The 57139-nt window shown below is 69.4% G+C and carries 54 protein-coding genes, 2 tRNA genes, 1 pseudogene and 1 riboswitch (2 of these 58 only partly in view); of the genes and pseudogenes, 36 read left to right on the top strand and 21 right to left on the bottom strand.

What is annotated here, in order from left to right; genetic code table 11:
* Positions 1 to 107, top strand: the end of a protein-coding gene (locus SK803_RS26575) for a DUF5753 domain-containing protein (protein WP_319968821.1). 745 nt of this gene lie to the left of the window's left edge; the window shows 107 of its 852 coding nt (coding positions 746-852); its start codon lies beyond the left edge, outside the window; the stop codon is at positions 105 to 107.
* A gap of 14 nt (positions 108 to 121) precedes the next feature.
* Here the strand turns inward: SK803_RS26575 and SK803_RS26570 are convergent, their stop codons facing one another.
* Genes SK803_RS26570 through SK803_RS26560 form a run of 3 tightly spaced genes read right to left on the bottom strand, consistent with a single transcriptional unit; the run spans position 122 to position 3559 of the window.
* The gene (locus tag SK803_RS26570; RefSeq protein WP_319968820.1) at positions 122 to 757 is read right to left on the bottom strand and encodes a CatB-related O-acetyltransferase; all 636 of its coding nucleotides are present in this window, start codon (positions 755 to 757) and stop codon (positions 122 to 124) included.
* On the bottom strand, positions 754 to 2628 hold the full coding sequence (locus SK803_RS26565) for an ABC transporter ATP-binding protein (protein ID WP_319968819.1): 1875 nt from the start codon (positions 2626 to 2628) through the stop codon (positions 754 to 756). The genes SK803_RS26570 and SK803_RS26565 overlap by 4 nt, the downstream gene beginning before the upstream one ends.
* 34 nt (positions 2629 to 2662) lie before the next feature.
* Complete coding sequence (locus SK803_RS26560) at positions 2663 to 3559, bottom strand: alpha/beta hydrolase (RefSeq protein ID WP_319968818.1); 897 nt, start codon at positions 3557 to 3559, stop codon at positions 2663 to 2665.
* A 108-nt stretch (positions 3560 to 3667) separates the two neighbouring features.
* On the opposite strand from SK803_RS26560, the gene SK803_RS26555 reads away from it, so the two are divergent.
* Positions 3668 to 4651: a M48 family metallopeptidase gene (locus tag SK803_RS26555; protein WP_406601585.1), complete on the top strand. Its 984-nt coding sequence runs from the start codon at positions 3668 to 3670 to the stop codon at positions 4649 to 4651.
* Positions 4652 to 4666: 15 nt separating this feature from the next.
* Positions 4667 to 5443 carry a S1 family peptidase gene (locus tag SK803_RS26550; protein ID WP_319968816.1) on the top strand — a complete coding sequence of 259 codons (777 nt, stop codon included), beginning with the start codon at positions 4667 to 4669 and terminating at the stop codon, positions 5441 to 5443.
* Here the strand turns inward: SK803_RS26550 and SK803_RS26545 are convergent.
* Both SK803_RS26545 and SK803_RS26540 read right to left on the bottom strand, forming a co-directional pair.
* Positions 5440 to 7626 (bottom strand): tetratricopeptide repeat protein, encoded by a 2187-nt coding sequence (locus SK803_RS26545; RefSeq protein ID WP_319968815.1) that lies wholly within the window; start codon positions 7624 to 7626, stop codon positions 5440 to 5442. The genes SK803_RS26550 and SK803_RS26545 overlap by 4 nt on opposite strands.
* A gap of 15 nt (positions 7627 to 7641) precedes the next feature.
* Positions 7642 to 8250 (bottom strand): LysE family translocator, encoded by a 609-nt coding sequence (locus SK803_RS26540; protein ID WP_319968814.1) that lies wholly within the window; start codon positions 8248 to 8250, stop codon positions 7642 to 7644.
* A 148-nt stretch (positions 8251 to 8398) separates the two neighbouring features.
* Here SK803_RS26540 and SK803_RS26535 point away from each other — a divergent pair, with 148 nt between their 5' ends.
* Together SK803_RS26535 and SK803_RS26530 are read left to right on the top strand one after the other, a co-directional pair.
* Complete coding sequence (locus tag SK803_RS26535) at positions 8399 to 9133, top strand: serine protease (protein ID WP_319968813.1); 735 nt, start codon at positions 8399 to 8401, stop codon at positions 9131 to 9133.
* A 13-nt stretch (positions 9134 to 9146) separates the two neighbouring features.
* A complete protein-coding gene (locus tag SK803_RS26530; RefSeq protein WP_319968812.1) occupies positions 9147 to 9605 on the top strand; it encodes a GNAT family N-acetyltransferase in 459 nt (152 codons plus the stop codon).
* Here SK803_RS26530 and SK803_RS26525 read toward each other — a convergent pair.
* On the bottom strand, positions 9559 to 10752 hold the full coding sequence (locus SK803_RS26525) for an 8-amino-7-oxononanoate synthase (RefSeq protein WP_319968811.1): 1194 nt from the start codon (positions 10750 to 10752) through the stop codon (positions 9559 to 9561). The two genes, SK803_RS26530 and SK803_RS26525, sit on opposite strands and share 47 nt — an antisense overlap.
* A gap of 43 nt (positions 10753 to 10795) precedes the next feature.
* Here SK803_RS26525 and SK803_RS26520 point away from each other — a divergent pair, with 43 nt between their 5' ends.
* Positions 10796 to 11857 (top strand): cytochrome P450 family protein, encoded by a 1062-nt coding sequence (locus tag SK803_RS26520; RefSeq protein WP_319968810.1) that lies wholly within the window; start codon positions 10796 to 10798, stop codon positions 11855 to 11857.
* On the opposite strand, the gene SK803_RS26515 is transcribed toward SK803_RS26520, so the two are convergent.
* Positions 11841 to 12269: a zinc-binding dehydrogenase gene (locus SK803_RS26515; protein ID WP_319968809.1), complete on the bottom strand. Its 429-nt coding sequence runs from the start codon at positions 12267 to 12269 to the stop codon at positions 11841 to 11843. The genes SK803_RS26520 and SK803_RS26515 overlap by 17 nt on opposite strands.
* A 168-nt stretch (positions 12270 to 12437) precedes the next feature.
* Between SK803_RS26515 and SK803_RS26510 the strand changes: the two genes are divergently transcribed.
* The 12 genes from SK803_RS26510 to SK803_RS26455 all read left to right on the top strand — a co-directional run bounded on the left by SK803_RS26510 (position 12438) and on the right by SK803_RS26455 (position 26119).
* Entirely contained in the window at positions 12438 to 13397 is a 960-nt protein-coding gene (locus tag SK803_RS26510) for a threonine aldolase family protein (RefSeq protein WP_319968808.1), read from the top strand.
* Positions 13398 to 13435: 38 nt separating this feature from the next.
* Positions 13436 to 13565, top strand: a riboswitch (cobalamin riboswitch).
* A gap of 38 nt (positions 13566 to 13603) precedes the next feature.
* Positions 13604 to 15508, top strand: coding sequence for a putative cobaltochelatase (locus tag SK803_RS26505; RefSeq protein WP_319968807.1), 1905 nt, complete (start codon positions 13604 to 13606; stop codon positions 15506 to 15508).
* Between the two features lie 10 nt (positions 15509 to 15518).
* On the top strand, positions 15519 to 16133 hold the full coding sequence (gene cobO / locus SK803_RS26500) for a cob(I)yrinic acid a,c-diamide adenosyltransferase (RefSeq protein ID WP_319968806.1): 615 nt from the start codon (positions 15519 to 15521) through the stop codon (positions 16131 to 16133).
* 4 nt (positions 16134 to 16137) lie between these two features.
* Positions 16138 to 17517 carry a cobyrinate a,c-diamide synthase gene (locus SK803_RS26495; RefSeq protein WP_319968805.1) on the top strand — a complete coding sequence of 460 codons (1380 nt, stop codon included), beginning with the start codon at positions 16138 to 16140 and terminating at the stop codon, positions 17515 to 17517.
* 31 nt (positions 17518 to 17548) lie between these two features.
* Positions 17549 to 18592, top strand: coding sequence for a cobalt-precorrin-4/precorrin-4 C(11)-methyltransferase (locus SK803_RS26490; protein WP_319968804.1), 1044 nt, complete (start codon positions 17549 to 17551; stop codon positions 18590 to 18592).
* 11 nt (positions 18593 to 18603) lie between these two features.
* Positions 18604 to 19425, top strand: coding sequence for a hypothetical protein (locus SK803_RS26485; protein WP_319968803.1), 822 nt, complete (start codon positions 18604 to 18606; stop codon positions 19423 to 19425).
* 43 nt (positions 19426 to 19468) lie between these two features.
* On the top strand, positions 19469 to 20725 hold the full coding sequence (locus SK803_RS26480; RefSeq protein WP_319968802.1) for a cobalamin biosynthesis protein: 1257 nt from the start codon (positions 19469 to 19471) through the stop codon (positions 20723 to 20725).
* A 100-nt stretch (positions 20726 to 20825) separates the two neighbouring features.
* Positions 20826 to 22196: a M4 family metallopeptidase gene (locus SK803_RS26475; RefSeq protein ID WP_319968801.1), complete on the top strand. Its 1371-nt coding sequence runs from the start codon at positions 20826 to 20828 to the stop codon at positions 22194 to 22196.
* A gap of 124 nt (positions 22197 to 22320) precedes the next feature.
* Positions 22321 to 23097 carry a S1 family peptidase gene (locus SK803_RS26470; protein ID WP_319968800.1) on the top strand — a complete coding sequence of 259 codons (777 nt, stop codon included), beginning with the start codon at positions 22321 to 22323 and terminating at the stop codon, positions 23095 to 23097.
* Positions 23098 to 23148: 51 nt separating this feature from the next.
* The gene (locus SK803_RS26465; protein ID WP_319968799.1) at positions 23149 to 23862 is read left to right on the top strand and encodes a PIG-L deacetylase family protein; all 714 of its coding nucleotides are present in this window, start codon (positions 23149 to 23151) and stop codon (positions 23860 to 23862) included.
* A 51-nt stretch (positions 23863 to 23913) separates the two neighbouring features.
* Complete coding sequence (cobA, locus tag SK803_RS26460; RefSeq protein ID WP_319968798.1) at positions 23914 to 25122, top strand: uroporphyrinogen-III C-methyltransferase; 1209 nt, start codon at positions 23914 to 23916, stop codon at positions 25120 to 25122.
* Positions 25123 to 25204: 82 nt separating this feature from the next.
* Positions 25205 to 26119 carry an RICIN domain-containing protein gene (locus tag SK803_RS26455; protein WP_319968797.1) on the top strand — a complete coding sequence of 305 codons (915 nt, stop codon included), beginning with the start codon at positions 25205 to 25207 and terminating at the stop codon, positions 26117 to 26119.
* Between the two features lie 293 nt (positions 26120 to 26412).
* Here SK803_RS26455 and SK803_RS26450 read toward each other — a convergent pair whose 3' ends face one another.
* The 4 genes from SK803_RS26450 to yaaA form a co-directional block, all read right to left on the bottom strand.
* Positions 26413 to 27240: an MFS transporter gene (locus SK803_RS26450; protein WP_319968796.1), complete on the bottom strand. Its 828-nt coding sequence runs from the start codon at positions 27238 to 27240 to the stop codon at positions 26413 to 26415.
* A gap of 74 nt (positions 27241 to 27314) precedes the next feature.
* Entirely contained in the window at positions 27315 to 28859 is a 1545-nt protein-coding gene (locus SK803_RS26445; protein WP_319968795.1) for a DEAD/DEAH box helicase, read from the bottom strand.
* A 234-nt stretch (positions 28860 to 29093) separates the two neighbouring features.
* A complete protein-coding gene (locus SK803_RS26440) occupies positions 29094 to 30062 on the bottom strand; it encodes a serine protein kinase RIO (RefSeq protein WP_406601584.1) in 969 nt (322 codons plus the stop codon).
* A gap of 207 nt (positions 30063 to 30269) precedes the next feature.
* Positions 30270 to 30998: a peroxide stress protein YaaA gene (gene yaaA / locus SK803_RS26435; RefSeq protein ID WP_319968794.1), complete on the bottom strand. Its 729-nt coding sequence runs from the start codon at positions 30996 to 30998 to the stop codon at positions 30270 to 30272.
* A 60-nt stretch (positions 30999 to 31058) separates the two neighbouring features.
* On the opposite strand from yaaA, the gene SK803_RS26430 reads away from it, so the two are divergent.
* The 3 genes from SK803_RS26430 (at position 31059) to SK803_RS26420 (ending at position 32559) form a co-directional block, all read left to right on the top strand.
* Positions 31059 to 32390: a hypothetical protein gene (locus tag SK803_RS26430; RefSeq protein ID WP_319968793.1), complete on the top strand. Its 1332-nt coding sequence runs from the start codon at positions 31059 to 31061 to the stop codon at positions 32388 to 32390.
* Between the two features lie 17 nt (positions 32391 to 32407).
* Positions 32408 to 32480, top strand: a tRNA-Gln gene (locus SK803_RS26425).
* A gap of 6 nt (positions 32481 to 32486) precedes the next feature.
* A tRNA-Lys gene (locus SK803_RS26420) sits at positions 32487 to 32559 on the top strand.
* 624 nt (positions 32560 to 33183) lie between these two features.
* Here SK803_RS26420 and SK803_RS26415 read toward each other — a convergent pair.
* Positions 33184 to 33939, bottom strand: coding sequence for an SAM-dependent methyltransferase (locus tag SK803_RS26415; protein WP_319968792.1), 756 nt, complete (start codon positions 33937 to 33939; stop codon positions 33184 to 33186).
* Between the two features lie 86 nt (positions 33940 to 34025).
* Here SK803_RS26415 and SK803_RS26410 point away from each other — a divergent pair, with 86 nt between their 5' ends.
* Positions 34026 to 34997 carry a GNAT family N-acetyltransferase gene (locus SK803_RS26410; protein ID WP_319968791.1) on the top strand — a complete coding sequence of 324 codons (972 nt, stop codon included), beginning with the start codon at positions 34026 to 34028 and terminating at the stop codon, positions 34995 to 34997.
* A gap of 156 nt (positions 34998 to 35153) precedes the next feature.
* On the opposite strand, the gene SK803_RS26405 is transcribed toward SK803_RS26410, so the two are convergent.
* Positions 35154 to 35513: a VOC family protein gene (locus SK803_RS26405; protein WP_319968790.1), complete on the bottom strand. Its 360-nt coding sequence runs from the start codon at positions 35511 to 35513 to the stop codon at positions 35154 to 35156.
* Positions 35514 to 35648: 135 nt separating this feature from the next.
* On the opposite strand from SK803_RS26405, the gene SK803_RS26400 reads away from it, so the two are divergent.
* Entirely contained in the window at positions 35649 to 37391 is a 1743-nt protein-coding gene (locus tag SK803_RS26400; protein WP_319968789.1) for a proline--tRNA ligase, read from the top strand.
* Between the two features lie 76 nt (positions 37392 to 37467).
* On the opposite strand, the gene SK803_RS26395 is transcribed toward SK803_RS26400, so the two are convergent.
* Positions 37468 to 40020 carry a BTAD domain-containing putative transcriptional regulator gene (locus tag SK803_RS26395; RefSeq protein ID WP_319968788.1) on the bottom strand — a complete coding sequence of 851 codons (2553 nt, stop codon included), beginning with the start codon at positions 40018 to 40020 and terminating at the stop codon, positions 37468 to 37470.
* Positions 40021 to 40063: 43 nt separating this feature from the next.
* Entirely contained in the window at positions 40064 to 40330 is a 267-nt protein-coding gene (locus SK803_RS26390) for a hypothetical protein (protein ID WP_319968787.1), read from the bottom strand.
* A 697-nt stretch (positions 40331 to 41027) separates the two neighbouring features.
* On the opposite strand from SK803_RS26390, the gene SK803_RS26385 reads away from it, so the two are divergent.
* Positions 41028 to 44015, top strand: coding sequence for an AfsR/SARP family transcriptional regulator (locus SK803_RS26385; RefSeq protein WP_319968786.1), 2988 nt, complete (start codon positions 41028 to 41030; stop codon positions 44013 to 44015).
* A gap of 1 nt (position 44016) precedes the next feature.
* On the opposite strand, the gene SK803_RS26380 is transcribed toward SK803_RS26385, so the two are convergent.
* On the bottom strand, positions 44017 to 44976 hold the full coding sequence (locus SK803_RS26380; protein ID WP_319968785.1) for a hypothetical protein: 960 nt from the start codon (positions 44974 to 44976) through the stop codon (positions 44017 to 44019).
* Positions 44977 to 45097: 121 nt separating this feature from the next.
* Here SK803_RS26380 and SK803_RS26375 point away from each other — a divergent pair, with 121 nt between their 5' ends.
* Positions 45098 to 46075: a YhgE/Pip domain-containing protein gene (locus tag SK803_RS26375; RefSeq protein WP_319968784.1), complete on the top strand. Its 978-nt coding sequence runs from the start codon at positions 45098 to 45100 to the stop codon at positions 46073 to 46075.
* On the opposite strand, the gene SK803_RS26370 is transcribed toward SK803_RS26375, so the two are convergent.
* Genes SK803_RS26370 through SK803_RS26360 form a run of 3 tightly spaced genes read right to left on the bottom strand, consistent with a single transcriptional unit; the run spans position 45971 to position 47917 of the window.
* Positions 45971 to 46378, bottom strand: coding sequence for a YjbQ family protein (locus tag SK803_RS26370; protein ID WP_319968783.1), 408 nt, complete (start codon positions 46376 to 46378; stop codon positions 45971 to 45973). The genes SK803_RS26375 and SK803_RS26370 overlap by 105 nt on opposite strands.
* Before the next feature lie 4 nt (positions 46379 to 46382).
* Positions 46383 to 46940, bottom strand: a complete 558-nt coding sequence (locus SK803_RS26365; protein WP_319968782.1) for a sugar O-acetyltransferase — start codon at positions 46938 to 46940, stop codon at positions 46383 to 46385.
* A gap of 8 nt (positions 46941 to 46948) precedes the next feature.
* Positions 46949 to 47917, bottom strand: coding sequence for a GlxA family transcriptional regulator (locus SK803_RS26360; protein ID WP_319968781.1), 969 nt, complete (start codon positions 47915 to 47917; stop codon positions 46949 to 46951).
* 117 nt (positions 47918 to 48034) lie between these two features.
* On the opposite strand from SK803_RS26360, the pseudogene SK803_RS46580 reads away from it, so the two are divergent.
* The 7 genes and pseudogenes from SK803_RS46580 to SK803_RS26330 all read left to right on the top strand — a co-directional run.
* Positions 48035 to 48196: pseudogene (locus tag SK803_RS46580) on the top strand (NAD(P)-binding domain-containing protein); the annotation flags it as partial.
* A gap of 34 nt (positions 48197 to 48230) precedes the next feature.
* Entirely contained in the window at positions 48231 to 48893 is a 663-nt protein-coding gene (locus SK803_RS26355) for an imine reductase family protein (protein ID WP_319968780.1), read from the top strand.
* Position 48894: 1 nt separating this feature from the next.
* Complete coding sequence (locus SK803_RS26350) at positions 48895 to 49470, top strand: maleylpyruvate isomerase N-terminal domain-containing protein (protein ID WP_319968779.1); 576 nt, start codon at positions 48895 to 48897, stop codon at positions 49468 to 49470.
* A gap of 9 nt (positions 49471 to 49479) precedes the next feature.
* Complete coding sequence (locus SK803_RS26345) at positions 49480 to 50433, top strand: glycosyltransferase (protein ID WP_319968778.1); 954 nt, start codon at positions 49480 to 49482, stop codon at positions 50431 to 50433.
* Between the two features lie 11 nt (positions 50434 to 50444).
* Complete coding sequence (locus SK803_RS26340) at positions 50445 to 50909, top strand: DUF4442 domain-containing protein (RefSeq protein WP_319968777.1); 465 nt, start codon at positions 50445 to 50447, stop codon at positions 50907 to 50909.
* On the top strand, positions 50902 to 51855 hold the full coding sequence (locus tag SK803_RS26335) for an aminotransferase class V-fold PLP-dependent enzyme (protein ID WP_319968776.1): 954 nt from the start codon (positions 50902 to 50904) through the stop codon (positions 51853 to 51855). Before SK803_RS26340 ends, SK803_RS26335 begins: the two co-directional genes overlap by 8 nt.
* A gap of 67 nt (positions 51856 to 51922) precedes the next feature.
* A complete protein-coding gene (locus SK803_RS26330; protein WP_319968775.1) occupies positions 51923 to 52636 on the top strand; it encodes a hypothetical protein in 714 nt (237 codons plus the stop codon).
* Here the strand turns inward: SK803_RS26330 and SK803_RS26325 are convergent.
* Together SK803_RS26325 and SK803_RS26320 are read right to left on the bottom strand one after the other, a co-directional pair.
* Positions 52633 to 53061, bottom strand: a complete 429-nt coding sequence (locus tag SK803_RS26325) for a ferritin-like domain-containing protein (protein WP_319968774.1) — start codon at positions 53059 to 53061, stop codon at positions 52633 to 52635. The genes SK803_RS26330 and SK803_RS26325 overlap by 4 nt on opposite strands.
* Positions 53058 to 53501: a hypothetical protein gene (locus SK803_RS26320; protein WP_319968773.1), complete on the bottom strand. Its 444-nt coding sequence runs from the start codon at positions 53499 to 53501 to the stop codon at positions 53058 to 53060. Before SK803_RS26320 ends, SK803_RS26325 begins: the two co-directional genes overlap by 4 nt.
* A 128-nt stretch (positions 53502 to 53629) precedes the next feature.
* Here SK803_RS26320 and rimP point away from each other — a divergent pair, with 128 nt between their 5' ends.
* The 4 genes from rimP to infB all read left to right on the top strand — a co-directional run.
* The gene (rimP, locus tag SK803_RS26315) at positions 53630 to 54154 is read left to right on the top strand and encodes a ribosome maturation factor RimP (RefSeq protein WP_090009504.1); all 525 of its coding nucleotides are present in this window, start codon (positions 53630 to 53632) and stop codon (positions 54152 to 54154) included.
* Positions 54151 to 55164: a transcription termination factor NusA gene (nusA, locus tag SK803_RS26310; RefSeq protein WP_319968772.1), complete on the top strand. Its 1014-nt coding sequence runs from the start codon at positions 54151 to 54153 to the stop codon at positions 55162 to 55164. Before rimP ends, nusA begins: the two co-directional genes overlap by 4 nt.
* A 126-nt stretch (positions 55165 to 55290) precedes the next feature.
* Positions 55291 to 55533, top strand: coding sequence for a YlxR family protein (locus SK803_RS26305; protein WP_406601586.1), 243 nt, complete (start codon positions 55291 to 55293; stop codon positions 55531 to 55533).
* A gap of 87 nt (positions 55534 to 55620) precedes the next feature.
* Positions 55621 to 57139 carry the 5' portion of a translation initiation factor IF-2 gene (infB, locus tag SK803_RS26300; protein WP_319968771.1) on the top strand. The gene runs 1658 nt beyond the window's last position, so only the first 1519 of its 3177 coding nucleotides appear in the window; the start codon lies at positions 55621 to 55623; the stop codon falls past the right edge of the window.

The following is a 57139-nucleotide window of genomic DNA, read 5'->3' as shown; positions in this document are numbered from 1 at the left end:
GCTACGAGAAGGTCATCGGCTCGCTTGATGCCGGGGCCTTGGACGAGATCGAGTCCAAGGCCCTGGTGTTCCAGCAGTACGACACGCTTCGTGCTGCCCGCGGCTAGGTCACCAAGTGTCCTCAGTCCGCGACCGCCGCCAGTTCGGCCGGCGTGCCCGACATGATCACGCGGACGTGTTCGGTCACCTTCTCCACCGGCCAGTCCCACCACGCGATCCGTTCCAGCAGCTCGACTTCCTCGTCGCTGTACCGCCTGCGCAGCAACTCGGCCGGGTTCCCGCCCACGATCCCGTAAGCGGGAACGTCCGCCACCACAACCGAACCAGCGGCGATGATCGCCCCGTTCCCGATCCGCACGCCCGGCATGATCAGGGCGTTGTAGCCGATCCACACGTCGTTGCCCACCACCGTGTCCCCGCGGCTGGGCGCGCCGAGAGCGATGTCGAGCGTCTTCTCGCCCCACACGCCGCCGAAGATCGTGAACGGGAACGTCGACACGCCGGCCATGCTGTGGTTGGCGCCGGACATGATGAACCGGACACCCTCCGCCAGCGCGCAGTACCGGCCGATGACCAGCTTCTCGGCGCCGAAGTTGTAGAGCACGTTGCGTTGCTCGAACTGTTCGGCGTGATGCGGGTCGTCGTAGTAGGTGTACTCGCCGATCTCGATCTGTGGGTTCTTCACCAACGGCTTGAGCAGCACCGTGCGTGCGTAGTCCGGCAACGGGTAGAGGTTGTCGGGGGAGGGAATGGTCACGGTGCTCCGATCGGTTCCTCGCTGAACTGCGTGCGGTACAACTTGGCGTAGTGGCCTTCCAGCGCCAGCAACGCCTCATGCGTACCACGCTCGACGATCTGCCCCTTGTCCACGACCAGGATCTGGTCCGCCGCCCGGATCGTCGACAGCCGGTGTGCGATGACCAGCGACGTCCGGCCGGCCAGAGCCTCGACCAACGCCTCCTGCACCGCCGCTTCGGAACGCGAGTCCAGGTGCGCGGTCGCCTCGTCCAGGATCACCACGCGCGGCTTGGCCAGCAGCAACCGGGCGATGGTCAGCCGTTGCCGTTCGCCACCGGACAGCCGGTATCCGCGCTCACCCACCACGGTGTCGAGCTGATCCGGCAACGACGCCACCAGATCCGCCAGCCGGGCCCGCGTCAGCGCGTCCCAGATCTCCTCGTCCGTGGCGGTGGGTGCGGCCAGCCGCAGGTTCGCGCCGATCGACTCGTGGAACAGGTGCCCGTCCTGCGTCACCATGCCCACGGTCTCGCGGATCGAGTCGAACGACAGGTCGCGAACGTCCACACCGGACAGGCGGACGGACCCGGAATCCGTGTCGTACAAACGAGGCAGCAGCGACGCGATCGTCGACTTGCCCGCACCCGACGCGCCGACGAGCGCGATCAGCGAACCGGGCTCGGCGACGAACGAGACCCCGCCGAGAATCTCCTCGCCGCCACGCGTGTCGAGAGAAGCGACCTCCTCCAGCGAAGCCAGCGACACCTTGTCCGCGGACGGGTAGGCGAACTTGACGTCGGAGAACTCGACGGAGACCGGCCCGTCCGGCACGGTCACCGGCGAAGCCTTCTCCTTGATCAACGGCGGCAGGTCCAGCACCTCGAAGACGCGCTCGAACGACACCAGCGCGGTCATCACGTCCACCCGTGCCCCGGCCAACGCCGTCAACGGCGCGTACAGGCGAGTCAGCAGCAGCGCCAGCGTCACGATCGTGCCCGGCGCCATCTGCCCGGCGAACGCGAAGTAGCCGCCCAGCCCGTAGACCAGCGCCAACGCGAGCGATGACACCAACGTCAGCGCGACCAGGAACAGCCACTGGGCCACCGCGGTCCGCACGCCGATGTCGCGCACCCGCCGTGCCCGCGCGCCGAACTCCATGCTCTCCAGCTGCGGCCGGCCGAACAGCTTGATCAACGTCGCACCCGGCGCGGAGAACCGCTCGGTCATCTGGGTCGTCATCGCCGAGTCGAGGTTCGCCGCCTCGCGGTGCATGGACGCCAAACGCTTGCCCATCCGCCGCGCGGGGATCAGGAAGATCGGCAACAGCACCATCGCGAGCACCGTGACCTGCCACGACAGCGTCAGCATCACCGCCAGGGTCAACACGAGCGCGATCACGTTCGTGACGACACCGGAGATGGTCTCGGAGAACGCCCGCTGCGCCGCGATCACGTCGTTGTTCAGCCGCGACACCAGCGCGCCGGTGCGGGTCCGGGTGAAGAACGCGATCGGCATCCGTTGCACGTGGTCGAAGACGGACTGCCGCAGCCGCAGGATCAGGTCCTCGCCGACCCGCGACGACTGCCACCGCTCGGCCAGGGAGAACCCGGCCTCCAGCACCGCCACGCCCGCGATGGCCAGTGACAGCCACACCACGAGCGAGAAGTCGCGGCCGGTGATGATGGTGTCGACCACGCGTCCGGCCAGCACCGGCGAGGCCACCGCGAGCACGGCCGCGACCGCACTGGTGGCGAGCAACGCGTACACAGCCCGCCGCTGCGGGCGGGCGAACCGGGCGACACGCTTCAACGTCGCCCGGCTCACGCGACGGTTTTTCTCGTCCTGCATCGCGCTTTCGAGCGCGTACCAGGCGTTGAAGTCGATGTTCATGAGGACCAGTCTCGAACTTCGACCTATGACGAGGTCAAGCTGTTTTCAGGAACTCGTCGACCTCCGCCAGGGCCGCCGCACGCACTGGCTCAGGCGAGAGGAACAGGTCGTGCATGCCTGCCTTGATCTCCACGACCTTCACCGATGATCCGATCTTCGGACCCCACTTGCGCATGCCCTCGACGTCCAGCACCGCGTCGGCCTTGGAGACGTCCTCGCTCCACTGCTTGGCGTTCAACATGCTCTTGTCGGAGTGCAGCACCAGAACCGGCACCCGCACGTCGAGTCCGTTGTGGACCTTCTCCTGCGCCACGAGGATCGCCCGGATCCACCCGGCCAGCACCGGGAACCCCGCGAGGGGCTTCCACTTCAGGTCGAAGTCCCACTCGCCGTTGCGCGAGCTGTGGATCGCCGCCCCGTACGCCTCGCCGAGGTTCGCGCGGACCTTCACCTTCGGCGCGATCTGGCCGATCAGCTTCACCACCTGCCGCATGAACGGCGGCTCGACGACGTCCAGCCAGGGGCTGTTGAGCACCAACGCGTTGATCAACTCGCTGGCGCGGCGTTCGTGCGCCCACAACGACGTGGTGAGTCCACCCGTCGAGTGCCCCATGAGCACCACACGCGAGTGCTCTTCACGAATCACGGCGATCGCGGCGTCGATCTCCTCGAAGTACACGGCCATGTCGGTCGTGTAGTTCGGGACCTCGCCGTCGCGCAGTGACCGCCCGTAGCCGCGCAGGTCCACCGCGTAGAAGTCGTAGCCCTGGGCCGTGTAGTGCTCGGCCACGTGCTCCTGGAAGAAGTAGTCCGCGAAGCCGTGCACGTAGAGGATCGCGCCCCGGTCGTTGGCCGCGGCACGCCGGCGGACCAGGGTCGCTGATGCCCCGCCGCGCAACGGCAGAACGGTGGTGTCTTCGTCGCTGCTCACCGCGCAAGTTTGCAACCATCCGGCGCCGATTCCGTGCAGCCTTGTCCGGATCGTGTCTAACCTGGGGAGGTGACGGGGGATATTGAGCAATCATCGAGGGTGCGCTTCATGGGCATCAGCCCGCGCGCCTATGAGCATCCTGCCGACCGAGGCGCCCTCGCGGTGCTGAGGGCGGTGCCCGCTGTGGCACCGATCCTCAAGGCGGTCGCGGCGGCCTTCTCCGAACGGGGTGAGCGCCTGCTGCAGGTGGCTTCCTCCGTGCGAGTGGGCCCGAAGCAGTACCCGCAGCTCGATCGCATCCGCAACGAGGTCGCCGCGACGTTCGACCTCGACACGGTGCCCGAGCTCTACGTGCAACGGCACCCGGTCGAGGCGGCGTGGACGAGCGGCATCGACACGCCGTTCATCGTGCTGACCACCGGCCTGGTGGACCTGCTGGACAACGAGGGCCTGCGGTTCGTCATCGGCCACGAGATGGGCCACGTGATGTCGGGCCACGCGCTCTACAACACGCTGCTGCGGCGCCTCATCGGCATCCAGCAGTCCTTCGCGTGGGTGCCGGCCGGCGCGCTGGCCATGCGCGCGGTCATCGCCGCGCTGCGCGAGTGGCAGCGCAAGACCGAGCTGTCGTGCGACCGGGCGGGCCTGCTGGCCTGCCAGGACCCGCAGGCCGCGCTGCGCGCGCACGTCGCGCTCGCGGGCGACCTCGGCGGCCAGGTCGACATCGCCGAGTTCCTCGCCCAGGCGAAGGAGTACGAGGAGGTCGAGGACATCCGCGACAGCATCCTCAAGCTCCTGCACACCGAGGAGCGCACGCACCCGCTGGTCGTGGTGCGGGCCGCCGAGCTGCAGCGCTGGTCGGCGAGCGAGGAGTACCGCGAGATCCTGACCGGCACGTACGCGCGCCGCGAGGACGACCGGCCGACGACCAACCTCACGGACGACGTGAAGGCCGCCGCCCGGTCCTACAAGGAGTCCATGAGCACCTCCGCCGACCCGTTGATCAAGACGATCAACGACATCGGCGAGGCCGTCATGGGCGCGGCGGGCAAGGTCTGGAGCAAGGTTGCTCCGAACGGAGCAGCTGAGTAGCTACCATCTGGAGTCATGAGACGACTCCTTGTGTTGGTTCTTTCCGCATTGCTGGCGTCAACAGGCACCGCTGCCGCCGACGAGCAGGTCGTCGGCGGCGAGCGGGCCTCCATCGAGGTCAACCCGTGGGCCGTCTACCTCACCGACGACCGCGGTGCCCTGTTCTGCGGCGGCACCATCGTCGCGCCGGCGAAGGTCCTCACCGCGGCGCACTGCGCACTCGGCCGCTCGCCCGCTGACCTGCGCGTTGTCGCCGGCCGCGAGGACAGGCACGATCGTGAGGCCGGAATGTCGGTCACGGTCTCGGAGATCTGGATCCACAAGCAGTACGTCTCCGCGGACGAGGGCGAGGACGTGGCCGTCCTGACCCTGAAGAAGGCGCTGCCGTACACCCCGCTGCCCATCGCGGAGCTGTCCGATCGGGAGCTCTACCAGCCCGGGACGCAGCTCAGGGCGCTCGGCTGGGGCCGCACCAGCGAGAACGGCAAGACGTCCCGCTACCTCATGCAGGCCACCGTGCCGGTGCTGCCGGACGACTTCTGCGTCGACGCGTACCCGCAGTTCGTGAAGACCGACATGTTCTGCGCGGGCTACGAGGGCGGCAGGATCGACACCTGCCAGGGCGACTCCGGCGGCCCGATCGTCGTCGCGGGCAAGCTCGTCGGCGTCACGTCGTGGGGCGAGGGCTGTGCGCGCAGGGGCAAGCCCGGGGTGTACGTCCGGCTCTCCCGGTACGCGAAGGACCTCCACCCGATCGTGGATGCTCTGCCGCCTGTGGTGACCGACCCCTAGACCGCTGAGCGGAGTTCCCGGATCAGATCGGCCCGGTAGCGCAGTCCCGCCGACTCCGCTCGTTCGATCGCCTTGTCGTACAACGCTTTGTCCTGGGTCAGCGCGGCCTTGCCGGCGAGCGCGCGCACCTCGATGATGCGGAACTCCGCGTCGATCGCTCGCCGCAGCACCTCGTCGTACTCGGCCGGTGAACGGTTGACCTCGGCGAGCGCGAGGCACGCGTCGACCTCGATGAACATGTCGTCGTCGCCGGCCAGTTCGAGCGCGCGTTCCGCCTGCTCGCGTGCTTCCGAACGTCTGCCGGTCGCGATGAGCAGCTCCGCGTACTCGACCCGCGCGGACATCTCGATGGGCCGCAGGCCGTGACGTTGCGACAGGTCCAACGCTTCGTGGAACGCTTCTTCGGCTTCGGCGTGCTTGTGCTGTGCCGCGAGCACGACACCGAGGTTGTTGAGGCCGTTCGAGGTGTGCTGAAGGTCGTTGATCTCCCGTGCGAGCGTCACCGACCGCCTGAGCGACTCCTCGCTGGAGTCGAGCCTGCCCAGTTCCAGCTCCACCAGGCCGAGGTTGCCGAGACCGCCGATGAGCTGCGAACGCATGCCGTTCGGTCCGTAGAGCACGAGCGCGGCGCTGAGATTCTGACTGGCCAGGTCGAGTTCGCCGAGGTCGTGGTAGATCCCGGCGAGGATGTTGAGCGCCGTCGCCTCCTCCGCCTGCCTGCTGGCGGCGCGGAACTCTGCGATCGCCTGCTCGCAGTGCCGGATGGCCTGGCGGTGCTCGCCGAACCGCCAGTCGAGGTACGCGAGGCACACCCGCATCGCCGCGGCCCGTTGCCCGGCCTCGTGGCTGAGCGCGGCCTCGGCGACGATCCGGAGTTCGCCGTAGTAACCGGACTGCAGCAGGTAGGCGCGCATCGCCACGACCAGCGCGGCGTCCTTCCGCTCCTGGGCGAGCGCGACGAGGTTGAGCCTCTCCGTCTCGAACCAGGCCATCGCCTCCGCGCGGTCCGCGAACGCGACCTGGTCGGCCGTGGGCGGCAGCAGCCGGGTGAAGCCGGCGTTGAGCGCGGCGTCGGCGCCGTCTGCCCGCTTGAGGTACCAGTCGAAAACCGCCTGCCGGTCCTGCGCAGTGGTCCGCTCGTGGGCGTACAGGCGCAGGAGGTCGTGCAGCTGGTAGCGATCTCCGTTCTGCTGCACCAGGTTCGCCGCGACCAGCTCGTCGATCGAGGTGCTCACCAGACCGCTCGGGATGTCCGGCCCCGGCACGGCGCCCAGGTAGTCGAACGTGCGCCGGGCCCGCTGCGACAGCTTCCGGTAGGAGAGGTCGAACGTGGCCTGCACGGCCGTGTCGTCCTCGATCTCCAGCGCGTCGAGCCGGTGCTCCCGCAGCTCGCCGACGTAGTCCGGCAGATGGCGTCCGGCGAGGTTCGCCCCGGCGATCCGCAACGCCAGCGGCAACCGCGCGCACAACGCGATCAGCTCGCTCGTGTCCCCGTCGACACGCATGCCCTTGAGCAGCTCATGCGCCTCCTGCTCGGTCAGCACACCCAACCTGACCTGCGTGAACTGCGGCATGTCCTGTCGGCTCGTGATCAACGCGGCACAGCCGGGCGTGCCGGGCAGCAACGGCGTGATCACCTCGGCCGTCGCGTTGTCGAGCACCACCAGCACCCGCCGGTTCCTGAGCAGCTCGCGGTAGTCGTCGTTCGGCCCGCCGCCCAGCGCCTTCACGAACCGCGCCAGCGCCTGCTCGACCGTCATCGACGGTCCGGTGGAGTACCCGCGCAGGTCCACGTACAGCTGCCCGTCCGGGAACTGAGCGCGCAACCGATGCGCCTCCCGCACCGCCAGCACCGTCTTGCCGACCCCCGGCAACCCGGTGATCGCCCGCACCGGCGCGTCGATGAGCTCCAGCCGCGCGATCTCTTCCTTCCGGCCCACGAAGTCCGGCAGATCGGCGGGCAGCTGACACGGCGCGGGCGGCCGCGGCACGAGCCGGTAGCCGGTCGACTCGGTGATCACCTGCTCGGTGGCGCGCAGCCGGCTGACCAACGTGCGCAACGCGGCGCGCGGGTGCTTCGGCGGATCGTCCGGCCAGACCTCGGCCGCCAGCACGTCGAACGGCACGGGCTCGCCGGGACGCGCGGCCAGCGCGTCACGCAGAGCCCGCAGTCGATCCGCCACGAGATCGAGTGTGCCTCAGAGCACGAGGCCCACGGACATCGTGAGGAACACCGCCGCGCACACCGCGTCCAGCGCCGTCGTCACGCCGGGCCGCTTCAACCGCCCGGCCACCCGCGACGCCGCCAGCACGATCATCAGCTCCCACACCGCGGCGAGTCCGAGGAACACCACCGCGAGCATCGCGAGCTGAGGCGCCGGTTCACCCGATCCGATGAACTGCGGCAGGAACGCGAGCGAGAACAGGATCATCTTCGGGTTGGTGATGTTGGTCAGGAAGCCCTGCCGGAACGGCCGGTTGCTCATGACCTCCTCCGGCTCGCCGCCGGAGCGCTTGATCAGCCCGCGTGCGATGGAAATCGCGAGGTAGAGCAGGTAGGCGGCACCGATCCAGCGCAGCGCCGTGAGCACCATCGGGTACTGCGCGAGCACCACGCCGAGGCCGGAGATCACCAGCGCCACCTGTACCGCGGCGGCCGAGTGGATGCCCGCGAGTGCCAGCAGGCCGGCGCGGGTGCCGGAGCGCAGTGACGTGCGGAGCAACAGGAACGCGTCAACACCGGGGGTCACGATGACGACCGCGCACGCGATGAGAAAGGCCGGAACCTGGCCGAAGTCGAACAACACCGTACATACCCCCGTGAGCTACACCACTGACCGTAAAATCTTCGGCCTGACGCGACACTAACACGAGAATCTCCGGTTTTGACGTCGCCTTAGCGCGATCGCTACGGTTGGTGACCAATCGTCCACCTGGCGCAACGAGGAGTGGTCCGTGAGGGGTAAGCGGCTTGCCGTGCTGGTAGCGGTGATCGCGCTGGTCAGCGGTGCGTCGACGGCCGATGCGATCGTCGGGGGGACACCCGCGCGGGTGTCGGACACCCCGTGGGTTGTGGCGATCACCACCACGGACGGTCAGCTGATCTGCGGTGGCGCGCTCGTCGCCCCGGACAAGGTCATGACGGCGGCGCACTGCGCGACGTTGAAGGGCGTGCTCGGCAAGAACCAGCGTCCGGCCGAGCAGTTGCGCGTGGTCGCGGGGCGCACGGACCTGCGCGTCAAGGACGACGGCGTCGAGGCCGCCGTCGCGAGCGTGTGGCGGCACCCCGACTACCAGGAGGTCACGAAGGGCGACGACGTGGCCGTGCTGACGCTCGCCCGCTCGCTGCCGTACCGGACGATCGCGCTCGGCGAGGTCGGTGACGACGGTGTCGTGCTCGGCTGGGGCCGCACCGCAGAGGGCACCCCGCCGTCCATGACGCTGCGCAAGGTGACGGTGCCGATCCTGTCCGACGCGGAGTGCGCGCTGAAGGAGCCGGACTACCGGCCTGGCGCGATGTTGTGCGCCGGGCGCGGGGGACGTGACGCGTGCACGGGTGACTCTGGCGGGCCGCTGGTCGTGAAGGGCAGGCTCGCGGGCGTGGTGTCGTTCGGCCGCGGTTGTGCGCGCCCCGATGAACCTGGTGTCTACACCCGGCTCGCTCACTACCGGTCGGTACTGGGCTTCTGATATCCAAGGTTCGGTGCGAACCACACCGTTTCCGGCCACCCTGCGCCGCCAGTGGGGACTCGATCTGAGCCCCTCCCAGCTCTACGCGATCCTGCGACTGCGTCAGGACGTGTTCGTCGTCGAGCAGAACAGCGTCTACTGCGATGTGGACGGCCGTGACCTCGAACACGGGACGCGGCACTTTTGGCTGGAGGCTGACGGATCGCACGACCCGCTCGCGTACCTGCGGCTGCTGGAGGAGCCTGACGGCACGCTGCGGATCGGACGTGTCGTCACCTCACGGATGGCGCGCGGACGTGGGTTCAGCCGCAGACTCGTGCAGGCCGCTCTGGCAGACGTCGGTAGCACGCCGTGCGTGCTCGACGCGCAGACCTACGTCGTGGACTTCTACGCGTCGTTCGGTTTCGTGCCCGAAGGGGAAGAGTTCATCGAGGACGGGATTCCACACCTGCGGATGTGGCGCACTCCCTGATCACGCGCACCGCGCGCTCGATGTCGGCCTCGGTCAGATCGGCGCGCGCGGTGAGCCGCAGTCTGCTGATCTGGTCCGGCACCGACGGCGGCCGGAAGCAGCCGACGATCACGCCGTTGGTGCGGCAGTTCTCGGCCCACTGGAACGCCTGCTCCGGTGACGGTGCCCGCACGCTCACGACGGCGGCGGTCGGCGTGCTCGCCTGGAAACCGGCTTCCTTCAGACGGTTGCTCAGGTCGTGCGCCACGGTCAGCGCCCGCTCGGGACGGTCCGGCTCCTCGCGCAGGATCTTGATCGCGGCCAGCGACGCCGCCGCGCTGCTCGGCGCGAGACCGGTGTCGAAGATGAACGTGCGCGCGGTGTCGATCAGGTGCTTGATCACCCGGCTCGGGCCGAGCACCGCGCCGCCCTGCGCGCCGAGCGACTTGCTCAGCGTCAGCGTGGTGATCACGTCCGGCGCCTTGATCAGGCCGGCCTCGGCCACGGCTCCGCGGCCGCCGGGCCCGACGACACCGAGTCCGTGCGCGTCGTCGACGACCAACGCCGCACCGGTCGCGCGGCAGGCCTCGTGCAGTTCGTTGAGCGGAGCGATGTCGCCGTCGACGCTGAAGACCGAGTCCGTGACGACGATCGCGCGCCGCTTGCCGCGGGTCTCCAGCGCGTGCCGGACCTGGCCGACGTCGCAGTGACCGGCGACCACGACGTCCGCTTTGGACAGGCGCGTGCCGTCGATCAGCGAGGCGTGGATGTGCTGATCCGCGACGATCGCGGTGCCGGGGCCGGTGAGCGCCGTGAGCGCGCCCAGGTTCGCCATGTACCCGCTGCTGAACACCAGCGCCGACTGCGACCCGCAGAAGTTCGCGAGCTCGTACTCCAGCTCGGCGTGCAGCTCCGTAGAACCCGTGACCAGGCGCGATCCCGTGGACCCCACGCCCCACTTGAGCGTGGCGGCGGCCGCGGCACCCGCCACGCGCTTGTCCTTGGCGAGGCCCATGTAGTCGTTGCTGGCGAGGTCGAGGTCCGTCGAGTCCGCCGTGCGCGGCCGCAGCCGCCTGGTCAGACCCGCCTTGGCGCGCGCTTCAGAGCGGACGTCGATCCAGTCGAACGTCGACTCACCACCACTGGAAATCGCCTCAGTTGTGCTCACGGTCACCGACTGAGTCTCCCATCCGCCGACTAGCGTGCCGCTTGTGGACCTGTTCACCTTCACGCGTGCCGAACTCACCTCGCCGGTGCAGTTCTGCGACGGCCGCTGGGTGGTGTCGGACTACGACGACGTGCGCGCCGTCCTGGCCGATCCGGTCACTTTCCTGCCCGACAACGCCCTGACCGCCGTCACTCCGGTCGTACCCGCCGCGCTGCGCACCCTGGTGAGGGCCCGCTTCTCGTTGCCGCCGACGCTCGCGAACAACGGGTCCTCGTCGCACGCCGGCCTGCGGAAACTCGTCGCGTCGTTCTTCACGCCGGTTCGTGTCGCCGCCGCGGAGCCTCGCATCCGGGAGCTCGTTTTGGAACGGCTGGGTGGCACGGATCTCGTGCACTCACTCGCGTGGGACCTGCCGGCGATCGTGCTGATGGACCTGCTCGGCCTGGAGAACGTCGACATCCCGACGCTCAAACGGTGGAGCTCCGGATCGCTGGAGTTCTTCTGGGGCAACATCTCCCGCGAACGTCAGCTGGAACTGGTCGACGACGTCGGCGACTTCCACCAGTGGCTGATCAAGCGCTACCACGCCGGGGACGGCGAGCTGTTCTGCGCGCTGGCCGACGCCGGCGTGTCCGCCGAGGACTCCGCCGGGCTCTGCTACTTCCTGCTGATCGCGGGCCAGGAGACGACGACTCAGTTGTTGTCCACGGCGTTGCGTCGCGCGTTGCAAGACCGCGCGTTGTGGGCTCGCTTGCCGTTGCCCGGTGTCGCTGAGTCGTTCGTGGAGGACGTGCTGCGGACCGACACGCCCGTGGTGACCTGGCGGCGGCTGACTGCCCGTGAGGTCGTGCTGTCCGGTGTGCGCGTCCCTGCCGGTGCCGAGCTCGTGTTGTTGTTGAGCGGCAAGGAGAGCGACCCTCGCCACCTCGCGTTCGGCTATGGCCGCCACTTCTGCCTCGGCGCCGGGCTGGCGCGGTTGGAGGCCGCGGTGACCCTGCGGACCGTGGCGGAGCACGAGCCGTCGTTGCGCCTGGCCGGTGACGATCCGGAGTGGCTCAACCTGCTGTCGTTCCGCGCGCCCAGGTCGGTCACGGTCGCGCGATGAGCTTGCCCTGCGTGGTCCGAGCTTCGAGTGCTCGGTGCGCTTCGGCGATCTCTTCGAGCTGGTAGACCTCGCCGAGCACCGGCTTGAGGTGGTGGCTGAACACCTCTTCCGGCGTCACGTCGCGAGGGAGCCCCATGACCGCGACACCCTTGCGGAAGACGTCGCTCGCCGACACGTCCAACGGCTCACCGCTCGCGAACCCGAACACGACCATGCGCCCCACACCGTCCTTGAGCAGTTCGAACGCCCGCTTCCCGACGGCGCCGCCGATGGACTCGAACGCGGTGGTGCCCTGCAGCGCCAGCGCTTCGCGACCGCCGGTCCGGATCTCGATGCCGTGAATCGGACTACCGGTCCATATCGCCGGCACGGTCGAACGGACCGCCAGTCCCTCAGCGTCCGCGGTGTCCAACCGGACTGCCGGTCCGGATCGTCCTCCACCAAGCACACGCCCTGCTCGCCGTGTTGAGGGGAGAACACATCGCATTCCTGCTCGAGCGGCGCATGACCGCCTATGACGTCCGGGCGGGCGTTATCTCGCTCGCCGACACGCTCGCGGCTGAGGTTTGATGCTGGGGTGTTGAACCGCCAGCTCTCCGGAGTCACGAAGCGCACCCTGCTCGAAGAGCTCGGCCCGGTGCCGGACGTCGAGCCCGACCGCTACGGCGACGGCGGCCCGGTGGGCGCGCTGGAGGAGCGGGTCGCGCAACTGCTGGGCACCGAGGCCGCGTTGTTCGTGCCGACCGGGACGATGGCGCAGCAGATCGCGCTGAAGTGCTGGGCCGACCGCACGCACAACCCGATCGTCGCGATGCACCCGCAGGCGCACCCGCTCAACCACGAGGACGACGCGCTGACCGTGCTGTCCGGCCTGCGTCCGATCAAGGTGCCGAACTCCGAGGTGGCCACCTGTCCTGAGCCGTACGGGACGCTGCTGCTCGAGGTGCCGGACCGCGAGGCCGGGTTCGTCCTGCCGACCTGGGACGAGCTGACCACGCTGGTGGACCAGGCCCGCGAACGGGACGCGGTCGTGCACCTCGACGGCGCGCGGCTGTGGGAGAGCACGTACGGCCTGGGCAAGCCTCTGACCGAGATCGCGGGCCTGTTCGACTCGGTGTACGTCTCGTTCTACAAGTCGCTGGAGGGCATGTCGGGCGCGGCGCTCGCGGGCAGCCAGGACTTCATCGACCAGGCACGGGTCTGGCGGCACCGGTACGGCGGCATGCTGTTCCAGCAGTGGCCGGCGGCGCTGTCCGCGATGCACGGGCTGGACACGGTGCTCCCGAAGCTCGGCGGCTACGTCGAGCACGCCAAGGTCGTGGCCGCGGCGATGGGCCTGCCGGAGCCGCACACCCACCAGTTCGCGCTGCACCTGCCGGGTGACCCGAAGAAGCTGACCGAGGCGAGTGGCGAGTTCCTCGGCTCGTTCTGGCGGGACGGCACGCTCGCGAAGACCGAGATCACCGTGGCCGCGCCCGCGCTGGAGTGGACCGCCGACGAGGTCCGGGAGGCCTGGGCGGAGTTCCAGAGCCTGATCTAGGGCGACATCGCTCACCTGGCTGTTGGTCGCGCGGGTGCGAAATGCGACGATGCCGGGGCTGTGAGGGGAGTGCGAGGAAGCCGGTGCGAATCCGGCGCCGTCCCGCGACTGTGACCGGTCTCAAGGAGAAGCCGGGAGTCAGGAACTCGTCCCCCTCTTGATCACCGACCGCGGGCGTGGACACCCGAGGAAGGACTTCGCCGAGCATGTTCCCCTTTTCGGCTGTCGTCGGACATGACGACCTCCGGCTGGCCCTCCTGTTGAACGCCGTGCACCCCGGCATCGGTGGTGTTCTCGTGCGTGGCGAGAAGGGCACCGCGAAGTCGACGATCGTGCGTGCCCTGGCCGCGCTGCTGCCGGAACTCGACGTCTCGCAGGGCTGCCGTTTCGGCTGTGTGCCCGGCAGCACCGACTGCCCCGACGCGCCGCACGAGAGTGTTGAACGCCGTCCGGCCAAGCTGGTCGAACTGCCTGTGGGCGCCACTGAGGACCGGCTGGTGGGCTCGCTCGACCTGGAGAAGGCGCTGACCGAGGGCGTGCGGGCGTTCCAGCCCGGTCTGCTCGCCGCGGCGCACCGGGGCGTGCTCTACGTCGACGAGGTCAACCTGCTGCACGACCACCTGGTCGACCTGCTGCTGGACGCCGCCGCGATGGGGCGCGCGCACGTCGAACGCGAAGGCGTGTCGATCTCGCACCCGTCCCAGTTCCTGCTGGTCGGCACCATGAACCCGGAGGAGGGCGAGCTGCGGCCGCAGCTGCTCGACCGGTTCGGGCTGACCGTGGCGGTGAAGGCGGCCCGCGACGTCGGCGTCCGCACCGAGGTGATCCGGCGCCGGCTCGCCTACGAGGCCGACCCCGTGCCGTTCGCGGCGAAGTGGGCGGAAGAGGACGCCGCGCTGAAGCGGCAGATCGAGCACGCCCGCGAGAACCTCAAGGCCGTGTCCCTTCCGGACGGTGAACTGCGCCGGATCGCCGCTGTCTGCGCGGCGTTCGAGGTCGACGGCATGCGCGCGGACCTCGTCGTCGCCCGTGCCGCCACCGCGCACGCCGCCTGGCGAGGTGCCCGGCAGGTCGAGGAGACCGACGTCGAGGTCGCGGTCAGGCTCGCCCTGCCGCACCGGCGCCGCCGCGACCCGTTCGACGAGCCCGGCATCGAGGAACAGCAGCTCGAGGACGCCATGCGCCAGGCCGCCGAGCACGCGGAAGAACCGGAAGAGGGCCCGGACGACGACGGCCCCGGCGGTGGTGAACTGCCCGAACCGCAGGAAGGCCCGGCGGGCAACGGAAACGCGCCGCGGGACCGTCCCGCACCGGAACCCGCACCCGCGTTCAAGGCGCGGCTGCTGGAGGTGCCAGGAGTCGGCGAAGGCGCACCGGGCAAGCGTTCCAGGGCCCGTGCCCGGACCGGCCGGATCGTGCGTTCGTCCAAAGTGGACGGCAACGGCCTGCATCTCGTCGACACGCTCACCAACGCGGCACCGCACCAGCAGGCGCGCGGCCGCAGCGGCCCCGGACTCCTGCTCACCGCGGGAGATCTCCGCAAGGCGGTCAGGGAGGGCAAGGAGTCGAACCTCGTCCTGTTCGTCGTCGACGCCTCTGGCTCGATGGCGGCACGGCAGCGGATGTCGGCCGTCAGCGGCGCGGTCGTCTCGCTGCTGCGCGACGCCTACCAGCGCCGGGACAAGGTCGGCGTGGTGACGTTCCGCGGCAACCAGGCCGAAGTCGCTTTGCCCCCGACGACTTCCGTCGACGCGGCGGCCACCCGCCTGAAGAAGATGCGCACCGGCGGCAGGACCCCGCTCGCGGACGGACTGCTGAAGGCCCACCGCGTCCTGGAGATCGAACGGCTGCGCGACCCGCGGAAGCGCCCGCTCGTGGTGTTGCTGACCGACGGCCGCGCGACCTCGTCCGGCCTCGGCGGCGACCCGATGAAGGACGCCCTGAAGGCCGCCGGCCTGCTCGAACAGACCGCCGTCGTGGTCGTGGACTGCGAACAGGGCCACATCAGGCTCGGCCTCGCGCAGAAGATCGCCGAAGCCCTGCAGGGCACCTGCGTCCGTCTCGACCAGCTCAGCGCCGACCACCTCGCCGGCGTCGTCCGGGCCGCATAAGGAGAATCCAGTGCCTCAAGGACAACCAACCGAGGTGCCGAAGGACGGCCTGACCACCCGCCAGCGCCGCAACCGGCCGTTGCTGATGCTGCACACCGGTGAGATGAAGGGGAAGTCGACGTCGGCGTTCGGCATGGCGCTGCGCGGCTGGAACCAGGGCTGGGACATCGGCGTGTTCCAGTTCGTGAAGTCCGCCAAGTGGAAGGTGGGCGAGGAGTCCGCGTTCAAGGCGCTCGGCCGGCTGCACGACGAGACCGGCGAGGGCGGCGCGGTCGAGTGGCACAAGATGGGCGAGGGCTGGTCCTGGACCCGCAAGCAGGGCACCGAGGACGACCACGCCACTGCCGCCCTTGAGGGCTGGCAGGAGATCTCGCGCCGTCTGCGGTCCGAACGCCACGGCTTCTACGTCCTCGACGAGTTCACCTACCCGCTGCACTGGGGCTGGATCGACGTCGACGAGGTGGTCGACACGCTGGTCAACCGGCCAGGTCACCAGCACGTCGTGATCACCGGCCGGTACGCGCCGGACAAGCTGATCGCCGCCGCCGACCTCGTCGTGGAGATGACCAAGGTCAAGCACCCGATGGACGCCGGGCAGAAGGGCCAGCGGGGGATCGAGTGGTGACCAGATGGTGAACAGGCTGGTCGTCGCGGCCCCCGCCTCCGGCAGCGGCAAGACCACGGTGGCGACGGGCCTGATGGCGGCGTTGCGCCGGGCCGGGTCGCGGGTCGCGCCGTTCAAGGTGGGGCCCGACTACATCGACCCCGGCTACCACTCGCTGGCCACGGCCCGTCCTGGCCGCAACCTCGACCCGGTCATGGTCGGCGAGCACCGGATTCCCGGCCTGTTCGCGCACGGCTCCAAGGGCTGTGACATCGCGGTGGTCGAGGGCGTGATGGGCCTGTTCGACGGACGGGTCGACACCGCGGGCGTCGGCTCGACCGCGCACGTGGCGAAGCTGATCAACGCGCCCGTGCTGTTCGTGGTGGACGCACGGGGGCAAAGCCGATCACTCGCGGCGCTGCTGCACGGGTTCCGCGGCTACGACCCGACGGTCCGGCTCGGTGGCGTGATCCTCAACCAGGTCGGGTCGGAACGGCACGAGCAGGTGCTGAGATCCGCGTGCGACGAGGTCGGTCTCGACGTGCTGGGCGTGTTGCCGCGTGATCCGCAGTTCTCCTTGCCCTCACGGCACTTGGGGCTCGTGACGGCCGCGGAGCACGGGTCGGAGGCCGTCGCCGCCGTCGACGCGATCGCCGCCGCGGTGGCGAAGCACGTCGATCTTGACGCGGTGCGCAGGCTGGCGTCGTCGGTGCCCGCGATGGCGGTGGCCGCGTGGGAACCGCAGGTCGAGGCGGTGGCTGACGAACCGCTGGTCGCGGTGGCTGGTGGAGCGGCTTTCACGTTCGGCTACGCCGAGCACGTCGAGGTGCTGAAGGCGGCGGGCGCGGCCGTCGCGGTCGTCGATCCGCTCAACGACGAGGACCTGCCGGAGGGGACCTCCGGTCTGGTGTTGCCCGGCGGATTCCCCGAGCAGCACGCGGAAGCTTTGTCGGCCAACGCGAAGTTGCGCGAAGCGGTCGCGCGGTTCGCTCGATCGGGTGCGCCGGTGCACGCCGAGTGCGGTGGGTTGCTGTACCTCGCAAGATCACTGGACGGGCACCCGATGTGCGGCGTGCTCGACGCCGAGGGGTTCATGACGCCGAAGTTGACCTTGGGTTATCGGGACGCGGTCGCCGCCACGTCGTCGCCGCTGCACCCGCCCGGCAGCCGCGTGACCGGCCACGAGTTCCACCGGACCCAGCTGTCCACACCGCACTCGAACCCGCCGGCGTGGCATTGGCGCGGCGTCGATTCCCGGCCCGTCGCGGAAGGTTTCGTGGCAGGTGGGGTGCACGCGTCGTACCTCCACACGCACCCGGCCGGTGATCCGGAGGCGGTGGCCCGTTTCGTGCGGGCCTGCCACCCGTTCGTGGCCGGAGTGGCAGACGGTACGGTCTTCGCTTAAGCCTCTCCCCGAAACCCCCTGTGGAGCTGTCGTGACGACGACCGGTCGGGTCTCCTTCGTCGGCGCCGGTCCCGGTGCCGCCGACCTCATCACTCTCCGAGGCGCGCGCCGCATCGCGGACGCCGACGTCGTCATCTGGGCTCCCAGTGCCGTCGACGCCGAGTGCGTCCGCGAGCACGCACGCGCCGACGCCGAACTCGTCGACTTCTCGCGTGTGACGCCCGAGGAGATCACGGACCTGTACCGCCGTGCCGCTGCTTCACGTCAGACGGTCGTGCGCCTGCACGCGGGCGACGCCGCGACCGGTGGTGGTGTGCAGGAGCAGCACGACCTGTGCGTGCGGCTCGGCCTCGAGGTCGAGGTCGTGCCGGGTGTGTCCGTCGTCGCCGCCGCGGCCGCCAAGATCGGCCGCGAGCTCACCCTGACCGAGGCGTCGTCGACCGTGCTGATCTCGCCGGAGAGCAGCGAGCTCGTCCGCGAGTTCGCCGCGTTGCAGACCACGATGGCCGCGACGGTCTCGGGCGCGCGCACCGGTCAGTTCGTCGAGAAGCTGCTGCAGGGCGGCTACTCGGCCGAGACGCCGGTCGTCGTCGCGTACAAGGTGAGCCAGGCCGACGAACTGGTCGTGCACACCACGGTCGGCGAGCTGGAGTCGGTGGTGAAGCAGCACAAGCTGTACCGCCCGACGCTGTTCCTGGTCGGCACCGCGGTGAAGACGCCCACCCGGCGCGTCTCCACGTCGGCCACCACGTCGCTGGACGAGCCGATCCGCGCCGCCCGCCCGACCCGCTGGTCGCGCCGTGCCGCCTCGCGCATCGCGACGCGCGTCGACGAGCCCATCCCGACTCCCGCGCCTGCCGCTCCCGCCACTCCCACCGCCGAGCCGAACCCGGCGTGGACCGCGGTCGAGGGAATACAACAGTCGGTCCGCAAGCCGGCCGAGGAGCCCGCGCCCAAGCCGAAGCTGACCGTGGTGGCGGCCGAGAAGCCGAAGCCGCCGACGGTCCGTGCTTCGACGTCCACGCCGAAGAAGAAGCCGACCGCCCGTAAGCCCAAGCGCACCGCCGGCAACTGATGCCAGAAGTCATGACAGTGCAGGCGTTGCAGGAGGCAGCGGGCCGTCCCGTCGAGCTCGTCGACGCCGCGGACGGCCTGCGTCCCGCGCTGAACGTGTGCCGCGCCCGCTCCGCCGTGATCGTCAAGCTGGCAGAGGGCGTCGGTCCCGCCGAGATCGGCGCGGGCCTCGCGGGCTGGCGGCGCATTCTGATGGTGTCGGACGCCGGCGAACTGACCACTGTGGACCCGCGCGACGCGGTGACCCGCCGCTGGACCGCGCCGGACGCGGTGTTGTGCCTGGCGGACAACGAGTTCCTGCGGTCGAACGACGGCTGGGCGCTGCCGGACGACTCCTTCGCGAGCCGCACGCACGTCCTCGGCGCCGAGGTCCGCGCGTTCGTGCTGGCCAGGCTCGCCCCGCGCCCCGGCGTGCTGGTGTGGGACGTGCTGGCCGGCTCCGGCGCGGTGGGCGTGGAGTGCGCCCGGCTGGGCGCCGCGGTGATCGCGGTCGAGCCCGACCCCGTGCAGTGCGTGCGGATCATCGCGAACGCGTCCGCGCACGGCGTCGACGTGCGGGTGGAGGAAGCCGAGCTGGACGCGCCCTCGTTGCCGCGCCCGGACGCGGTGTTCGTCGGCCGCGGCGACATCACCGCGGTCAAGGCGAGCGCGGCCGTGTCCGCCCGGCGCGTTGTCGTCGCGACGGAACGGGTGGACGAGATCGTGCCTGCCCGCGACGCGCTGCAGGCTGCGGGATACGAGGTGGAGGGCGTGCACTGGACCGCCTCCCGCCTGCTGGACTCCGGATTCGCACCCGCGGTCCCGGTGACTTTGTTGTGGGGAAGCAAGAAGTGAGTGCTGCGGGGGCCGGCGTCAGCCGGCTGCGGGGAGTTCAGTCGTGATCGGTGTCTTCGCCGGTTCTGACCAGCGCGGCGACGCCGCCGACCTCGCCGGCCTGCTCGGCTCGGACGCGGTCGTGCCGGACGGCGCGGTCAAGCCCGCCGTGCTGCAGCTGTGGCCGCGGATCGGCGCCGCGGTGCTGTTCCTGGACGCGGGCGCCGCGGTCCGGCTGATCGCGCCTCTGTTGCGGGACAAGCAGTCCGACCCCGCCGTGGTGTGCGTCGACCAGCACTTCGTGGTCGCACTGGCGGGGGACGCGGACACGTTCGCCCGGCACGTCGCGGACCTGCTGAACCGCACCGCCGTGGTGACCGGCGGCCCGTCGATCGACTCGGTGCTGGACGAACTCGTCGAGCAGCTCGACGCCACCGCGGACGGCGACGTCGCGGCCTGCGCCGCCGCCATCGAGGCGGGCGAGAAGGTCGTGCTGCGCAACCCGTTGGGCTTCCCGTTGCCCGCGCTGCCGCCCAACGTCGTCGCGGCGGGCGAGGACGCGGCGTGGATGATCGTCGTCGACGACCGGGCCGCCACGACCAAGGACAACGTGCTGCGGATCGTGCCGCGGACGCTTGTCGTCGGGGTGGGCTCGACGCGTGGTTCGTCGGCCACGAGCGTTGGTGCGGCGCTGGCGGAACTGGACGCACAGGGCGGCCTGGATCTGCGCGCCATCAAGGCGTTCGCGACGGCGGACGCCAAAGCGGACGAGCCCGGCATCGTGGACGCCGTGGAGGACTGGGGTTTCTGGCACGGCGACACCGCCGAGCTGCTGACGTTCCCGACCGAGGAACTGGCCGAGATCGGCGTGCCGAACCCGAGTTCGGTGGTGCGCAACTCGATGGGCACCGCGAGTGTCGCGGAAGCAGCGGCGTTGCGTGGCGCGCAGACCCTCGGCAACGGGGCCCCGGTCGAGCTCGCGGCCGAGAAGTTCAAGCGCGACAACGTGACCGTGGCCGCGGCACGGGTGTTGCCGCGCGGCAGGCTCGCGTTGGTCGGGCTGGGACCGGGTTCGGCGGAGGAACGCACGCCCCGTGCGGAGGCGGAGATCAGGCGCGCGGCGTTCGTCGTCGGCACGCCCGAGGCGATCGACGCCGTCGGGCCGCTGCTGCGTTCCGGCACCGAGGTCCGTCACGACGGCGCATGCGATTTGGCGTCGCGTGGTGCGGCTGTCGCGTTCGTCGCTTTCGGAGCTGGGCCAACAGTGGACATTCCGGTCGAAGCTGACGTGATTGTTGTTCCCGGAGTTTGGGACCGCTGACGTTTTTCCTTCTTTCGTAGGGTCTCCACCGAAGTTTTCTTGATTAGCGTCGCCATGCACACGGCCCCCCTGCCCAGGGCCCGAAGCACTGGAGACCGACATGAGATCGCGTCGTCTCGTCGCTGTCGCCTGCACCGCCGGCGTCGTCCTGTCCCTGCTGAGCGTCAACGCTCAAGCCGCGGCACCGAAAGAGGGCCTGCGCCTCCTGACCGTCCGCGACTCGCTGACCGCCACGCACACCTGGTACGAGCAGACCTTCGACGGAAAGCCCGTGCTGGGCGCGTACTACGTCGAGCACGTCGACAAGGCGACCGGCGCGAAGACCGTGAACGACGGCCGGATCGCCGTCGGCGCCGTCGACGTCACGCCCGCGGTCACCGCCGAGGACGCCAAGGCCAAGTCGGCCGGTGTGCCGGAAGGGGCGAACCTCAAGGTGCTGCCCGGCACCGGCCTCGTCTACGAGGTGATCTCCGACAACGGCAAGGGATCCGAACGCACGCTGGTGCACGCGGAGTCCGGTGCCGTCGTGAAGTCCGAGAGCCTGGTCAAGCACGCGGACGGCACCGGCAAGGTGTTCAGCCCGAACCCCGTCGTGTCGCAGCAGAACCAGAACCTCAAGGACGGCGACGACGCCGACTCGGCCGTGCCCGCCGCGGCCTACAGGTCGGTCACCCTGTCCAATCTGGACGGTTCCGGCTACCTCAAGGGCACGTACGCGCAGCTGACCGGTGCCAAGAGCAAGCTCGCGTACAACAAGAACAACCAGTTCGACTACACGCGCACCAACGACTACTTCGAGCAGGTCAACGCCTACTGGGGTGTGACAGAGGCGCATAAGTACATCCAGAGCCTGGGCTTCACGAACATCAACAACGAGGCGCAGAAGATCACCACGCTGGGCCTGAAGGACGACAACTCGTTCTACGACCCCAACAAGGACCAGATCACGTTCGGCACCGGCGGTGTCGACGACGCGGAGGACGTCGAGGTGGTGTGGCACGAGCTCGGTCACGCGATCCAGGACGCTCAGGTGCCCGGCTTCGGGCCCGGCCTCGAGTCGGGCTCGATCGGCGAGGGATTCGGCGACTGGTGGGCGTTGATCATGTCCTCCGCCGACTCGAAGGACACCACGACGACCCCGCTGGCGTGCATCATGGACTGGGACGCGACGTTCTACACGACCGAGACGCCGCATTGCCTGCGCCGCACCGACACTGAGCTGACCTACGCCGACCGCACCAACTCCGTGCACTTCAACGGTCAGATCTGGTCACGCGCCCTGTTCGACGTCTACAAGAAGTTCGGCAGGGACAAGGCGGCCAGGATCGTGCTCGAGGGCCAGTTCTCGTACGTTCCGGACACCACGTTCGCGGCCGCGGCCGCGGCGACCGTTGCCGCCGCCAAGAAGCTTTACGGCGACGCCGACGCGGCTGCTGTCCAGGCCGCGTTCACGGCACGTGGAATCGCCTGAGTCAAAAGTCAAACCGTCCGCAACAGACAAGTGGCGGTTGTGCTGCTGATTCTCCGCCCGTGACGCTGTGTGTGCCGCTGCTCGACACCCTGCACACACAGCGTCATCGGGAAGGACTGGCAACATGGCGAAAACCCTGCATCGCCTGATCGTGTCCGTCATGGTTTCCGCGCTCGCGAGCATCTTCTTCATCGCCCCCGCGGCCAACGCCGACGACGTGTCGCCGATGATCGTCGGAGGCACGCGAGCCAGCACCTCGACTTATCCGTGGGTGGTCTACCTGGCATCGACCTCCGGATCGCAGTTCTGCGGAGGCACGCTCACCAAGGCCAACAAGGTCGTCACCGCCGCGCACTGCGTGAAGGGCCGCACGGCCGCCAGCACGCGCGTCGTGCACGGCCGTGACGACAAGCAGAGCACCGCGGGCACGGTCGCGAACGTGACCAGGATCTGGATCCACCCGAGCTACACCACCGCGACCGCCGGCTACGACGTCGCCGTGCTGACGCTGGACCGCAACATCAACTCGGCGACGCTGCCGCTCGCCACCCCGGCCGACACCGCGCTCTACGCGGCCGGGAACTCCGCGCTGATCCTCGGCTGGGGCACCACGTCGTCGGGCGGTTCCGCCTCGCGGTACCTGCTCAAGGCCAACGTGCCGCTGACCTCGGACGCGACCTGCAAGACCGCGTACTCGCAGTACAGCAACACCTCGATGGTGTGCGCGGGCTTCCCGCAGGGCGGCGTCGACACCTGCCAGGGCGACTCCGGTGGCCCGCTGGTCTTCGGCGGCAAGCTCATCGGTGACACGTCCTGGGGCCGCGGCTGTGCCGGCGCGGGCTACCCCGGCGTGTACGGCCGGATCGCGCCGTACTACTCGGTGATCACCGCTCAGCTCTGAGTCGTCGTCTGTCTGTTGCAGGGTGCGTGCCTCGGCGCGCACCCTGCACGCATGGCTGATCTAGAAGCTGTGCCGGAGGACTGGTCGAGCGCGCTGGTCGTCGTCGCTCACCCTGATGACATGGAATACGGCGGTGCGGGCGCCATCGCGCGTTGGACCGCTCAAGGCAAGAAGATCGCGTACCTGCTCGCGTGCCGTGGCGAGGCCGGCATCGACTCGATGGAACCCGAGGTCTGCGGGCCGTTGCGGGTCGAGGAGCAGATCGCGTCCTGCGCGGCCGTCGGCGTGACCGACGTCGAGTTCCTGGACCACCCCGACGGCGTCATCGAGTACGGCGTGCCGTTGCGCCGCGACATCGCGGCCGCCATCCGCCGCTACCGGCCCGAGGTCGTGATCACGGGCAACTACCGCGAGACCTGGCCCGGTGGCGGCCTGAACATGGCCGACCACATCGCCGTCGGCCGTGCCACCGTCGACGCCGTGCGGGACGCGGGCAACCGGTGGATCTTCCCGGACCTGGGGCTGGAGAAGTGGGAAGGCGTCAAGTACGTGCTGGCGGCGTCCTCGCCGTTGTCGACGCACGCCGTGGACATCACTGACTCGTTCACCGCTTCGGTGGAGTCTTTGCGCGCCCACAAGGCCTATCTGGAGGCGCTGAGCGGCGACATGGCCAACCCCGAGCAGTTCCTGAAGTCGATGGCGGAGGCCGTGGGAAAGCAGTTCGGCGGCGGGCTGGCGACGTCGTTCGAGCTGTTGCGGCTGTGACCATGTTCCCTTCAACTGGACACGACGTGTCCGGTGTGGATGCTTCTACGCATGGCCCTTGAACAGCACTACCTGGCCGGCCTCGATCTCCGGGGCCGGCGCGTCCTCGTGGTCGGCGGAGGCACGGTCGCCCAGCGCCGCCTGCCCCGCCTGATCGCGTCCGGCGCCGCCGTCGAACTCGTGTCGCCGTCCGTCACGCCCGCGGTCCAGGGCATGGTCGACGCCGGGGAGTTGACCTGGCACCAGCGGCGTTATGAAGCCGGTGACGTCGAGGGCGCGTGGTACGTGGTGGCCTGCACGTCGAACGTCGAGGTGAACACGCAGATCGGCGAAGAAGCGCTTTCGCAGCGGGTGTTCTGCGTGCGCGCGGACATCGCCGTTGAGGGCACGGCCGTGACACCGGCTACCGGCACGCACGACGGCATGGTGCTCGGCGTGCTGGCGGGCGGAGAGCACCGCCGGTCGGCTTCGGTGCGCGACGGCCTCGTGGCGGCGTTGCGCGACGGTCGCATCGCGGACCAGGCCGCTCCGCCGGTCGGCGTGGCACTGGTGGGTGGCGGTCCCGGCGACCCCGAGCTGATCACCGTGCAGGGCAAGCGTTTGCTGGCCCACGCGGACGTCGTCGTCGCGGACCGGCTGGCCCCGCGCGAGCTGCTGGAGGAACTGCCCGCGCACGTCGAGGTCGTGGACGCGGCGAAGATCCCGTACGGCCGTGCGGCCACGCAGGAGTTCATCAACCAGACGTTGATCGACCGCGCCAAGGAGGGGAAGTTCGTCGTCCGGTTGAAGGGCGGCGATCCGTACGTGTTCGGACGCGGCTTCGAAGAGCTGCTGGCGTGCGCGGAGGCCGGGATCCCGGTCACCGTCGTGCCAGGCGTGACGTCGGCGTTCGGCGTGCCCGCTCTGGCCGGTGTGCCGGTGACGCACCGAGGCGTGGCACACGAGGTGGTCGTCGTCTCTGGCCACGTTGCACCAGACGACCCGCGCTCTCTCGTGGACTGGTCCGCAATCGCACGACTGCAGGGCACCGTTGTGCTGATGATGGCGGTCGAACGCGCCGGTGCGTTCGCCACGGCGTTGATGGAAGGCCGTCCCGGCACGACGCCCGTCGCCGTGATCCAGGAAGGCAGCACGGCATCTCAGCGCGTCTACCGGTCCACTTTGGACTCGCTGGGCGCGGACGTGAAGGCGTGGGAAGTTCGTCCGCCGGCGATCATCGTGGTGGGCCCTGTCGCCGGTATTGCTTCCGCAAATAGTTAGGTAAGTTCCTTTACAAAAACCGCCCGACCGGTGGACTCTGCATTCACGCCGCCTGAGTCCACCGGTTTGTGCGGAGGCATGCATGAAACGCGCCTTGTCTGTGGCGGCAGCAATTGTGTTGATGATGTCCGGTTTGTTCGCTTCGTCTCCCGTGAGCGCGGCCCCGGCGTCACAACAGGTCTTCTGGACGTTCTACGGCTGGTACGACAACACCCCGCCCGGCGGAGGCATCGCGTACCCGCAGATCCACAATTCGGCCGGCGGCAAGGGCACCTGGTCGGACCCGATCACGTTCGCGACGTCCAGCAAGGAAGCCAAGCCGGGCACGAGGATCTATTTCCCGCGCGTGAAGAAGTACTTCATCATGGAGGACTCCTGTTCCTCCTGTGAGCAGGACTGGAACGGCAACGGCCCCAACGGCGGCCCGAAGCTGTGGCACTTCGACGCGTGGGTGGGCGGCAAGGGCGGCAACGCCATGAACGTCATCGACTGCGAAGACGCGCTGACGAACTACCACGCCGACGGCAAACCGGTGATGGAGGAAACCATCATCAACCCGCCGTCGAACCTGACCGTGGACTCGACGCCGATCTTCAACACCTCGACCGGCGAGTGCTACGGCGGCGCGAAGCCCAAGACCACCAACGGCGAGTACAAGAACGTCTCGACCGGCAAGTGCCTGCAAGGCGGCTCCTCCGGCGCGCAGCTCACGACGGCCACCTGCAACGGCGCCGCCTCACAGCAGTTCAAGTTCCACGGCGCGTTCATGGAGCAGGGCTCGCCTCAGCAGTGCACCACGCTGTCCTCGGGCAAGGTGCTGCTGAAGAAGTGCGACGGCGGCCCGGCCCAGCAGTGGTCCATCAACCCGAACAAGACCATCTCGGACATGCAGCACAACACCAAGTGCTACCGGGACGCGTCGGGCAAGGTGACAGCGGCGTCCTGCTCCGGCGACGCCGCCAAGTGGACCTTCAAGGCCGCACCCACCAAGAAGTGATTCGCTGACCAGAACGGATGAAGGCCGCTCCACGCAACGGGGAGCGGCCTTCGCTCGTCGCGACCAAACCGACCTGCAAGAGGCCCCGCCCACCCAGGGGGCAGACCGCCACACCCCAACTGACCTCAACTTACCGATGCCGCAGGCCTGTCAACCCACCGCTCACCGATCTGTGGACAACTCGGCCGCCTTGCCCCCCGGACCCGCGGTCCAGAACGAACTCACCGCCGCGAACGTCACAACTATCGCGCGACCGAGCACAGATCGCGGCAATCCCAGCCACATCAACGGAATCAGCACCACGGTGATGTAACCATGTTGCGATACCTGGCAAGCAGCCGCTCGGCGAGCAACCCGCCCGCGACACCTCCGCAGGCGAGGGTGGCGAGGAGCGCCCCGAACCCGGCGTTCGTCAGCCCGAGCCTGTGCTGGGCGAACAACACGAGCGTGGCCATCGTCATCGCGATGCACAAGTTCGTCGTCGCGCTGACCAACGTGACTGTTCGCAGCGCCTTGTGCCTCATCAACCATCGCAGACCTTCGACGACCTTCGGTCTGGTCGGTGTCTCTTCGCGTTCGGTACGCATCCTCGTGACCAGCACCGCCGCGATGGCGAACGTCAGCGCGTTGACCCAGAACGGTGCCGGCACCGCGACCGCGAACAACAACCCACCCAGCGGCGGCCCCACGAACTGCAGCGCCACCGCCTGCGACGCGAACAGCCGCCCGTTCGCCCGCTCCAGCAGGTGGTTCTCGACGGTGGCCTTGATGAGCGGCTGGCCCACGGCCCTCGGCACGTTCTCGGCGGTGCCGATCAGAAACGCCATGCCGTAAAGGAACGCGATGTGCGTGCTGTGAAAGGCCGCCAGCACGGCCATGAGCGCACATTGCACCCAAAGGGCTGCTACGAGCAGACGCCGCCCGTCGTACCGGTCGGCCGCCGCGCCTGCCGGGAGTGCGGCGAGCAGCCAGGGGAGCGCGCCGAAGAAGCTGACTCCGGCGATCAGCTTGGGATCCTGGGTGAGGGTCGTGGCGAGCAGGGGGAGTGCGGCGAGGAAGATTCCGTCGCCGAGCGCCGAGATGGCGCTGCCGCTCCACAGCAGGTACCAGTTCCGCCCCATGCCGCACCCTATGTGACCTGAACACGACGAAGGCCGCCTCCCCAGGGGGAAGCGGCCTCCGACGTCACATCAGATCAGTGCTGCGGCGCCCGGCGCGGACGCCCGGCGCTGCTCGCTGCCCGGCCGAAGCCGCGGCCGCCCTCGGAGCGCTCCGAGCGACGCGGACCACCGCGGAACTCGCCGCCCTCGGTGCGACGGCCGGAGCCACCGCGGTACTCGCCGCGGCCGCCACCGGCTGCCGGAGCGCCGAAGCGACGGCCACCGGCGCTGCCGCTGCGGCGGGCCGGCTTTTCGCGTTCGATGATCGGCTCGCCGCTCGGGATGCGGGCGCCGGTGATGCGGATCAGGTCGTCGTCGCCGGGGCGCACCTTCGTGCTCTCGGGACGGATGCCTGCTCGTGCCGCCATGCCCTGGACCGCGCGGCGCTGGTCGTGGGTGACCAGCGTGACGACCGTGCCGGACTGGCCGGCGCGGGCGGTGCGGCCTGCGCGGTGCAGGTAGTCCTTCGGGTCGGCCGGCGGGTCGACGTGGACGACCAGCGAGACGTCATCGACGTGGATGCCGCGGGCGGCGACGTCGGTGGCGATCAGGACTGGCGTGGTGCCCTCGCGGAACTCGCCGAGCACTCGGGTGCGAGCGCTCTGGGCCTTGCCGCCGTGCAACGCGCCGGCGTTGACGCCCATCGAACGCAGCTTCTTGGCCAGGCGGTCCACGTGGTGCTTGGTGCGCACGAACATGATCGTGCGGCCCTCGCGTGCGGCCACCTCGTTCACCACGTTCTGCTTGTCCTCGGCGGAGACGAACAGCAGGTGGTGCTCCATCGTCGTGACGCTGGCGGTGGCCGGGGCCACCGAGTGCGTCACCGGGTTGTGCAGGTACTGGCGGACCAGCTTGTCCACGTCGCCGTCGAGCGTCGCGGAGAACAGCAGGCGCTGCCCGTCCTGCGGGGTGAGGTCGAGGATCGCGCGGACCTGGGGCATGAAGCCCATGTCCGCCATCTGGTCAGCCTCGTCCAACGCGGTGATCTCGACCGAGCCGAGGTCGCACGTGCCCTGGCGGACGTGGTCGGACAGACGGCCCGGCGTGGCGATGAGCAGGTCGACGCCGCGGCGCAGGTGATCGATCTGGCGCGGGAACGACGTGCCACCGACGATGACGCGGCACCACAGGCCCAGCGCGCGGGCGTGCGGCATGAGCGCCGTTTCCACCTGCATCGCGAGCTCGCGGGTCGGGACGAGGATCAGGCCGCGCGGCTTGTTCGGCTGCGAGCGGCCGGTCGCGAGGCGGGTCAGCATGGCGAGACCGAACGCGAGCGTCTTGCCCGAGCCCGTCTGGCCGCGGCCGAGGATGTCACGGCCGGACATGGCGTCGGGAAGGGTGGCCGCCTGGATCGGGAACGGCGCGGTGATTTCGTTGGCGACGAGCGAGCGGATCAGCGCGTCGGCCAAGCCGAGTTCGGCGAACGAGGGCAGCGGGCCTTCCGGCAGCGTGCTCTCGAAGACCTCGGCGACGATCGGTTCCTCGACCCGCTGCTGCGGACGCGAGGAATTGCCCTGGCGACCCGAGCGGCGCCGCGGTGACCTGCGGCTCTGTACACGCTCGGAACGACCTTCGGACATTGATGGCAAAACAAACCTCCGGGACATGGCACGTCTCGAGGCTGCCCCGCGCGCTACCGCGGTGCCGATCACAAGGACGGGCCCGGCGTGATGGTCACGCCGCTGATGAGTGGGTGGAAACACCGGTCAACGGCCGTCAGGCCTTCATCGGTGTACAGCACAGTCTAGCTGATCAATGGCCACGGCCTGCGCGCCCGGCAGTGTCGTTGGACACGGCCGGACGCGCAAGGTGACTCACCCCATACCCGCCACGTCCAGCAGCGTCGCCACCAGCGCGGACGGGTCGGAGATCTCCGGCGGCAGGCCGCGCGAGGCGAACCAGCCGCAGATGTTGCGGACGTCGCGGTCGAGGAACTCCGGCCCGCGGGGGTTCGCGACGAGGTCGACCACCTGGGGCAGGTCGATCATGATCAGCCTGCCCTCGTGGACCATCAGGTTGTACGCGGACAGGTCGCCGTGGGTGATGCCCGCTTCCGCGAGCGTCATCAACGTGCTGACCAGCTGGCGCCACAGGTCGAGCAGTTCGTCCTCGTCCGGACGGGCCTGCGCGAGCCGTGGTGCCGCGGTGCCCTTGTCGTCGCCGATGAACTCCAGCAGCAGCTCGGTGCCGCTGCGCTGCACCGGATACGGCACGGGCGCGCCGATCTGCCACAGCCTGGTGAGCGCCGCGAACTCCGCGACGGCCCACTGCTCCGCGATCAGGTTGCGCCCGAACGCGGTGCGGTTCTGGATGGCCCGCATCTCGCGGGACTTCTTCATCCGCCGACCCTCCAGATATCCCGCGTCGCGGTGGAACATCCGGTGGTCGTTGCTGCGGTAGCGCTTGGCGGCGAGCAGGCACGCCCGCTCACCCATCGCGCGTTCCAGCAGGAAGACGTCCGCCTCCTTGCCGGTCTTCACGATGCCCAGCTCGCGGTCGACCGCGGCCAGTTCGGTGATGAGCCAGGCCGGGTATGGCTTGGGGCCCTTGTCGGCGTCGCCCCACGTGGACCAGCGATCGCCGTCCTCGGGGGTGTCCGCCGTGCTGAGCTGGTCCTCGCGCAGCCGCGAGATCCGCAGCTTCTCTTCTTCGGTCATCCGGCCGCGACGCGTCGGTTCCGCGTCGGCGGCGTTCTTGTTGGTGCGCTTTCCCTTGCGCCGCATGGTTTCGTCGGCGCCATCGAAAGCAGACTCGTAGCGTTCGTAAAGATCGTGCTCGCGCACGGTGGGGTCTCCCGGATGGTGAAGGTGACCGCCCCACTGGCGCTCTGCGATCAAACGATGCTGATCAGGCGCGAAGGGCGGAGGACGGGGTCGCGCATGCGGTGCCGCGTCCAAAGACAGGCTCTGACATGTCGCACCTCCTCGTTCCTCACGCCGCGCTTCGGCGAACTGAAGCTTGCCCGGTCTTCCACCGGGCCCGCAACCGAATTAACCGGTGATCAGGTCGGCGGTCTTCTCGCCGGTGGGCACCATCGTCAGCCCGGCCTTCTGCGCTAGCTTGACCAGGCCTTTCAGGTCGCTCGGGTCGGCCTTGCTGGTCGCGATGGCCCGTGCGAGCAGTCCCTTGTGGGCCTTGTTGAAGTGGCTCACGACCTTGCCCTCGCTCGTGATCACCCGGACGACGACGGCGTGCGGGATCCGCGCGAGGCTCGAGTACGCGCCGGAACGCAGGTCGACGACGAACTCGTCGGTCTCCCGGAACAGAGGCTCCAGCGCCGGCTTCCACAACGTGCGCAGGCTGCCGTGGGACGGGAGCGTGCTGCCGCCCGACAGCCGGTACGCGGGCACCGGGTCGCCGCCGCGGAGTGCCCCGAACAGCGCCGACGCGACCGCCAGCCGTTCGTAGGCCCGTTCTTTCTCGGCCTTCTTGAGCGACGGGAAGTCCAGGTTGTCGTAGAGCACGCCGGTGTAGCGCAGCAGCGCGGGTGTCGTCTCCGACGTGCGCAATGCCGCGTTCCGGTGCACCTCGTCGACCTGGCGCTCGGAGATGTCGAGCGCCTTGAGGCTCGCCGGAACGTCCTTGGCCAGGTCGGCGAGCGCCGACACGAGCTTGTCGCGGACCGGGTTGAGCTCGGGGAACGACAGCGCGTCGAGGTCGAGCGGCGCGCCCTCGCCGCCGATCGCCTTGGTCTCCGACGGGGGAAGCAGCACCAGCACGGTGGGAAATCGTAGGGCAACGCCGGAAAACCGCTGGACCTGCGTGGTGCTCTGGAATGCGTGGACGCATTGGACCGTCTCTACGACTCACTCGACGCACGGCTGCGCCCGGAGGACGTGGCCGCCCTCGTGCTGGACGCACAGCCTTCGTTGACGCATCGCGAACGCGCGGTGCTCCGCGACGTGGCTGCGCATGCTTCGCGGTGGCACGGCTTCTCCGGCATGAGCGACGACTACGCCCGCCCGGTCGGTGCCGCACGCCAGGTGGCCGCGACCCGTTTCCTGTTCGGTGTGGACGGAGGCACCGTCGACGTCGACGACCCGATCTCGGTGCTGGAGTTCGCTGCCTTGGCCGGCGCCGAGATCAACTGGGACCCGGCGCGCACGGACTTCCTCGCCGACCGGCTGAACCGCGGAGCGCGTGCCGACGCGGGCATCGAACTGTCGAAGCGCCAGTACAACCGGCGTTTCCGCATGCTGCGCCGGCTCTCCGCGAAGGCCGGCCGGCTGGAGCGCGCGCGGAAGATGCGTCGCATGACCATGCTCGCCGCAGCCGGGTTCGTCGGCGCGATCGACCGCGACCGGTTCCGCGCCGATCCGGACGCGGCGTGCTTCATCGCCTACTTCACGTCCCGCCGCAAGCTGCGCCGCGAGTTCTCGCTCGCCGGCCGGGAGAACCCGTTCGACCAGGTGGCGAACGTCCTGTTCGCGCGCTGCACGGCCCGCACCGACTGGGCCATGATCGCGCTGGCCTGCCCGACCTGGGACGTCCTGCGCAAGCTGCGGCCAGAACAGCTCGGCGAACTGCTCGGCCGGTGGTCCGCCGCGACCAGGTCGGTGGCAACGCAGCTGGACGAGCTGTGGCGGTCGTCCGACATCGACCACGCCACCATGGTCGTGCGCCGCGGCGTGGACTCATCGACCTGGAACGCCCTCGCCGGCGCCTACAACGCCGCCCGCGCGGGCTGGATCACCTGCCTGCACGCCGCCGGCCTGACCTCGCTGGCCGAGGACGCCTGGCCGGGCAAGGTGATGCGCGTGGTCGCCGCGGACCTCGCCCGCTGGCACCAGATGTCGGGAGGCGGCCTGCACCCGGACACCTCGGTCTGGTCGCGCCTGCCGTTGCCGTGGGACGTGCTGGCCGGCACGGCTGTCTGCACGCGCGCCGACGTGGAAGCGGCCTGCCGTGAGCACCGCGTGGAGCCCGAACGTTCCGGATGGACGGCCCCGCGAGCGCACAGCGGCATCGCGCGCTTCCGGCCGACCCCGGAACTCGTGCACGGCGTGGCGGTGTCCGATCCGTTGTGGGCCATGGCGTTGCGTCGCGCGCGGGTGTTCAGCGGCAAGCCGCTGAACACCGAGGTATTGGGTGGACAGGACGCCCTCGACTGAGTGAGGCTGTACCGCGTTCGGCTGTAGTTCAGCGGTAGAACACCCGGCTCTGGGACCGGGCGGACGCCGGTTCGAGCCCGGCCGGCCGAACGCGTGGAACACGTAGCTCAGTGGTAGAGCGCCCGGCTCTTAATCCGGGGGGACGCCGGTTCGAGCCCGGTCGTGTTCTCTACGGCGCCTGTGGCGTGTGGTGTTTCGGGGCTGGGTGTGCCGTGCAGAACGGTGGGCGGCGTGCGTCGACCCCGTAAACGGCAGGTACGTGCCGACACTCATCCTGGTCGTGGTCGCTAGGGCGTCTGTGGCGTCTGGTGTTCGGGGTTGGGTGTGCCGCGCCGTCCGTGCGGACGGTGGGGCGGCATGCGTTGGCCTCGCTAACGGCAGGTACGTCTCGGTACTCACTCTGGTTGTCGTCGCTAGGGCGTCTGTGGCGTCTGGTGTTCAGGGCCGGGCGTCCCGCGCCATCCGTGCTCAACGGTGGGCTGCGTGCGGCGGGCTCGCAAGCGGCAGGTACGTCTCGGCACTCACCCTGGCCGTGGTCGCTAGGACGCCTGGAGCGTCTGGTGTACAGGGCTGTGCGTGCCGCGCCGTCCGTGCGCAATGGTGGGCGGCGTGTGTTGGCCTCGCTAACGGCAGGTACGTCTCGGTACTCACTCTGGTCGTGGTCGCTAGGGCGTCTGTGGCGTCTGATGTTCAGGGTTGGGCGTGCCGCGCCGTCCGTGCGCAATGGTGGGCGGTGTGCGTCGGCCTCGCAAAGCGGCAGGCACGTCCCGGCACTCACCCCGGCCCGTGGTCCCTACGGCGCCTGGAGCGTCACGTATGCGAGGCCCATGGTGCCGCGCCAGCCGTGCAGGCGGTAGTTGCGGAACCTGTCCGCCTTGGTGCGGATGTCCTCGGCGTGTGGGGAGTCCGGGTTGGCGCGCAGCCAGCGTTCCCACGCCTGGGCGTGGCCGTTCTCGAACACGTCCCACTCGTCGAGGCTCGCCTGTTCCACGGCGAGCAGGCGGTACCCGTGCGTGTGGGCGAGGTCCACCAGGGCGGCGAGCGAGCCGTACTGGTCGCGCGGGACCGGCATGGCGGCCAGTTGGGCTTCGGTCGGTTCGCGTTCCCAGAAGCCTTCGCCCAGCAACAGCCTTCCGCCTGGGCGCAGCAGGTTCTTGGCTGCAGTTAGGGCGTTGGCGGTGTGCTGCAACGGATCGCCGCCCCACACCTGGGTGGCGCCGTTGACGATGAGCACGTCGGCCGGGCTGTCGGGTTGCCAGTGAGCTACGTCGGCCACCTGGAGGTTGACGCGGGACGTGAGGCCTCGCGCGGTTGCGTTGGCCTGGCCGTGTGCGATGGCGGTGGCGTCCAGGTCGACGCCTGTGCCGGTCGCGGTGGGTTCGGCTTCGAGCACGCGCAGCAGGAGTTCCGCCCAGCCGCAGCCGACGTCGAGCACGTGTGCGCCGGCGAGCGGGTGCAGGGACTGGATCAGGCGGGCTGCTCGTTCCGGGGACAGCGGTCCGTGGAACGTGAGGTCCTCGTGCAGCGGTGCGATCTCGGGAGTCGTCATCGCACGCAGGATGGCGTTGGTGTCGCACGAAGGGCAACGCGTTATTCGGTTGTTGGGCTCATCACCTCCCCGTAGCGTCAATTGACGTGGAACTCGTCTGGCGCCCGCTCAGCACCGCGGACATCCCTGTGGTGGCCGCGCTGTACAACGCGGGCGAGGCGGTCGACGACACCGGCGAACTGCTGTCCGAAGAGGACTTCACCGAGTCGTTCGCCGAGGCCGACCTGATCAACGGGTCGCTGGCCGTGCTCGTGGACGGAACCCTTGCGGCGTACGGCTTTGTCGTGCTGCGGGACGAACCCGTGGGCACGCACCGCGTCCGGCTGGACGGGATGGTGCACCCGGAGTTCCGCCGCGACGGCATCGGCCGTGAGCTGTTGCCGCGTCTGGTGACCCTGGCGCGCGAGCTGCACGCCGCGCGTCACGGAGTCATGCCGATGGTGGCGTGCACCATGGTCGAGAGCCGTTCCGCGGGCCACGTCGCGCTGTGCGAAGCACTCGGCTTCAGCGCGGACCGCCACTTCTACGAGCTGGAGGTGGCACTGGGCGAGTCACTCGCCCAGGTCCCGATCCCGGCTGCCTACGAGATCGTGCCGTTCTCCGCCGCCCGCGACGAAGAAGTCCGCACGGTGTGCAACGCGGCGTTCGCCGGACATTGGGGTTCGGTCGAGCGCAGCCCGGAGGAATGGGCCGCGTCCTTCACGAACAGCAAGCGGTTCGTCCCGGAGACCTCCTTCCTGGCGCTCGCGAACGGCGCCGTCGTCGGTTTCGTGCTGGCACGGCACTACCCGGTCGTCGAGGAGATGACCGGCGTCCGCGAACTGTGGATCGGGGACGTCGGCACCCTCGCGGAGCACCGCGGGCGTGGTGTCGCCGCGGCCTTGCTGAGCTGGACGCTGGCTCAGGGCAAGGCGCAGGGCTACCACCGCGCCGGGCTGTCCGTGGACTCGGCCAACTCGACCCGTGCGCTCGGCGTGTACGAGCGCGCCGGGTTCGAGGTGGCGCGGACCTGGATCGACTACGGGCTGCCGGTCGAGCTGGGCGAACTCAGGAGCTAGTGGCGTGACCCGCGACGTCGGCGGTGAATTCGCGCTCAGCAGGACGCTTCGTGGCACCGCCCCCACGCCCCGTACGAGTCCGGTATGAGGGCGTGGGGCCGGCACGATGCGCCTGTCTGACCGCGAACTCGCGCGGCGACGTTGCGAGCCGCGGAACTAGAGCTCCTCGCCGGCCTGGCCGACGCAGAACTGGTTGCCGTCCGGGTCGGCCAGCACCGACCAGACGAGACCGGGGACGCTGTGCACCGCCACCTCGGTGGCACCGAGCTCGACCAGTCTGGCGACCTCCGCCAGCCGGTCCGGCACGTGCGAGTCGAAGTGGACGCGGTTCTTGCCCGGCGTGGCGTCCGGCACCTGCTGGATGCCGAGGGCCGGGCCGTTCTCGGTGTTCGGCGCGAGGACGATGAACTCGCCCCAGTCGTTCTGCACGGTGGTGTTCAGCGCGGCCGTCCAGAACTCCGCGAGCTTGCGCGCGTCGCCGGTGTCGATGGTGATCATCTCAATCGTCAGGGACATGCGAGGGACGCTACTCAGGGGGTCTGACAATTCTGGTCCACGCAGGTCAGAGGCAGGAGAAAGTACCGCGCGCGATTTCGGGAAACGTCCAACCAGTACGCTGTTTCAACTGCCCGTGAACGAGGAGTACCCACCGTGATCACCAGGATGTCGTCGCTGTTCCTGCGCACTCTTCGCGAGGACCCGGCGGACGCCGAAGTGCCCAGCCACAAGCTGCTGGTGCGCGCCGGCTACGTCCGCCGCGTCGCGCCGGGCGGGTACACCTGGCTGCCGCTCGGGCTCAAGGTCCTGCGCAACATCGAGGCCGTCGTCCGCGAGGAGATGGACGCCTTCGGTGCGCAGGAGATCCAGTTCCCCGCGCTGCTGCCCAAGGAGCCCTACGAGGCGACGAACAGGTGGGAGGAGTACGGCCCCAACCTGTTCCGCCTCAAGGACCGCAAGGGCGCCGACTACCTCCTCGGTCCCACGCACGAGGAGATGTTCACCCTCGCGGTGAAGGGCGAGTACAGCTCGTACAAGGACTACCCGGTCACGCTGTACCAGATCCAGACCAAGTACCGCGACGAGGCGCGTCCCCGTGCGGGCATCCTGCGCGGCCGCGAGTTCCTGATGAAGGACTCGTACTCGTTCGACCTCACCGACGAGGGCCTGAGCCAGTCGTACCAGGACCACCGCGACGCCTACATCCGCATCTTCGACCGGCTCGGCCTGGAGTACGTGATCGTCTCCGCCACGTCCGGCGCGATGGGCGGCTCCGCGTCCGAGGAGTTCCTCGCAGTCGCCGAGACCGGTGAGGACACGTTCGTCCGCAGCACCGAGTCCGGTTACGCCGCGAACGTCGAGGCCGTCGCCACGCCCGCGCCCGCCGAGCAGTCGATCGACGACAAGCCCGCGGCACAGGTGCACCACACGCCGAACACGCCCACCATCGAAAGTCTGGTTGACTTCCTCAACGCGAACACCGACCGCAAGTTCACCGCGGCGGACACGTTGAAGAACGTCCTGGTCAAGGTGAAGCACCCCGGCAAGGACTGGGAGCTGCTCGCCGTGGCCGTCCCCGGTGACCGCGAGATCGACTTCAAGCGCCTCGAAGCGGCCGTCGAACCCGCAGAGGTCGCGATGCTCGAGGAGTCCGACTTCGCCAAGAACTCGTTCCTGGTCAAGGGGTACATCGGACCGGGCGCGATCCAGGCGAACGGCGTCCGCTTCCTCGCCGACCCCCGCATCGTCAAGGGCACCGCGTGGGTCACCGGCGCGGACAAGCCCGACCACCACATCCTCGACCTGGTGGTGGGCCGCGACTTCACGCCCGACGGCGTCATCGACGTCGCCGAGGTCCGCGAGGGCGACCCGTCGCCCGACGGCAAGGGCGTGCTGGTCGCCGCGCGCGGCATCGAGATCGGCCACATCTTCCAGCTCGGCCGCAAGTACGCGGACGCGTTCTCGCTTGACGCCCTCGGCCCGGACTCCAAGCCCGTCCGCATCACCATGGGCTCCTACGGCGTAGGCGTCTCGCGGCTCGTGGCGGTCATCGCCGAGCAGTCGCACGACGACCGCGGCCTCATCTGGCCCCGCAACGTCGCCCCCGCCGACGTCCACGTCGTCATCGCGGGCAAGGACGAGACCCTCACCGCGGCCGGCGAGGACTTCGCGAAGCAGCTCAGCGCCAAGGGCCTCAAGGTCATGCTGGACGACCGCAAGGCGAGCCCCGGTGTGAAGTTCGCGGACGCCGAACTGGTCGGCATCCCGACGATCCTGGTCGTCGGCCGTGGCCTGAAGGACGGGGTCGTCGAGGTCAAGGACCGCAAGTCCGGCGAGCGCGCCGACGTGCCGGTCGCGGAGGTCGTCGACCACCTGGTGCAGGTCGTCCGCGGCTAGACCGAACAACCGAACGCCGAGCAGCGCGCTGGGGGTGGGACGCGCTGCTCGGCGTTCAGCATTGCCCGGAGCGGGATCAGCCCGCCCGGCGGTCGGTGAGGTCCAGCGTCGGCTCCTCGAACCACGCGATGGCACGCTCCTGCTTGAGAGCACGCACGGCGCGGGGGAGTTGCTCGGCCACCACGTCACGCACGAGCAGGTGACGGAAGCCGTATTCGATCTCGCCGGTCTCGCTGTTGCGACCCTGCCGGCGCAGGAAGTCGCGCTGTTCCAGCAACTCCAGCGCCTTGGCCACCTCGAGCGGGTCGCGTTGACCCGTGGCGGCCACCGCCCCGGGCGACACCAGGTCGCCCACGACGGCCGCGTCCTGCAGCACTGCCTTCACCTCGAACGGCAACGAGTCGAGCTGAGCCGTGAGCACACCACGGACAGGCGGCGGTACCGGCAACGCACCATCGTTCTGCACGCACGGCATGCGCGGGTCGGCGACCATGCGGGCGTACTCGGTGGCGAACAACGGATTGCCGCCGACGCACGACACCAGTGCCTGCCACAGTTCGGAGGACAGCTCGCGAGCCTCCAGCAGTGAGTTCATGAGACTGCGGGTCCCGTTGTGGGACAACGGCTCCAAGCTGATCGTCGTGGCATTGCGCTTGCCGCCGAACCAGGACGGACGGCGCTGCAACAGCTCCGGCCGAGCCGTGGCGATCACGAGCAACGGCACGGAACCCGCGTGCTCGCTCAACTCCTCCACGAAGTCGAGCACCACGTCGTTCGCCCAGTGCAGGTCCTCCAGGAAGACGACCAGCGGCTCGGACTCGGCGATCTCCTCCAGGAACCGGCGCCACGCCGAGAAGTCGGCGGGCACCGAAGGCGACGGCTCCACCAGCCCGGCCAGGCTCGCCGCCAGGTTGTCCGCGAGTTCGCCAACGCCGACCAACGACGAAACAGCGGCACGCAGCGTCTCCGGCGAAGCAAAGCCGCGCACAACGTCGCACAACGGGCCGTACCCGTGGTCATCGCCAAAAGCCGTAGCGGTGCCACGCAGAGCCATCGAACAAGACGAGGTGAGCTCGTTGACGAGCCGTGTCTTGCCCACGCCTGCTTCACCGAGCACGGTCACGAAGTGCGGACGTCGACGAGTGCGAACTTCGTCGAGAAGGCCCTGCAGCACGAACAACTCACGCTCGCGCTCGACGAACGGCACCGCGGCCTGCGAACGACGGGTCGCGCCGCGCGGAGACACGCACGAGACCGCCTGCCAGCCGCCGGTAGGGGCGGGATCAGTGGACCAGGTCACGGAACCAGCGGCGTCGCGAGTCGCATTACATGCACGGACCGCGCCCAAAGGCGACAACGCCATCAGCTGACGGCACTGGTCGAGCAGCACGCCGGTGGCAGTAGGCGCACCAGAAGAAGGCAGGCGCACGAGAGAGTCACCGGTCGCAACGCCGATCTGCACGTCCGCGACAGCAGAGAGACGGTCGCGGATGGCCAGCGAAGCACGCACAGCACGGTCGGCGTCGTCCTCAGAAGTCCTCGGCACACCGAACAACGCGAGGAACACCGAACCGACGTTGCCTCCGACGACACCGCCCAACCGGGAAACTTCTGCAGAGACAACAGAAGCGACTTCCTGGTGCACCGCGTCGACGTCCTCGGGGTCGCCGTCACCGGCCGCGAGACCGAGCTGGGCGGACACCATCACGACGCTGACGAGCTTGCGCTCCACGGTCGTCACGTCCACCGCCACCGCGGGAGCGACGGGCTCCGCGACAGGGGCCGGTGGCGGCGTGATCACGAGAGGAGCGGGCACAGGAGAAGACTGGCCGACGGCGAGCAGGTGTCTGCGTTGCACCGACGGTGGCAGGTCCAGCGCGGGGGCGTGGTCGAGAATCGCGCGCTCCAGTTCCTGGAGCTCGCGGCCCGGCTCGAGACCGAGTTCCTCCACCAACGCCGCCCTCGTACGGCGATAGACGCTCAGCGCGTCCACCTGCCGGCCACACCGGTAAAGCGCGAGCATCAGCTGCCCGTTGAGCCGTTCGCGATAGGGCTCGACCTCGATCAGCGACTCGAGTTCGCCGATGACCTCGTAATGCCGTCCACAGGCGAGTTCTGCCTCGAAGCAGTCCTCCTGCGTCGCCAGCCGCCAGTCCTTGATGGCGGTCAGCTCCGGCCAGTTGATGCCGGTCTCCGCAAGATCCGCGAGCACCGGACCGCGCCACAAGCTCAGTGCCTTGCGGAGCACCTTCGCGGCGGCGGGCCAGTTCCCGGAGGACAGGTCACCTCGTCCCTGTTCGGTCAGCTGCTGGAACTGGGACAGGTCGAGGGAGTTCTGGTCCACGCGCAGCAGGTAGCCCGGCGCGTGGGTGAGCAGCAGGGCGGAACCCTCAGCGCTGCCGTGGGGAGTGAGAACGCCACGCAGTCCGGAGACCGCGTTCTGGAGCATCTTGCGCGCCGTGGGCGGGACGTCCCGCGACCACAGCGCCTGGAGCAGTTTGCTGGTCGCCACAACGCGGTTGGCGTGCAGCAGGAGGAATCCCAGAGCCGCGCGCTGCTTGACGCCGCCCAGTGGCACGGGCATGTCGTCGTCGAGGACTTCGAGTGAGCCCAGCAGGTGGAATCGCATGGTTCTGGCCTCCATTGGGTGAGAATCCGGACGGAGGGGGAGATCAGCCCCAGGGGGTGTCGTCGTCGTTCGGCAGCGCGGGGAGTGTGATCGTGCTGCCCCACGGTGTGTCGCCGTCGGTGGGCGTGATGCCGCGGCCCCAAGGGGTGTCGTCGTCGGCGATGACCTTGCCCCAGGGGGTGTCGTCCGTGAGGGACTTGCCCCACGGGGTGTCGTCGTCGGCTTGTGCGGTACCGGAGAAGAGCGTGAGTGCCAGGGCCGCCGGGATGGCGGAGAGAACCAGAGCGGCTGCGGTCGTCTTGCGGATCATGTCGGCCTCCTCTTACTTGGTCGGACTTGGCTCGAGTTGTGGTGAAGGCGCCTTCGACCGGCGTCTGAGAACGAAGTTAGAAGTGCCGCCCATCGCCGCTCTATCGCGCACCCACCGCGTATCAATCGGCCGTGATGGCGGAGCTGAAGCGGCCAGTTGAGACGACTCAATAGCTGACGGGCCAGTCAGCAAACTGCTGTTACTACGCAGGGTGGTCGCTTATCCGCGGAATTAGGTGCGGTGTACCGCAATGGTTGGGTGCGGTTAGCGATCCGAACGAACGGCTTGTGCCGCTCGGAGTAGTCCGGATGAGGCGTTCAGGCTGCTCGGCGGCATGCCGTACGATCGTCGTGAAGTACGCCGCCACCACGATGAATTCCAGATCCAAATGAGATGCCTATTGAGATCGGGCGCATTATGGTGGATCGCCCAGGCATGCACAAGAAAGATCTTGACAGTTTTACCGGCCGAGGCTAACTTCGGAGATCATCACCCATGAGAGTGACCGTCTGCAGTTGCTGCAACCGGAGGTCAAACACGGGACGTGAAAAAGTTTCATATTGCCGCCCGGTCTTGAGGTGACGCCCTGAATGTGCCGCTTTACGTCTTCGGTGAATACAATTTCTCAATGGTGAAACGGCCGGAGCGCGAGGTGCAGGGGCTTTGCGAGAAATAAAGGCGCGAGGGGTCGTCCGTCATGAGCTCCGCCCCTGATGAGAAGCTGATTTTCAAGCTGCTCGGCCCGATCGAGGTAATCGGCGCGGAGGAGCAGGTTCAGGTACCTCCGGGACGTCAGCAGACGATCCTGGGCGCTCTCCTGCTCGAAGCCAATCGCGTGGTCGGCATGGACCAGCTGATCGACCTCGTCTGGGAGCACACCCCGCCGTCGACCGCACGGGCGCAGATCCAGATCTGCGTGTCCGCGCTCCGGCGGGAGTTCGCGCGCGTCGGCGTCGACGCTCAGATCGAGACCCGCCAGCCCGGCTACCTGCTGCGAGTGGCCGGCGACAAGATCGACAACTTCCTCTTCGAGCGCCGGGTGGCCGACTCCGACGCCGCTGTCCGTCAGGGACGGATGGAGGAGGCGTCGACGGCCCTGCGGTCGGCACTGGCGTTGTGGCGCGGACCCGCACTCGGCGGCGCCGCGGCCACGTTGCACAACAAAGCATTGCGGCTGGACGAGAAACGCCTGTCGGTGCTGGAGAACTGCATCGACATCGAGTTGTTGCTGGGCCGCCATCACGCGCTCATCGGTGAATTGCAGAGCATGGTGACCGAGCATCCGTTGCGGGAACGCCCGCGCGGCCAGCTCATGCTCGCGCTCTACCGATCCGGCCGGCAGTCCGAGGCGCTGGACGTCTATCGGACCGGCCGCGATCTCTTCATCGAGCACCTCGGCCTCGAGCCGAGTGACCAATTGCGCAAACTCGAGACGGCGATCCTCACCGACGACGAGGTGCTGCGCCTCGACCAGGAGAAGTCGGTCCCGGTCACCGTGCAGAACGTCGTGTCACCGCACCAGCTTCCGGCCACCATCTCGGACTTCATCGGGCGCCAGGACGTCGTGGCCCGCGCGGAGACCGTGCTGGCGGGCGACCACATGACCATGCCGGTGGTGAACATCTCGGGCAAGGCGGGTATCGGTAAGAGCGCTCTCGCCGTGCACGTCGCACACCGCGTCGCAGCCGAGACCTACCCGGACGGCCAGCTCTACTGCGACCTCCGGGGCACCCAGGCCCTGCCGGCCACTCCCGCTGAAGTTCTTGGCCGGTTTCTGTCCGCTTTGGGCGCCGTGGGGTCGACGTTGCCCGACGGTGTGGACGAGCGCGCGGACATGTACCGCAGCATGCTCGCCAACCGCCGTGTGCTGGTGGTTCTCGACGACGCGGGCAGCGAATCGCAGGTGCACCAGCTGCTTCCGGGCTCGCCGACGTGCGGTGTCGTCGTCACGAGCCGGACCCGTTTGACCGGTCTCGCCGGATCTCATTTGGTCGACGTCGACTTCATGGACTCCGACGACGCGTTGGAGCTGCTCGGCCGCATCATCGGCACGCAACGCCTGGAGAGCGAACCCGTCGCGGCGAACGCGTTGGTAGATGTCGTGGGAGGGCTCCCACTGGCCCTGCGCATCATCGGCGCTCGCCTCGCCGCCCGCCCGCACTGGACGCTCGCCTCGATGGTCGGCCGCCTCGCCGACGAACGCCACCGCCTCGACGAACTCGTGCACGGCGACATGGTCGTGCGCGCCAGCCTGTCGCTCACCTACGACGGCCTGGAGCCCGACACGTGCCGGGTCATGCGGCTGATGTCGTTGCTGGAAGCCGAAAGCCTGCCTGTCTGGACCGCCTCCGCGCTCACCGACGACGAACGCCACCGCGGCTTCGACCTGCTGGAACGCCTGGTGGACGCCCAGCTCCTCGACGTGGTCGGCAGCGACATCACCGGGTTGCCGCGCTACCGCTTCCACGACCTGATTCGCTTGTTCGCCAAGGAACAACTCGCCGTGCACGAGTCCCCGGCCACGCAGCTGGCCGCGGTCGAACGCGTCGCCGGCGGCTGGCTCGCGATGGCCGAACAGGCGCACCAGCAGCTCTACGGCGGCGACTTCACCGTCCTGCACGGCCATGGTCAACGTTGGCAACCGCACGCCCCGTACCTCGGCCAGGTGCTGCAGGACCCGTTGGGCTGGCTGGAAAGCGAGCGCCCGAACATCTGCGCCGCCGTCCTGCAGGCCGCCGACGCGGGCCTGGACGAGCTGTGCTGGGACCTCGCGATGACGCTCGTGACGCTTTTCGAAACCCGCAGCTACCTCGACGACTGGCAGCAGACCCACGAACGCGCGCTGGACGCCGTGCGCAAGGCGGGCAACAAGCGCGGCACCGCGGCCCTGCTGTGCTCGCTCGGGTCGTTGCACCACAGCCAGCGGCGGATGGAGGCGTCCCGGACGGCCCTGGAACCCGCGTTGGAGCTTTTCACCGAGCTCGACGACTCCCACGGCCTGGCGTTGGTGCGCCGCAATCTGGGGTTGCTGGAGTACAACGAGGGCCGGCCGGAGCTCGCGACCCGGATCTTCGAGCAGTCGCTGGCCGGGTTCAAGCGGGTGGGCGACGTCGTCGGTCAGGCGTACGTCGTGTCCCAGCTCGCGCAGCTGTCCCTGGACCGCGGTGAGCACGAACTCGCGGTGGGGCAGTTGCGCGGGGCGTTGGGGATGTGCCGGGAGATCTCCAGCCCGCGCGTCGAAGCCCAGGTGCTGTACCGGCTGGGCGGCGCGATGCTGGTGCAGGGCCGCTACGAACAGGCGCAGCAGCTCATCACGTCGGTCCTCGGCATGGTGCAGCGCTCCGGTGACACCGTCGGCGAGAGCTATGCGCTGCACTCGCTCGGGCTGATCCACGGGCGCATGCGGATGTTCGCGGAGGCCGGGCGGCTGCTGCGGCGCGCGATCCGGTTGTGCGAGGAGAACCTGGACCGGGTCGGGGCGGCGCGGATCCGGCTCGACCTGGCGCAGCTGGTGTCGCAGCGCGGGGAGACGTTCCACGCGATCGCCATCGTGGAGCAGGCGATGATGACGTTCCAGGAGCTGCGGCTCTCGTTGTGGGAGAGCAAGGCGCTGGCGGTGCTGGAGAAGATCACCGTCGACAACCCGCTGCCCACCGCCGTCCCGTCGAACGGCGGCGCGCGCTAGCTCAGCTCGTCGGCACCAGCGAGTCGACCATCTTCTGCAACTCGGTCTCCTTCGGCAGCGGCGGGTTCGTGCCGCCTCCGCCGCCCTCCAGGTCGCCGTTCACGACCAGCACGTGCAGCTTGTTGCTGCCGTTGAGCACGACGACCTTGAGCAGGCCCTTGCTCGCCAGGCACTTGCTGGCCGACTGGGTGACCGTGGCGTCGACCTGCACGCCCTCGACGACGACCTTCTTGCCGTCCTTCTGGGTGTGCTGGATCTTCACCGCCTTGGGCTGCGACACCGTGACCTTGGGCTCGCCGCCCGACGAGTAGAACTGCACCGCCACGGCCTTGGCGAAGTCGGTCGCCGTCTGGTTGATGTCGCCCTTGGGCAGCAGCGTGCCGCCGTTGGTGCCCTTGGTGAAGTCCTTGCCCTCACACTGGTAGTCGCCGTACGAGGTGATGCCGGACAGCGAGATGCCCTGGAACTTCTCGACCGGGATCTTGGCGTCGGCGAGCACGTCCCAGCTCTTCGGGACCTCGTAGTTGAAGCCGAGTCCCGTCTCGACGCACTGCATGCCGTCGTCCTTGCAGGGGCCGGTGGTCGCCTGGGCCGAGGTGCTGGTGGACGTGGACGGGCCGGTCTGCGCGTCCGTCTTGTCGGAGCGTGAGAGCAGGAGCCATGTCAGGCCGCCGCCGACCAGGAGCACGAGCACGACCGCGCTGAGCACCAGCCAGAGCGTCTTGTTGCTCTTCTTCGGCGGTTCGTTGTCGAACCCGCCGTACACGCCGAGGCCGCCGTACCCGCCCTGACCCTGCTGGGGAAAGCCGCCCGTCTGCGGGTAGCCGCCCTGCTGCGGGAAACCACCGGTCTGCGGGTAGCCGCCGGTCTGGTAGCCACCGCTCTGGTAGTCACCCTGCTGCTGGCCCCAGCCCTGCTGGTCGTTCCAGCCGCCCTGTCCGCCGCCACCTGGGTAAGTCACGGGCGAAACGGTACCTGGTGGGTCTGGCGGACCTTAATTCATCGGGCGTTGACTTCTGGTGCGTGTCGGGCGTAGCGTGCGGACTGAATTCAACAGGTGATGAACTTTTAGGAGGCTCGTGATGCGCACCGCGCTGGTCACCGCCGTCGCAGGCGCGGTGGTGGCGTTTCTCCTGGGATTGCTGACGTTCGGCGTGCAGGCGACCGTGCACCCGCACGACGTCCCGCTCGCCGTGGTGGCGCCACCGCCGATCGCGGAACGCGTGAAAGCCGCCGACTCCGCCGAGGTCGACATCAGGGTGGTGAGCGCGGACGAGGCGCGGACCCTGTTGGCGGACAAGGAGGTCTACGGGGTTCTGGAGATCGTGCCCGGCCAGGCCACGATCCGGCTGAACCCCGCGATCAACCCGTCGGGCACGCAGGTCGCCCAGCAGGTGCTGACCGGCGTCGCGCAGGGTGCCGGGCTGCCGCTCAAGGTCGAAACCCAGGCCGTGTCCGCTGCCGAACGCACGGCGCCCCTTGCCGCGTCGGCGCTGTTGTGGGTCGGCGGGATGGTCGCCGGACTGCTGTTCGTCGTGCTGAAGGGACGGCGGTTCCGGTTGCTGTCGTCGCTGACCACGGCGGTGCTGGTCGTCGGTTCCGTGACGGGGCTGTTGGCGTGGTGGGGCGTCACGTTCAGCGCGGAGGCACTCGGCTTCATGCTCGCCGTAGCCGTGTCGTTCGCGCTGCTGCAGGCCGGGTTGTTCAAGCACCTCGGCGTCCGCGCGATGGGGATCCTCGGCCTGCTCTACCTGATGGCGCCCGCGGTGGCGGGCCAGGTGCCGGAGCTGCTCAACCCGGCCTACAAAGCGGTGCTGTGGTCGTGGACGCCGTTCCGGTTCTCCACGGAAGGCCTGCGCAGCCTCATGTACGACGGGTCCGTCGGCACCGAGTGGTGGGTGTTCGGCGGGATCGCGCTCGTCGGGCTCGTGCTGCTTGCCAAAAACAAAGCTGAACTAGCCGGGAAGGAAGCTCAGCCGGACCGTCCGGACGGGGTTGTCGACGTTGGTGTCGACGAGGCAGATCGACTGCCAGGTGCCGAGCGCCAGCACACCGCCTAGCACCGGGATCGTCGCGTAGGGCGGCACCAGCGCGGGCATCACGTGGTCACGGCCGTGACCAGGGGTGCCGTGCTTGTGCCGCCACTTCACGTCGTGGGGGAGGATGCGCTCCAACGCGGTCAGCAGGTCGTCGTCGCTGCCGGCGCCCGTCTCGACGATGGCGACGCCGGCGGTCGCGTGTGGCACCCACACGTGCAGCAGGCCGTCGCCGTTCTCACTGGCGAGGAACCGCTCGCACTCACGCGTGAGGTCGTGCACGACCTCTTCGCCACCGGTGCGGATCTGGATCTCCTCGCTGCGCATGACCTCAGATCTTACGAACCACCCGTGCGGGGTTGCCGACTGCGAGCACGTGATCAGGCAAATCGCGCGTGACGACACTGCCCGCGCCGACGACCGTGTTGTTCCCGATCGTCACACCAGGACACACGATCACGCCGCCGCCGAACCACACCTTGTCCCCGATGACGATCGGCGCGGTGGTCTCCCAGCCCTCGATCCGCGCGTCGTGGTCCTCGATCGGGTGCAGCGCCGTCAGCAGCTGCACGCGCGGGCCCATCATCACGTTGTCGCCGATGGTGACCGGGCCGCAGTCGAGGATGATGCCGTCGTAGTTCATGAAGAAGTTCGCGCCGATGCGGGTGTTGTAGCCGTACTCGATCTGCAGGCGCTGCATGAACGTCGAGTTCTCGCCGATCTCCGCGACGAAGCCCTTGATGACGGCGTACATGCCGTCGAGGTCTTCCGGGTCGTGCGCGTTGAACCGGGCCATCTCCCGCCAGGCGCGCCGCCGGTCCGCGTCCAGCTCGGGGTCGCCGGGCTGGTAGGGCTCGCCGTTGATCATCTTCTCGCGGTTGGTTCCCATGAGGACATTCAACCTGCGTAGGCGCGGCGGTAGTCGGTGGGCGTGACGCCGACGTGGGCGGTGAAGTGCCGGCGCAGGTTCGTCCCGGTGCCCAGGCCGCAGCGTTGCGCGACCTGTTCGACGGACAGCGAGGTCGTCTCCAGCAGCGCCTGGGCGTGGGCGACGCGCTGGGCGAGCAGCCACCGCAACGGGGTGCTGCCGGTGGCCTCGTGCAGCCGGCGGAAGAACGTGCGCTGGCTCATCCCGGCACGGCGCGCGAGCTGGGCGACGGTGAGCGGCCGGTCCAGGTGCCCGGCGGCCCACTCGAGCACCGGGGCGATGCTGTCGTCGTCGGTGTCCGGGACGTGCCTCGTGACGAACTGGGCCTGGCCGCCGGTGCGGTGGGCGGGCACGCAAAGCTTGCGGGCCAGCTGGTTCGCGACGTGCGCGCCGAAGTCCTGGCGCACGAGGTGCAGGCACAGGTCGAGCCCGGCGGCCGCTCCCGCGCTGGTGAGGATCGAGCCGTCGTCGATGTAGAGCACCGAGTCGTCGACCCGCACCTCCGGGAATCTGCGGGCCAGACGGTCGGTGTACGACCAGTGCGCGGTGGCTCTCCTGCCGTCGAGCAGGCCGGCCTCCGCGAGCACGAACGCGCCGTTGCACAGGGAGGCGATGCGCACACCGTTGGCCGCGGCGTCCTGGAGTTCCTTGACCAGCAACGGATCCAGCGGCTCGGTTCCGTCGAGGACGGCCTGCGGGACGGACGGGACGATGATCGTGTCCGCACCCTGGAGACCTTCCACGCCGTGTTCGGGGCTCAGCACCCAGCCGCTTCGCGCTCGTGGTGCGGCGGGGTTCAGGCCGCACAGCCGCATCGTGTACCAGGGGTCGAAGTGGTCGACGCCGAACACGACGCACGCCAGTCCGGCCTCGTAGACGTCCCAGAGAGCGGGCGCGTCGTCGTCCGTCACCAAGATCGCCACCGTGCCCGCTGCCATGAGGTCAGGCTAGCTGGCAGCAATGGTTCGACAGGAGGCATTTCTGCCACTGTCGGCGGGCGGTGGTGCTTGCGAGGGTTGTCGAGATCAATCGACAACCCATTGGGGGACAACGCAATGCACTCCGACGTTGCCGTGCTCGGCCTCGGTCAGATGGGGTCGGCGCTCGCTTCCGCCTTCCTGCGCGCCGGTCACCGCGTCACGGTCTGGAACCGCTCGGAAACCAAGATCGCGCCACTGGTGTCCGAGGGGGCGCACGCCGCGGGCTCGGCCGCGGAAGCGCAGCGGTCCGCCCCCGGTCGTGGTGGCCTGCGTGCTGGACTACCCGGCGCTCACCGAGGTCCTCGACCCGGAGCTGTCCGGCGTCCTGGTCAACCTCACCTCCGGCTCACCGGAGCAGGCCCGCGAGCTCGCCGGGCAGATGGCGGAGCGCGGTGTGCGCTACGTCGACGGCGGCATCATGACGACTCCGCCCGGCATCGGCGACCAGCGCTCGATGATCCTCTACAGCGGCGACCAGGAGGCCTTCGCCGAGGTGGCGGACCTGCTGTCCGCGCTGGCCGAGCCGGTCAACCTCGGTGCGGAACCAGGCAGGGCCGCGCTGTACGACACGGCACTTCTGGGCATCATGTGGGCCACGCTCACCGGATGGCTGCACGCGGGCGCACTCGTCACCGCGGACGGGTCGACCGCGGAGCACTTCACGCCGCTGGCCACCCGCTGGCTCGGCCCGGTGGCGGGATTCATCGGCACCTACGCCGAGCAGGTCGACGCCGGCCGCTACCCCGGCTCGGACGCCACCCTCGACGTGCACCTGGCCACCCTGGACCACCTGGTGCACGCCAGCGAGGTCAGGAAGGTCGACTCGGCACTGCCCAGGCTGCTGCACGACTACGCGCGCCGAGCTGTGGAAGCAGGACACGGCGACGACGGCTGGGCGAGGATCATCGAGTTGCTGCGCGCGAAGGCGGCCTGAGGTGGACTGGTCCTCAGCGCTCGACGCCACGGCCGACGACTGCGTGCGGGTCCTGGGCAAGCTCCCGGATGACGGCTTCCGCCGCCGCGCGCACGGTCTGGAGTGGTCCTGCCGGACGACCCTCGACCACGTCGTGGAGGGCCTGCTCGGCTACACCGCGCTGCTGGCCACCCGAGCCGAGAGCCGGTGGACCAGTCTGCTCGGCGCCCTGCGTCCCGGTCTGCCGATCGAGCACTGCCTCGAAGGTGTCGCGACCACCGCCGCGCTGCTGTCCCGCACGGTCGCGCTGACCGCCCCGGACGTGCGGGCCTGGCATCCGTGGGGCGTCTCGGACGCGGCGGGGTTCGCGGCGATGGGTGTCATCGAGCTGACGATGCACACGCACGACATCATGCGGGCGCACGACGTGGAGTGGCGGCCGGATCCCGAGCACTGCGCACCGGTGGTCGAGCGGCTCTTCCCCGATGCCCCGCGGCATTCGGACCCAGTGGCGTTGTTGTGGTGCACAGGACGCGGCGAACTACCAGGGGTGCCGCGGCAGGAGCAGTGGCAGTGGCACGGTTCGGTCGCCGCGTAAGTTCACGTCATGCGCGTGCTCTTCGCCAGCATGGCCACCGTCGGCCACACCTATCCGTTGATCCCGTTGGCCGTCGCGCTGCGTGCCGCCGGGCACGAGGTGCACTTCGCCGTCGGTGAGGAGATGCACCGGGTGCTCGGGAAGCTCGGGTTGCGGCCGTTCCGGCCGGGGATCGTGTTCGGGGAGATCTACGCCGATGACATCGCGCCGGAGCTGGAACGGCTGCTGCCCGACCTCGTGATCGGCGAGTGGGCGGTGCCAGAGGTCGTGTCCGAGGCCCGGCGGCGCGGGTTTCCCGCGCTGTGGCACGGGTTCGGCCGGATGTTCCCCGACGGCATCGGGCTCGTGCGGCCTGCCGGTGGGCGGCACGTCGACATCTGCCCGCCCTCGTTGCAGGACCCCGCCTTCCTGGCGGAGGACCGGATCGGGTTGCGTCCGGTGCCGTTCGCCGAGCCCGGCGGGATCCCGGTGCGCACGGCCGGGAAGCTGATCTACCTCACGCTCGGCACCGCGTTCGGCACGCGGGAGCTGCTCGCCGAGGCGGTCGTGGGGCTGGGCAAGCTCTCCGACGCGCAGGTGGTCGTCGCCGCGCCGCACGTCGAGCTCGCGCACCTGCCGCCGAACGTGACCGTGCACCCGTGGCTGCCCCAGGCGGAAGTGCTCCGGTACGCGGACGTCGTCGTTCACCACGGCGGCAGCGGCACGATGCTGGGTGCGCTGGCCGCCGGGGTTCCGCAGGTCGTGCTGCCGCAGGGAGCGGATCAGTTCGGCAACGCCGACGCGCTCGTCGCTGCCGGTGCGGCGGTGCGGCCGGACGCGTTCAGTGCCGGGCCGATCGCGGACTGTGCGCGGCTGTTGCTGGTGGACGGTCACTATCGCGAAGCCGCTGGTCAGATAGCTCGGGAGATACGTCACATGCCTTCGCCGGAGGAAGTTGCGGACAGTCTGGCGGGCGTTGTGTAACACTGTTTTTTATGAAGGCAAGCCGCCTGCGCTTCGGGATGAACCTGTGGCCGCCGTTCCTGTTCGCCGGCATCCGCGTCGTGGAGATCTCGCCGGACTACCGGTACGCACGGGTGCGGATGCGTCTGCGTCCGTGGAACCGCAACTTCTTCGGCACCCACTTCGGCGGTTCGCTGTTCGCGATGACCGACCCGTTCTGGGTGCTGCTGCTGTTCAACCAGCTCTCCGGCGAGCACGTGGTGTGGGACCAGGCGGGCGAGATCGAGTTCGTCGCGCCCGGCCGCGGCACCGTGTACGCGGAGTTCCGGCTGACCGACGAGCACGTCGACCAGGTGCTGGAGCAGACGGCGTCCGGCGAGAAGGCGTTGATCTGGTTCGAGACGGACGTCGTCGGGCAGGATGGGACCGTGATCGCTCGGGTGAAGAAGCAGGTCTACGCGCGCCGCAAGCGCGACAAGCAGCTCGCGCATGCGTGAGGCCTTCGGAGCTGAGTTCGACGTCGAGCCGGGTTACCTGAACACGGCGTCCATCGGTGTGCCGCCGCGGCACGTCGCCGACGCGGTCGCGGCCGCGCACGAACGGTGGCGGCGCGGGCAGGACACCTCGTCGACCTTCAACGACGCGGTCGAGACCTCCCGGGAGGCGTGGAGCCGCCTGATCGGCGTGCCCGCGGCATCGGTCGCGTGCGGCGTCACGGTCTCGCAGTTCGTCTCGATGGTCGCGCAGGCGCTGCCGGCCGGGTCGAAGGTCTTCGTCGAACCGGGTGAGTTCACCAGCGTGACGTTGCCGTTCGTCGCGGCGGGCCACGAGATCGCGTCCACAGTGGACGCGGCGGATCTCGTCGCGGTGAGCGTGGTCCAGTCGGCGGACGGGAGGATCGCGGACCTCGAAGCGTTGCGGGCGTCCGGCAAACCGGTGCTGCTGGACGTGTCGCAGGCCGCCGGGTGGATGCCGTTGTCGGTGGCGTGGGCCGATTTCGTCGTCGGGGTCGCCTACAAGTGGCTGATGGCACCGAAGGGCGCGGCCTGGATGGCGGTCCGGCCGGACCGGATGGACTTCCTCGAGCCGGTGGCGGCGAACTGGTACAGCACCGAGGAGAACTACGGCACCACGTTGATGCTCCGTTCGGACGCACGGCGGTTCGACCTCTCGCCTACGTGGCTCGCGCACGTCGGTGCGGCGGTCGCGCTGCCATGGGTCGCCTCGCTGGACCTCGAAGCTGTGCGCGCGCACAACGTGAGCCTGACGGATCGACTGCTGACCGGACTCGGGCTCCCGCCCAACGGCTCGGCGATCGTCTCAGTGGGCGCACCGGCCGTGGAGGGTGTCGTCTCCTCGGTTCGTGCAGGTCGCACCCGGTTCGCATGTCACATGTACAACACGATCGAGGACGTTGATCGGGTGCTCAAAGCGCTTGGCTGACCGCCGTCCGTTACCGTGGGTCCTTGTGTCGGAACCACGCCAGTCACCTGAAGAGGTGACCCAGAACATGCCTCGCTTTCCACCGAGGCCGACCGACACCGCGCCGTTGTACCCGGCCGACGAGCTGATGAAGCTCCAGTCGATCATGGACAACCGCCAGGGGCAGTTGCCGGTCCAGCCCCCGCCCCAGCGCAGGACGACGTGGGTGGGCAAGGCACTGGCGCTCGTCGGTGTCGCGGTGGTGTCGGGGTTCGTCTGGTGGGTGTTGCAGCCGTCGGACCCGGTCGATCAGCAGATCTCCCAGCCGCAGAAGACCGCGGGGGAGTTCGAGTTCACCTCCGTGCCGCAACTGCCGGAGCCGGTGAAGGACAGCGACTGCGCGGCCCACGCGACGAGCCAGACGCAGGCTTTCCTCAAAACCACGCCATGTCTGCAACTGACGCGTGCGTTCTACACGGCGAAGCTGCCTGACGGCCGGATCGTGTACTCGTCGGTGTCCGTGGTGAAGATGCGGAACGCGGCCGAGGCGAAGCAGCTGCGCGAGCTCACCCAGAAGGACGGCACCGGCAACATCAAGGACCTGGTCCTGGACAAGGCCATCAGCGTGCCGCCGCTGACCACGCTGGCCAACGGCGGCTACGCCTCCGAGCAGCGCGACCAGGAGGTCGTGATCGTCGAGTCGGACTCGCCGGTCAAGGGCACGGACGCGCTGGCGCACAACAAGGAGATGAAGAAGGTCTCCGCGGACGCGATCAGACTCGCGTCCTCCTTCGCCAACTAGCCGGAAGCCACGCCCGGCATCGTGATGGACGCCGGCGTGGTTCCAGCCGCCTTGCGCCACCGGGTCGCCCGCACCGCCGCGGCCGTCAACGACTCCAGCGCGGAGGTCCGCAGCCCCGTGTCGTCGGTCCGCTCCAGCACCCCGCGCCACGCGGCACAGGTGTCCTGCTCGACGGCGACGAGCGCGGCGAGCGCGGAAGGCCCGTCGGAGACCGGCGTCGGCGGCAGGTAGGCGGCGGCGGGCGGGTTCGGCGTCGCGCCGTGGTCCCGCAGCCAGCGCTCGGTCGTGTCCCGGCGCGCCCGGTGCGCGTTCGCACCCTCCGCGACGGCCGCGGCCTGGTTGCCCAGGAACGCCGACACCATGCCGTAGGTCCACAACGCCGCGTGCTCGGTTCCGAGTGCGGTCTGCACGGCGTCCACGTTCATGCGAGCACCTCCCGCAGCGACGCGCAGCCGGCGGCCACCGAACCGACGAGACCGGCCCGGTAGGTGGGCAACGTGGCGACGGCGGCCGACGCGTCGCGGACGGCTTCGTCGAGTGAGGTTCGCAACGCCGCCAACGGGTCCGGTGGCGTGGGCGGGGTGGTGGGAGCGGGCGGCGCCGTGGAGGACAGCGGTGGCCGTTCGCGGTCGACCTCGGCCTGCAGCAGGGTCGCGTGCGTCTCGCGTGCCTTCGCGATCTCCGCGGCCGCGGGCACCGTCGTGAGCGTCTTGGCCAGCGTGGCGTCCGCACGGGCCTGAGCGGCGAGCGCCGACAACGGGTCCGGCGGTGGCGGCGGAGGAGGCTCGGTGGTGCACGCAACGGCGAGCGGTGCGGCGGCCACCGCGAACAGCACGCGGCGGCGGCTGACCGATTCGGAGATCACGCCAACCCATATTGCCAGCAGCCCTGCGGCGCGGTGGGAGGCGGGCGAACGAGATAGTCTGAGCGTCCACGGCCGCCGAAATACCGTCGGTCGGGGTTTTCATGCGTTCGAACTGAAGGAGACACCACGTGTCCAGCCCGCCGCGCGGAGAGCTTTCCGCGCAGCTAGCACCCGTTGTGCGGGAAGCTCTCGAAGCCGCCGGCTTCGACCTCGACGCGCTCGACGTGAATCAGGCTGGGCGCCGCCGTCTGGTCAAGGTCGTCGTGGACGGTGAGGACGGCATCGGGCTCGACGAGGTCGCCGAGGCGAGCCGCGTGGTCTCCGCCGCACTCGACGAGCACGACCACATCATCAACGGGCCGTACACCCTCGAGGTCACCTCGCCGGGTGTCGACCGTCCCCTGACGCGCCCGCGCCACTGGAAGCGCGCTCACCTGCGTCTCGTGAAGATCAAGCAGCCCGACCAGCCGGAGTGGTTCGGCCGGGTCGGCGAGTGTGACGAGACCGGGGTCGAGCTGCTGCACAAGGACGAGCTGCGGCGCGTGGAGTACCGCCATATCGAACGCGCGGTCATGGAGATCGAGTTCAAGCAGCCGCCGGTCGAGGAACTGGCTCGGCTCACTCGGAAAGCACCGAAGGAGGAGCCGAGGTGAACGTCGACATCGCCGCCCTGAGGGCGATCGAACGTGAAAAGGACATCCCCTTCGAGACGGTCCTGGAGGCGATCGAGTCAGCACTGCTGACCGCCTACAAGCACACCGAAGGACACCACGCGCACTCGCGCGTGGAGATCGACCGCAAGACCGGTGTCGTGCGCGTGCTCGCGCAGGACCTGGGGCCGGACGGCGCGGTGCAGGAGGAGTGGGACGACACTCCGGAAGGCTTCGGCCGCATCGCCGCCACCACCGCGCGCCAGGTGATCCTGCAGCGCCTGCGGGACGCCGAGCACGAGCGGACGTTCGGCGAGTTCGCCGCCAAGGAAGGCGAGATCATCGCCGGGGTCGTGCAGCGCGACGCCCGCGCGAACGCCCGCGGCATGGTCGTCGTGCAGGTGGGCGACACCGAGGGCGTGCTGCCGCCGGCCGAGCAGGTGCCGGGCGAGCAGTACAACCACGGTGAGCGCATCAAGTGCTACGTCGTGAGCGTGTCCCGCGGTGCCCGTGGGCCGCAGATCGCACTCTCGCGCACGCACCCGAACCTCGTGCGGCGGCTGTTCGCCCTCGAGGTCCCGGAGATCGCGGACGGCACCGTGGAGATCCCCGCGGTGGCACGTGAGGCAGGTCACCGTTCGAAGATCGCGGTGAAATCAACGGTTGCCGGAGTGAACGCCAAGGGCGCCTGCATCGGCCCGATGGGTGCCCGTGTGCGCAACGTCATGCACGAGCTCGGTGGCGAGAAGATCGACATCATCGACTACTCGGACGACCCCGCCACGTTCGTCGGGAATGCCTTGTCCCCGGCCAAGGTTGTGTCTGTGCGGGTGCTCGACGAACGCGCCAAGACGGCGCGTGTGGTGGTGCCGGACTTCCAGCTGTCGCTGGCGATCGGCAAGGAGGGGCAGAACGCCCGTCTGGCCGCCCGCCTGACCGGCTGGCGCATCGACATCCGCAGCGACGCGGAGGCTCCGGCTGCCGGAGCGGTCACATCCAGTTCGGCCGAATGAGCTCCAGGGGATAGAATTATCAACGGTTCAACGTCAGGTTCGGTCTCCCAGCGCATCGGCCCTGTTCGCACGTGCATTGGATGCCGTACCCGGACGTTGCCGTCTGAGCTGCTGCGTGTGGTCGCGATGGACGGTTCGGTGGTTCCGGACCTCCGCAAGCGACTTCCTGGTCGGGGTGCTTGGTTGCATTTCGATCTCGAATGTCTGCGCAACGCCGAGCGGCGACGGGCGTTCTCGCGGGCCCTCCGGGTCCAGGGATCACTCGACGTCGCTTTGTTGCGCGAGCACCTCGAGCAGCAGCAGGAGACCTTGGCCGCGGGACAGCCTCGTGGCCAGCAAGCAACAAGGAAGCAGGTCGACCCGTCATGAGTCAGCCGTGAAGCTGAAGACATGAACGCGCGACGTTAAGACGAGGTCGATGGGACTTGCCCGCCGGCCTCACAACCAAGGAGAGCAGTGGCAGGCAAGGCCCGCGTACATGAGCTCGCGAAAGAGCTCGGTGTTACGAGCAAGGAAGTTCTCAACAAGCTCGCCGAACAAGGCGAGTACGTGAAGTCCGCGTCCTCGACCGTCGAGGCCCCCGTGGCCCGGCGGCTTCGTGACGCCTACGAAGCCAAGGCGAAGCCGTCGGCTCCCAAGCCGGCCGCTCCCAAGCCCAAGGCACCCGCACCCGCCGCAGCAGCGCCCGCCGCCCCGGCGGAGTCGAAGCCCGCGGCGACCGACAGCAAGCCCGGCGCACCGAAGGGCACGCCCGGACCGCGTCCGGCCGCCCCGCGTCCGCCGGCTCCCAAGCCCGCTCCGGCAGCTCCTGCCGCGCAGGCTCCGGCACCCGCGGCGGCCCCGGCCCCCGCACAGCAGCCCCAGGCTCCGGCCGCCGCACCGGCTCCCGCCGCGTCGGCACCGGCTGCTCCGGCTGCCTCGGCTCCGGCCGCTCCGAAGGCTGCACCGGCTCCCGGCACCAAGCCGGGTGGCGGTCCGCGTCCGGGCCCGCGCCCGGCTCCGCAGCAGCAGCCGCAGGCTCCGGCCGCGTCGGCTGGTCAGCAGTCCCCGTCCGTGGTGCCGCCGCGCCCGCAGTCTCCCAAGCCTGCAGGCCAGCGTCCGCCGCGTCCGGGCAACAACCCGTTCGGCGTGGGCGGCGGCAACGCTCCCTCGCCGCGTCCTGGACCCCGTCCCGGCCCCCGTCCCGAGCAGGGCGGCGGCGACCGTCCCTCCGGCGGCAAGCCCGGTGACGCGCGTCCGGCCGGACCTCGTCCGGCAGCAGCCCAGGGTGGCGGCCGTCCCGGCCCCGGCCAGGGTGGTCCTCGTCCCTCTCCGGGTCAGGGCGGTCCTCGCCCCAACCCGGGCAACATGCCTCCGCGCCCGAACCCCGGCATGATGCCGGGTCGTCCGGCCGGTAACCGTCCTGGTCCCGGCGGTGGCGGCGGTGGCCGTCCCGGTGGGGGCGGCGGTGGCGGCGGTCGTCCCGGTGGGGGCGGCGGCGGTGGCGGCGGCGGCTTCCGCGGAGGCGGTGGCGGCGGTGGCGGTGGCGGTGGCTTCCGTCCCGGTGGCGGCGGTGGCGGCGGCGGTGGCTTCCGTCCCGGTGGCGGCGGTGGCGGTGGCGGCGGTTTCCGTCCCGGTGGCGGTGGCGGCGCTGGTGGCGGTGCCCCGGCCGGTGGTGGCGGCGGTTTCCGAGGTCGTCCCGGTGGCGGTGGCGGCGCTGGTCGCGGCGGTACCGCTGGTGCCTTCGGTCGTCCGGGTGGTCCGGCGCGTCGTGGACGCAAGTCCAAGCGGCAGAAGCGCCAGGAGTACATGGACAACATGCAGGCGCCTTCGGTCGGTGGCGTCCGCCTGCCCAAGGGGCAGGGCGAGACGATCCGCCTGCCGCGCGGTGCCTCGCTGACCGACTTCGCCGACAAGATCAACGCCAACCCGGCGTCGCTCGTGCAGGTGCTGTTCCACCTGGGCGAGATGGTCACGGCGACCCAGTCGGTGTCCG

The sequence above is a fragment of the Lentzea miocenica genome (assembly GCF_033949945.1).
GTDB lineage: Bacteria > Actinomycetota > Actinomycetes > Mycobacteriales > Pseudonocardiaceae > Lentzea > Lentzea miocenica.
This window is presented reverse-complemented; position numbering and strand designations above follow the sequence as displayed.

Bases quoted from the DNA above. Each gene is read 5' to 3' on its own strand.
- SK803_RS26340 (WP_319968777.1), top strand. From the start codon at position 50,445: ATGAAGGCAAGCCGCCTGCGCTTCGGGATGAACCTGTGGCCGCCGTTC.
- SK803_RS26375 (WP_319968784.1), top strand. From the start codon at position 45,098: ATGCGCACCGCGCTGGTCACCGCCGTCGCAGGCGCGGTGGTGGCGTTT.
- SK803_RS26470 (WP_319968800.1), top strand. From the start codon at position 22,321: ATGGCGAAAACCCTGCATCGCCTGATCGTGTCCGTCATGGTTTCCGCG.
- SK803_RS26370 (WP_319968783.1), bottom strand. From the start codon at position 46,378: ATGCGCAGCGAGGAGATCCAGATCCGCACCGGTGGCGAAGAGGTCGTG.
- SK803_RS26495 (WP_319968805.1), top strand. From the start codon at position 16,138: ATGGTGAACAGGCTGGTCGTCGCGGCCCCCGCCTCCGGCAGCGGCAAG.
- SK803_RS26345 (WP_319968778.1), top strand. From the start codon at position 49,480: ATGCGCGTGCTCTTCGCCAGCATGGCCACCGTCGGCCACACCTATCCG.
- SK803_RS26555 (WP_406601585.1), top strand. From the start codon at position 3,668: ATGGGCATCAGCCCGCGCGCCTATGAGCATCCTGCCGACCGAGGCGCC.
- SK803_RS26465 (WP_319968799.1), top strand. From the start codon at position 23,149: ATGGCTGATCTAGAAGCTGTGCCGGAGGACTGGTCGAGCGCGCTGGTC.
- SK803_RS26395 (WP_319968788.1), bottom strand. From the start codon at position 40,020: ATGCGATTCCACCTGCTGGGCTCACTCGAAGTCCTCGACGACGACATG.
- SK803_RS26445 (WP_319968795.1), bottom strand. From the start codon at position 28,859: ATGTCCGAAGGTCGTTCCGAGCGTGTACAGAGCCGCAGGTCACCGCGG.
- SK803_RS26390 (WP_319968787.1), bottom strand. From the start codon at position 40,330: ATGATCCGCAAGACGACCGCAGCCGCTCTGGTTCTCTCCGCCATCCCG.
- SK803_RS26455 (WP_319968797.1), top strand. From the start codon at position 25,205: ATGAAACGCGCCTTGTCTGTGGCGGCAGCAATTGTGTTGATGATGTCC.
- SK803_RS26385 (WP_319968786.1), top strand. From the start codon at position 41,028: ATGAGCTCCGCCCCTGATGAGAAGCTGATTTTCAAGCTGCTCGGCCCG.
- SK803_RS26335 (WP_319968776.1), top strand. From the start codon at position 50,902: ATGCGTGAGGCCTTCGGAGCTGAGTTCGACGTCGAGCCGGGTTACCTG.
- SK803_RS26485 (WP_319968803.1), top strand. From the start codon at position 18,604: ATGACAGTGCAGGCGTTGCAGGAGGCAGCGGGCCGTCCCGTCGAGCTC.
- SK803_RS26565 (WP_319968819.1), bottom strand. From the start codon at position 2,628: ATGAACATCGACTTCAACGCCTGGTACGCGCTCGAAAGCGCGATGCAG.
- SK803_RS26365 (WP_319968782.1), bottom strand. From the start codon at position 46,940: ATGGGAACCAACCGCGAGAAGATGATCAACGGCGAGCCCTACCAGCCC.
- SK803_RS26330 (WP_319968775.1), top strand. From the start codon at position 51,923: ATGCCTCGCTTTCCACCGAGGCCGACCGACACCGCGCCGTTGTACCCG.
- SK803_RS26325 (WP_319968774.1), bottom strand. From the start codon at position 53,061: ATGAACGTGGACGCCGTGCAGACCGCACTCGGAACCGAGCACGCGGCG.
- SK803_RS26415 (WP_319968792.1), bottom strand. From the start codon at position 33,939: ATGACGACTCCCGAGATCGCACCGCTGCACGAGGACCTCACGTTCCAC.
- SK803_RS26450 (WP_319968796.1), bottom strand. From the start codon at position 27,240: ATGGGGCGGAACTGGTACCTGCTGTGGAGCGGCAGCGCCATCTCGGCG.
- cobA (WP_319968798.1), top strand. From the start codon at position 23,914: ATGGCCCTTGAACAGCACTACCTGGCCGGCCTCGATCTCCGGGGCCGG.
- SK803_RS26550 (WP_319968816.1), top strand. From the start codon at position 4,667: ATGAGACGACTCCTTGTGTTGGTTCTTTCCGCATTGCTGGCGTCAACA.
- SK803_RS26475 (WP_319968801.1), top strand. From the start codon at position 20,826: ATGAGATCGCGTCGTCTCGTCGCTGTCGCCTGCACCGCCGGCGTCGTC.
- SK803_RS26360 (WP_319968781.1), bottom strand. From the start codon at position 47,917: ATGGCAGCGGGCACGGTGGCGATCTTGGTGACGGACGACGACGCGCCC.
- SK803_RS26305 (WP_406601586.1), top strand. From the start codon at position 55,291: ATGGACGGTTCGGTGGTTCCGGACCTCCGCAAGCGACTTCCTGGTCGG.
- SK803_RS26505 (WP_319968807.1), top strand. From the start codon at position 13,604: ATGTTCCCCTTTTCGGCTGTCGTCGGACATGACGACCTCCGGCTGGCC.
- SK803_RS26405 (WP_319968790.1), bottom strand. From the start codon at position 35,513: ATGTCCCTGACGATTGAGATGATCACCATCGACACCGGCGACGCGCGC.